This is a genomic window from Actinacidiphila oryziradicis (genome assembly GCF_005047355.1).
Taxonomy (GTDB): Bacteria; Actinomycetota; Actinomycetes; order Streptomycetales; family Streptomycetaceae; genus Actinacidiphila; species Actinacidiphila oryziradicis.
The window spans coordinates 1-44481 of record NZ_SUMC01000066.1 but is presented as its reverse complement, the minus strand read 5'-3'; the positions used below and the strand labels follow the sequence as shown (position 1 = coordinate 44481).

At 69.5% G+C, this 44481-nt stretch carries 40 protein-coding genes, 1 tRNA gene and 4 pseudogenes; 28 read left to right on the top strand and 17 right to left on the bottom strand.

The features are described 5' to 3' along the window. Window positions 1-278: 278 nt before the first annotated feature. Window positions 279-764, bottom strand: coding sequence for a MarR family winged helix-turn-helix transcriptional regulator (locus FCI23_RS39505; protein ID WP_136728973.1), 486 nt, complete (start codon window positions 762-764; stop codon window positions 279-281). A 110-nt stretch (window positions 765-874) separates the two neighbouring features. Between FCI23_RS39505 and FCI23_RS39500 the strand changes: the two genes are divergently transcribed. Continuing rightward, window positions 875-1285 (top strand): organic hydroperoxide resistance protein, encoded by a 411-nt coding sequence (locus tag FCI23_RS39500; protein ID WP_136728972.1) that lies wholly within the window; start codon window positions 875-877, stop codon window positions 1283-1285. Window positions 1286-1376: 91 nt separating this feature from the next. Here the strand turns inward: FCI23_RS39500 and FCI23_RS39495 are convergent, their stop codons facing one another. Beyond that, complete coding sequence (locus FCI23_RS39495) at window positions 1377-1712, bottom strand: cupin domain-containing protein (RefSeq protein ID WP_136728971.1); 336 nt, start codon at window positions 1710-1712, stop codon at window positions 1377-1379. Between the two features lie 127 nt (window positions 1713-1839). Between FCI23_RS39495 and FCI23_RS39490 the strand changes: the two genes are divergently transcribed. Both FCI23_RS39490 and FCI23_RS39485 read left to right on the top strand, forming a co-directional pair. Beyond that, window positions 1840-2484, top strand: coding sequence for a TetR/AcrR family transcriptional regulator (locus FCI23_RS39490; RefSeq protein WP_246144511.1), 645 nt, complete (start codon window positions 1840-1842; stop codon window positions 2482-2484). A gap of 101 nt (window positions 2485-2585) precedes the next feature. Continuing rightward, entirely contained in the window at window positions 2586-4106 is a 1521-nt protein-coding gene (locus FCI23_RS39485) for an MFS transporter (RefSeq protein WP_136728969.1), read from the top strand. A gap of 93 nt (window positions 4107-4199) precedes the next feature. Here the strand turns inward: FCI23_RS39485 and FCI23_RS39480 are convergent, their stop codons facing one another. Both FCI23_RS39480 and FCI23_RS39475 read right to left on the bottom strand, forming a co-directional pair. Further along, the gene (locus FCI23_RS39480; protein WP_136728968.1) at window positions 4200-4952 is read right to left on the bottom strand and encodes a hypothetical protein; all 753 of its coding nucleotides are present in this window, start codon (window positions 4950-4952) and stop codon (window positions 4200-4202) included. A gap of 18 nt (window positions 4953-4970) precedes the next feature. Next, entirely contained in the window at window positions 4971-5753 is a 783-nt protein-coding gene (locus FCI23_RS39475) for a dioxygenase family protein (RefSeq protein ID WP_136728967.1), read from the bottom strand. A gap of 108 nt (window positions 5754-5861) precedes the next feature. Between FCI23_RS39475 and FCI23_RS39470 the strand changes: the two genes are divergently transcribed. Then, the gene (locus FCI23_RS39470) at window positions 5862-6359 is read left to right on the top strand and encodes a MarR family winged helix-turn-helix transcriptional regulator (protein WP_136728966.1); all 498 of its coding nucleotides are present in this window, start codon (window positions 5862-5864) and stop codon (window positions 6357-6359) included. Between the two features lie 15 nt (window positions 6360-6374). On the opposite strand, the gene FCI23_RS60800 is transcribed toward FCI23_RS39470, so the two are convergent. Both FCI23_RS60800 and FCI23_RS39460 read right to left on the bottom strand, forming a co-directional pair. Next, the gene (locus FCI23_RS60800; protein WP_246144510.1) at window positions 6375-7055 is read right to left on the bottom strand and encodes a peptidoglycan-binding domain-containing protein; all 681 of its coding nucleotides are present in this window, start codon (window positions 7053-7055) and stop codon (window positions 6375-6377) included. Between the two features lie 91 nt (window positions 7056-7146). After that, window positions 7147-7695, bottom strand: a complete 549-nt coding sequence (locus tag FCI23_RS39460) for a GNAT family N-acetyltransferase (RefSeq protein ID WP_136728965.1) — start codon at window positions 7693-7695, stop codon at window positions 7147-7149. Window positions 7696-7860: 165 nt separating this feature from the next. On the opposite strand from FCI23_RS39460, the gene FCI23_RS39455 reads away from it, so the two are divergent. From FCI23_RS39455 to FCI23_RS57105, 5 genes are all read left to right on the top strand, one after another. After that, complete coding sequence (locus tag FCI23_RS39455) at window positions 7861-8859, top strand: sigma-70 family RNA polymerase sigma factor (protein ID WP_136728964.1); 999 nt, start codon at window positions 7861-7863, stop codon at window positions 8857-8859. Window positions 8860-9334: 475 nt separating this feature from the next. Continuing rightward, complete coding sequence (locus FCI23_RS39450) at window positions 9335-10102, top strand: DeoR/GlpR family DNA-binding transcription regulator (protein WP_136728977.1); 768 nt, start codon at window positions 9335-9337, stop codon at window positions 10100-10102. Next, window positions 10099-11043 (top strand): 1-phosphofructokinase, encoded by a 945-nt coding sequence (gene pfkB, locus FCI23_RS39445; protein WP_136728963.1) that lies wholly within the window; start codon window positions 10099-10101, stop codon window positions 11041-11043. Before FCI23_RS39450 ends, pfkB begins: the two co-directional genes overlap by 4 nt. 55 nt (window positions 11044-11098) lie before the next feature. Next, window positions 11099-13111, top strand: a complete 2013-nt coding sequence (locus FCI23_RS39440; RefSeq protein ID WP_136728962.1) for a PTS fructose transporter subunit IIABC — start codon at window positions 11099-11101, stop codon at window positions 13109-13111. A gap of 296 nt (window positions 13112-13407) precedes the next feature. Next, window positions 13408-13578 carry a hypothetical protein gene (locus tag FCI23_RS57105; RefSeq protein ID WP_169317141.1) on the top strand — a complete coding sequence of 57 codons (171 nt, stop codon included), beginning with the start codon at window positions 13408-13410 and terminating at the stop codon, window positions 13576-13578. 15 nt (window positions 13579-13593) lie between these two features. On the opposite strand, the gene mscL is transcribed toward FCI23_RS57105, so the two are convergent. The 5 genes from mscL to FCI23_RS39415 all read right to left on the bottom strand — a co-directional run bounded on the left by mscL (window position 13594) and on the right by FCI23_RS39415 (window position 18054). After that, window positions 13594-14232, bottom strand: a complete 639-nt coding sequence (gene mscL / locus FCI23_RS39435) for a large conductance mechanosensitive channel protein MscL (protein ID WP_136728961.1) — start codon at window positions 14230-14232, stop codon at window positions 13594-13596. Next, window positions 14219-14833 carry a hypothetical protein gene (locus FCI23_RS39430; protein WP_322973958.1) on the bottom strand — a complete coding sequence of 205 codons (615 nt, stop codon included), beginning with the start codon at window positions 14831-14833 and terminating at the stop codon, window positions 14219-14221. Before FCI23_RS39430 ends, mscL begins: the two co-directional genes overlap by 14 nt. Before the next feature lie 53 nt (window positions 14834-14886). Continuing rightward, entirely contained in the window at window positions 14887-15903 is a 1017-nt protein-coding gene (locus FCI23_RS39425) for a zinc-binding alcohol dehydrogenase family protein (RefSeq protein ID WP_407646099.1), read from the bottom strand. Between the two features lie 79 nt (window positions 15904-15982). Next, on the bottom strand, window positions 15983-16339 hold the full coding sequence (locus FCI23_RS39420) for an FmdB family zinc ribbon protein (RefSeq protein ID WP_136728960.1): 357 nt from the start codon (window positions 16337-16339) through the stop codon (window positions 15983-15985). A 221-nt stretch (window positions 16340-16560) separates the two neighbouring features. After that, window positions 16561-18054 carry a potassium/proton antiporter gene (locus FCI23_RS39415; protein WP_246144509.1) on the bottom strand — a complete coding sequence of 498 codons (1494 nt, stop codon included), beginning with the start codon at window positions 18052-18054 and terminating at the stop codon, window positions 16561-16563. Window positions 18055-18311: 257 nt separating this feature from the next. Between FCI23_RS39415 and FCI23_RS39410 the strand changes: the two genes are divergently transcribed. Further along, on the top strand, window positions 18312-21128 hold the full coding sequence (locus tag FCI23_RS39410) for a penicillin acylase family protein (protein WP_169317140.1): 2817 nt from the start codon (window positions 18312-18314) through the stop codon (window positions 21126-21128). Window positions 21129-21335: 207 nt separating this feature from the next. Here FCI23_RS39410 and FCI23_RS39405 read toward each other — a convergent pair whose 3' ends face one another. Continuing rightward, entirely contained in the window at window positions 21336-21950 is a 615-nt protein-coding gene (locus FCI23_RS39405) for a 5-formyltetrahydrofolate cyclo-ligase (RefSeq protein WP_136728957.1), read from the bottom strand. A gap of 81 nt (window positions 21951-22031) precedes the next feature. Between FCI23_RS39405 and galU the strand changes: the two genes are divergently transcribed. From galU to FCI23_RS39365, 8 genes and pseudogenes are all read left to right on the top strand, one after another. Continuing rightward, window positions 22032-22940 (top strand): UTP--glucose-1-phosphate uridylyltransferase GalU, encoded by a 909-nt coding sequence (gene galU, locus FCI23_RS39400; RefSeq protein ID WP_136728956.1) that lies wholly within the window; start codon window positions 22032-22034, stop codon window positions 22938-22940. Beyond that, window positions 22937-24196 (top strand): molybdotransferase-like divisome protein Glp, encoded by a 1260-nt coding sequence (gene glp, locus FCI23_RS39395; RefSeq protein WP_265737805.1) that lies wholly within the window; start codon window positions 22937-22939, stop codon window positions 24194-24196. The genes galU and glp overlap by 4 nt, the downstream gene beginning before the upstream one ends. 71 nt (window positions 24197-24267) lie before the next feature. Beyond that, complete coding sequence (gene moaC, locus FCI23_RS39390; RefSeq protein ID WP_136728955.1) at window positions 24268-24747, top strand: cyclic pyranopterin monophosphate synthase MoaC; 480 nt, start codon at window positions 24268-24270, stop codon at window positions 24745-24747. Continuing rightward, the gene (locus FCI23_RS39385; RefSeq protein ID WP_136728954.1) at window positions 24744-25232 is read left to right on the top strand and encodes a MogA/MoaB family molybdenum cofactor biosynthesis protein; all 489 of its coding nucleotides are present in this window, start codon (window positions 24744-24746) and stop codon (window positions 25230-25232) included. The genes moaC and FCI23_RS39385 overlap by 4 nt, the downstream gene beginning before the upstream one ends. Beyond that, the gene (locus FCI23_RS39380; RefSeq protein ID WP_211265658.1) at window positions 25229-25849 is read left to right on the top strand and encodes a GNAT family N-acetyltransferase; all 621 of its coding nucleotides are present in this window, start codon (window positions 25229-25231) and stop codon (window positions 25847-25849) included. Before FCI23_RS39385 ends, FCI23_RS39380 begins: the two co-directional genes overlap by 4 nt. A 117-nt stretch (window positions 25850-25966) precedes the next feature. Further along, window positions 25967-26803 carry a divisome protein SepX/GlpR gene (sepX, locus tag FCI23_RS39375; protein ID WP_136728952.1) on the top strand — a complete coding sequence of 279 codons (837 nt, stop codon included), beginning with the start codon at window positions 25967-25969 and terminating at the stop codon, window positions 26801-26803. Between the two features lie 78 nt (window positions 26804-26881). Continuing rightward, window positions 26882-26955 (top strand) — tRNA-Ala (locus FCI23_RS39370). Between the two features lie 275 nt (window positions 26956-27230). Further along, window positions 27231-27323, top strand: a pseudogene (locus FCI23_RS39365) (nickel-binding protein); the annotation flags it as partial. 46 nt (window positions 27324-27369) lie between these two features. Here FCI23_RS39365 and FCI23_RS39360 read toward each other — a convergent pair. Beyond that, entirely contained in the window at window positions 27370-28542 is a 1173-nt protein-coding gene (locus tag FCI23_RS39360) for a hypothetical protein (RefSeq protein ID WP_136728950.1), read from the bottom strand. Window positions 28543-30107: 1565 nt separating this feature from the next. Here FCI23_RS39360 and FCI23_RS39350 point away from each other — a divergent pair. Further along, window positions 30108-31055 carry a GlxA family transcriptional regulator gene (locus FCI23_RS39350; protein ID WP_136728949.1) on the top strand — a complete coding sequence of 316 codons (948 nt, stop codon included), beginning with the start codon at window positions 30108-30110 and terminating at the stop codon, window positions 31053-31055. A gap of 223 nt (window positions 31056-31278) precedes the next feature. Continuing rightward, on the top strand, window positions 31279-32277 hold the full coding sequence (gene gap / locus FCI23_RS39345) for a type I glyceraldehyde-3-phosphate dehydrogenase (RefSeq protein ID WP_136728948.1): 999 nt from the start codon (window positions 31279-31281) through the stop codon (window positions 32275-32277). Between the two features lie 401 nt (window positions 32278-32678). Here the strand turns inward: gap and FCI23_RS39340 are convergent, their stop codons facing one another. Then, window positions 32679-34049 carry a chitinase gene (locus FCI23_RS39340; protein ID WP_136728947.1) on the bottom strand — a complete coding sequence of 457 codons (1371 nt, stop codon included), beginning with the start codon at window positions 34047-34049 and terminating at the stop codon, window positions 32679-32681. Then, window positions 34049-35317: a glycoside hydrolase family 16 protein gene (locus FCI23_RS39335; protein ID WP_136728946.1), complete on the bottom strand. Its 1269-nt coding sequence runs from the start codon at window positions 35315-35317 to the stop codon at window positions 34049-34051. Before FCI23_RS39335 ends, FCI23_RS39340 begins: the two co-directional genes overlap by 1 nt. Window positions 35318-35521: 204 nt before the next feature. Here FCI23_RS39335 and FCI23_RS39330 point away from each other — a divergent pair, with 204 nt between their 5' ends. From FCI23_RS39330 to FCI23_RS39310, 6 genes and pseudogenes are all read left to right on the top strand, one after another. Then, entirely contained in the window at window positions 35522-35776 is a 255-nt protein-coding gene (locus FCI23_RS39330; RefSeq protein WP_136728945.1) for a DUF397 domain-containing protein, read from the top strand. 114 nt (window positions 35777-35890) lie between these two features. Next, the gene (locus tag FCI23_RS39325) at window positions 35891-36844 is read left to right on the top strand and encodes a hypothetical protein (RefSeq protein WP_136728944.1); all 954 of its coding nucleotides are present in this window, start codon (window positions 35891-35893) and stop codon (window positions 36842-36844) included. 85 nt (window positions 36845-36929) lie between these two features. Further along, complete coding sequence (locus tag FCI23_RS60790; RefSeq protein ID WP_246144507.1) at window positions 36930-37199, top strand: hypothetical protein; 270 nt, start codon at window positions 36930-36932, stop codon at window positions 37197-37199. Further along, window positions 37192-37752: pseudogene (locus tag FCI23_RS39320) on the top strand (HSP90 family protein); the annotation flags it as partial. The gene FCI23_RS60790 and the pseudogene FCI23_RS39320, both read left to right, overlap by 8 nt. Next, a complete protein-coding gene (locus FCI23_RS39315) occupies window positions 37753-40704 on the top strand; it encodes a hypothetical protein (RefSeq protein ID WP_136728943.1) in 2952 nt (983 codons plus the stop codon). A gap of 12 nt (window positions 40705-40716) precedes the next feature. Beyond that, a pseudogene (locus FCI23_RS39310) lies at window positions 40717-41139 on the top strand (GNAT family N-acetyltransferase); the annotation flags it as partial. Window positions 41140-41250: 111 nt separating this feature from the next. Here the strand turns inward: FCI23_RS39310 and FCI23_RS39305 are convergent. Beyond that, entirely contained in the window at window positions 41251-41697 is a 447-nt protein-coding gene (locus tag FCI23_RS39305) for a nitroreductase family deazaflavin-dependent oxidoreductase (protein ID WP_136728941.1), read from the bottom strand. A 399-nt stretch (window positions 41698-42096) separates the two neighbouring features. On the opposite strand from FCI23_RS39305, the gene FCI23_RS39300 reads away from it, so the two are divergent. Next, window positions 42097-42732 carry a DUF6082 family protein gene (locus tag FCI23_RS39300; RefSeq protein ID WP_136728940.1) on the top strand — a complete coding sequence of 212 codons (636 nt, stop codon included), beginning with the start codon at window positions 42097-42099 and terminating at the stop codon, window positions 42730-42732. A gap of 322 nt (window positions 42733-43054) precedes the next feature. Here the strand turns inward: FCI23_RS39300 and FCI23_RS39295 are convergent, their stop codons facing one another. After that, window positions 43055-43498 carry an SLATT domain-containing protein gene (locus tag FCI23_RS39295; protein ID WP_169317139.1) on the bottom strand — a complete coding sequence of 148 codons (444 nt, stop codon included), beginning with the start codon at window positions 43496-43498 and terminating at the stop codon, window positions 43055-43057. Window positions 43499-43846: 348 nt separating this feature from the next. On the opposite strand from FCI23_RS39295, the pseudogene FCI23_RS39290 reads away from it, so the two are divergent. Beyond that, window positions 43847-44481: pseudogene (locus tag FCI23_RS39290) on the top strand (IS607 family element RNA-guided endonuclease TnpB); the annotation flags it as partial.

The window sequence follows — 44481 nt, the reverse complement described above, 5'->3', positions numbered from 1 at the left end:
CACTTTCGGTTGCGACCAGGTGCCGGATGATCAAGCCGAATGATCACGGCCGTCTACCAGCGCGATCACGCCTGACCGCCCCCAAACCAGCGCCTCCCACCTGCGAATTCAGGATGAAAAGCTCTCATTGGCGACGGTGACCGTAGATAGGCCGAGGGTGACCGGATCCTTCCACGCGTGTGACAACAGTGACAAGGGGTGATCACTGGGTTGGGACGTGGCGGCAGAAGGTGTGGTAATGCCCTGCCGGGAACGTCTTTCGGCTGCTCCCGCGCCGGCTACCGGCTTCCGGCCGGTTGGTCACCGGTGGCGGCGTCCAGGGCTGCGGTGAGGCGGTGCAGCCGGTCCTGGAGGTCGCGCATCTCGTCGAGGTCCAGGCCGGTCGCGGCGGAGATCCTGCGCGGGACGAGCGCGGCACGGTCGCGCAGGGCGGTCCCGGCCGCGGTGAGGTGGATGGTGACCGAGCGCTCGTCGGTGGCGCTGCGCTCACGCCGTACGAGACCGGTGGACTCCAGGCGCTTCAGCAGCGGGGAGAGCGTCCCGGAATCCAGCCGGAGGTGCTCGCCGATGGCCTTCACCGCCAGGTCGCCGTGCTCCCAGAGGACCAGCATCACCAGGTACTGGGAGTAGGTGAGGCCGACGTCGCGCAGGAGGTCGCGGTAGAGGCTGCCGAAGGCCCGGGAAGCGGCGTGCAGGGAGAAGCAGATCTGGTGGTCGAGGCGGAGCAGCTCCTCGTCGGGGATGTCCGGCAGGCTCGTGGTCATACGGCCAGAGTATCTCGCGTGCCGTTTAGTTGTGCACAATTTAGTTGTGTGCTCTACTTGCGGTTGTGGGGCGGTCCGGCCGCCCGGTACTTCGAGAGGGATGGTTTCTCATGAGCGCGCTGTACACCGCCGTAGCCACCGCCAATGGCCGCGACGGACGGGCTGTCAGCTCCGACGGCCAGCTGGACCTCGCCCTGGCCATGCCGCCGGCCCTCGGCGGCAGTGGTCAGGGCACCAACCCCGAGCAGCTCTTCGCCGCCGGCTACGCGGCCTGTTTCGCGAGCGCTCTCGGCCTCGTCGGCCGCCAGGCCAAGGTCGACACCGGTGACATCTCCGTCACCGCCGAGGTCGGCATAGGCCCGGACGACACCAGCTTCGCCCTGTCCGTGACGCTGCGCGTCGAGCTCCCCGAGGCCCTCGCGGGTGAGACCGGCGAGCTTCTCGTCAAGCAGGCCCACGAGGTCTGCCCCTACTCCAAGGCCACCCGTGGCAACATCCCCGTCGAGCTCGTCATCGAGTAACCGGGGACGGGAACGCATATCCATCCGGCCCGGCAGGGCGGCCATTGGCCCCTGCCGGGCCGGACGTACGCACAGGGCCAGCCGCGCCGCCCTATCTGTGCCCGATGCCGGTCACGGCGGTGAACAGCACCGCCGAGTCCTCCAGCGCGAGCAGCCCGTTGCGCTCGCGCGGAAGGGTGCGAACCTCGCCGCCGCGCAGTTCGCGGCCACCCTCACCGGTGGTGAGCCGGACGTGGCCGCGCAGGACCTGCAGACTGGCCGCGGGCGGTGCGTTGTGTTCGTGCAGTTGTGTCCCGGCCGCAAGGGCGATGACGCTCTGGCGCAAAGGGCCGTCGTGCAGGATCAGATGAGCGCTGCGGCCGTGATGGTCTGCGCGGGCCTTGGCGAGGTGCTCGTTGGCGAGTGCCGTGAGGTCGGGGTCGTTCATATCTCCCACTCTAATGTGATGCAGGTCACATAGCCTCATGAAATATCCGGGGACCAGCTCCCCGTTTGTATCTACGTCACCAGGAAACGGGGAACTAGTCCCCGGAAGCAGAGGGGGGAGTGCCGACGTGGGTCTCAAGACCGGACAATGCCGCATCCCCAGGTTGCGGGCGGACGCGAGCCGCAACCGGGAGCGGATTGTCGCCGCCGCGCGCGAGGTGTTCGTCGAGTACGGGGCCGATGCGCCGCTCGACGAGATCGCGCGACGGGCGGGCGTCGGCAATGCCACGGTCTACCGGCACTTCGTCGACCGCCGGGAGCTCAGCCGGGAGGTGGCTCTGTCGGTCATGAGGCGCCTCGCGGACCGGGCCGAGACGGCGGTCGTCGAGGAAGCGGACCCGTTCGAGGCGCTGCGCCGCTATGTGCACGCGGCGGCCGACGAGCGGGTGGGCGCGCTGTGCCTGCTGCTCTCCGGGAGCGTCAACGACCACGACCCCGATGTCCTGGAAGCGCGTGACCGTTTGGAGCGGGCAGCCGAGGATGTCATGGTCAGAGCGCGCAGCTCCGGCCAACTCCGCGCCGATGTCGCCGCGGGTGACCTTTTTCTGGCGCTCAGCCAGCTCACCCGCCCGCTGCCGGGCAGGTGCTGCGTGGACTTCGATCGATTCGTCCACCGGCATCTGGAGGTGTTCCTGGACGGACTCCAGGCTCCGGCGCGCTCCATCCTGCCCGGTTCGGCGGCGACCATCGAGGAGCTTCGGAAACCAGCCTGATCTTCCAGCGACGTGTAAAAACAGCGAACAAGTCCCGAATAAGTCCTGTTCACGCCTTTCTTCGTCATTCGTCCATCTCCGCACCGAATGTGGGTTAACCCATGCCTGAAACGGCTCAGCTCGACCCCCGGCGCTGGAAGGCGCTCGCCTTCATAGCCATCGCCCAGCTGATGGTCGTACTCGACGCGACCATCGTGAATATCGCTCTCCCGTCCGCCCAGAAGAGCCTCGACATCTCCGACGCCAACCGCCAGTGGGTGATCACCGCCTACGCCCTGGCCTTCGGCGGACTCCTGCTCTTCGGCGGCCGCATCGCGGACATGTGGGGTCGCCGCCGTACTTTCATCACCGGCCTGATCGGCTTCGCGGGCGCCTCCGCCCTCGGCGGTGCCGCCGTCAACGAGCAGATGCTGCTCGGTGCCCGTGCGCTGCAGGGTGCCTTCGGCGCGCTGCTCGCACCGGCCGCGCTCTCGCTGCTCGCGGTGATGTTCACCGAGGCCAAGGAGCGTGCCAAGGCGTTCGGTATCTTCGGTGCCATCGCCGGCGGCGGCGGTGCTGTCGGCCTGATCCTCGGCGGTCTGCTCACCGAGTACCTCGACTGGCGCTGGACCTTCTTCGTCAACATCCCGTTCGCGATCGTCGCGGTCACCGGTGCCGTCCTCGTCATCCGCGAGCCGGCCGGCGGCCACAACAGCTCCAGCCTCGACATCCCCGGCGTCATCCTGGCCACCACCGGCCTGGTCTCGCTGGTCTACGGCTTCACCCGCGCCCAGACCGACGGCTGGCGGGCCGGCGCGACCATCGGCCTGTTCGTCGCCGCCGTTGTGCTGCTCGCCGCGTTCGTGCTGGTCGAGTCCAAGGTCAAGGCACCGCTGCTGCCGCTCCGCGTTGTGATCGACCGTAACCGCGGCGGTGTGTACATGTCGCTGGGCCTGGCCGTCATCGCGATGTTCGGCCTGTTCCTGTTCCTCACGTACTACCTCCAGATCGTCAGGGGCTACTCGCCGGTCAAGACCGGCTTCTCCTTCCTGCCGATGATCGCGGGCATGATCACCGGATCCACCCAGATCGGCGCCCGGCTGATGACCAGGGTCCCGCCGCGCATGCTGATGGCGCCGGGCTTCGTGACTGCCGCGATCGGCATGCTGATCCTTACCCAGTTGCAGGTCGGCAGCTCGTTCACGACCCTGGTCCTGCCCGCAGAGGTCCTGCTCGGCCTGGGCATGGGTACGGCCTTCATGCCGGCGATGAGCCTGGCGACGCACGGCGTCCAGCCGCGCGACGCGGGTGTCGCCTCCGCGATGGTCAACACCTCGCAGCAGGTCGGTGGCGCCATTGGCACCGCTCTGCTCAACACCATCGCTGCCAGCGCCACCGCCACCTGGGTCACCTCGCACGCCGCCCAGGCCGGCAAGCTGGGCAAGACCAACTTCATCAACCAGGCCGCGGTGCACGGATACGCCACCGCGATCTGGTGGGCGGTCGGCATCCTGGTCGTCTCCGCGACGATCGCCGCCGTCCTGATCAACACCGGACAGGGCGACAGCGGCCCGGCCGTCGCCTCGGGTGACGGTCAGGACGAGGGCGTCGAGGACCTGGCGATCCCGGTCATCGCGCACTGACGCACTGACGCGCTCCACCAGGGCCCCGCCTCCCGGAACCTTCCGGGAGGCGGGGCCTTTCGCGCTCGGCTGCTCGGCTGCTCGGCTGCTCGGCTACTCGCCGGACGGGAACTCGTAGCTGCTCGGCACCGTCACCTTGTCGCTCGCCTTGCCGTAGACGACCGCGATCTCCCGGTGGGCGGCGAGCTTGATCGCACCCGGGTTGCCGCTCTGCTCCGTGCCGTTGACGTACACGTGCAGCTCGTTGCCGTTTCCGGCCTTCAGCCCGCCGATGCTGTCCTTCGTGAGCGCCACATTCCACTCGGTCATGACCTGGCCGAGGGTGAAGTCCGCCTGCTTCGGCGACTCGATGTGGATGACGCCCGACGTGTCGTGCGTGTGCAGCGGGCTGATCTGCTGGCCCGCCTCGTCGATGCCGATCAGGGCCGGTACGGTCACGGCCTTGCCGTTGACGATCACGTCCAGGTGGGCGTGGATGTGCTCCACCTGACCCTCTGCGCCCAGCATCGGCAGTCCGGCGGTCTCGACCCGGGTCGCGACATCGGCGGGGGCGGCCCACGGCGGGCTGGTGGCGGCGCCCTTGACCTGGGTCAGCGCAGCGGTGGGAATGTTCTTCACGCTGTCCGTCTTCGTGGCCGCCGCGGAGGCGCTGCTGCTCTTGCCCCCGCTGTGCGCCGCTATAGCGCCGCCCACGACACCGCCGGTCAGCACCAGCACGCCCGCGGCGATGCCGATCCGGCGTATGAGCCTGCGGCGGGCCTGCTCGCGCTCAGCCTGCCGGCGGATCGCCGCGAGCCGGGCGTGGCGGTCCTCGGTGGCGGCCTTGCTTTTCTTGTCGCTGCTCATGGTGGTGCGGAGGTCCGTTCAGCCGAGTTGGACGGAGCGTTTCGCCATTCCCATCCAGAATCCGTCGATGACGCTGCGTTGGTTGCCGAGGTCGTTCTCGGACGCGCCCAGGGTGACGAACAACGGTGCGAAGTGTTCCGTTCGCGGGTGGGCCAGCCGCCCGGCCGGGGACTTGTGCGTGAAGTCCAGCAGCGCGTCGATGTCCTGCGCGTCCAGAGCGCGGTGCCCCCAGTCGTCGAACTCCGTCGACCAGCTGGGAACGCCCTGTCCAGCATGCCTGAGAGCGGACAAATTGTGAGTAAAGAACCCGCTTCCGATGATCAGCACGCCTTCGTCGCGCAGCGGAGCCAGCTTCCGGCCGATCTCGAACAGGCCCGTCGGGTCCAGTGTCGGCATGGAGATCTGGAGTACGGGGATGTCGGCATCCGGGAACATCTCGACGAGCGGCACATATGCGCCGTGATCCAGCCCGCGGTCGGGCGTGTCCTGCACCGGGGTGCCCGCGCCGCGCAGCAGCTTCCGTACCGACTCGGCGAGGGCCGGCGCGCCCGGGGCGGCGTACTTCACCTCGTAATAGTGCTGAGGAAAGCCCCAGAAGTCGTACACCAGCGGGACGCTCGTGGTCGCGCCCAGGGCGAGCGGGGCCTCCTCCCAGTGCGCGGAGACCATCAGGATCGCCTTCGGGCGCGGCAGGCCGGACGACCAGGCAGCCAGCTCGCCGGGCCAGACCGGGTCGTCGGCCAGCGGCGGGGCGCCGTGCGACAGATAGAGGGCGGGCATCCGCTCCAGTGCGGTGGTCATCTGGGGCTCCTTGGACGGTGCCGGATATGCTTGAAGTTTCAAGTCAGTACAGGGTGACGATACGTCGAAGAGCTTGAAAATTCAAGCGAATTTGGTAAAGTAGCGACCATGACAACACCCGGACCTCGCTGGCTCAACGAGGAGGAACAGCGCACCTGGCGCGCCTACATGGCATCGACGCAACTCGTCTCGGATGCCCTGGACCGACAGCTCCAGCGCGACGCCGCCATGCCACACGCTTATTACACCCTGCTGGTCTGGCTCTCCGAAACCCCTGGTCGCAGCATGCGTATGACCGATCTCGCGGAGCGTTCGAAGATTACCCGCAGCCGTCTCTCACACGCCATCTCCCGGTTGGAGCAAAGCGGCTGGGTGCGCCGCGAACACTGCCCGTCCGACCGGCGCGGACAGCTCGCCGTCCTCACGGACAAGGGTTTCTCGGCGCTGGAGGCCGCCGCCCCCGGCCACGCCGAGCAGGTCCGCACCGCCATCTTCGACCGGCTCACGCCCGAGCAGGTGACGCAGCTCGGGGAGATCTGCCGGATCATCACGCAGGGACTCCAGCCCGAGTCCGGGGGACCGGCGGACCTGCCGTGGCTCCGCTAGCGCCCGCGGGCCGGGCTACGACGTACGTGACTCCAGGTCGCGCCGGGTGGCATCGCCGTACTCGCCGTCCTCGTCGCCGCGTATCCCGTACCAGAGCTGGAAGCGGGCCACCGCCTCGGTGAGCACGGCGTCGTACTGGCCGTCGACCTTCCCGTCCGGGTAGACGTTCGGGATCCGCAGCAGGCGGGACTGGAGGTCGGACACCTCGGGCCCGCTGTCGCCCTGCCGCAGTACGACGACGGCGGCGGCGCTCGGCTGGGCGGCCTGCGACGCCACTGGCTGCGTCGGTGTCGCCGAAGCCGTCGCGGCGGCCTGCGGGGTGGTCGGGGAGGCCGGGATGACGATGCGGGCCGTCAGCACCATCGCCAGCACGAACCCGGAGGCTATGCTCGCGGCGACCACCGCGTGCAGCCGCTTGCCCTGCCATGTGCCGCGCTGCTTTGCGTGGCGCTCGGGAGCGGCTTCTCCGGCTGCCGGACCGGCCTTGTCCAGACCGAGGTCCAGCTCCGTGGTGTCGTCCTCGGAGCCGGAGGGCGGGGGGAGTGCCGAAGCGGGCTCGAGGCGGGGCGCGGGGTCGGCCGGGCGGAACAGATCGTCGTCGTCCAGTCGCCGGCTCGTCCTGAGCGGCCCGATGACCCGGGTCGGCTCGATCACCGTACGGCCGGACGGCCTTCCGGGGTGATTATGGTCCGCCACATCAGCCTCCTCTGCCTCCCCCGGACGTTAGGAGCCGGCGGAACGCGCCGGGGCATTTTCCGCGATGCGCCCCGGCGCCGGCGCTGATGCGCTACGTACGGCGGGTGCCGGCCCCCGTCCCGGGGCTGAGGTCCTTCTCGTACCAAGCCACGTCCCAGTACCGGCCGAACTTCCGGCCGACCTCGCGGTACACACCGACCGGCTGGAAGCCGAAGCGCGCGTGCAGGCGGACCGAGGCCTCGTTCGGCTGTGCGATCCCGGCGTACGCGCGGTGCACATCCTCCTCACGCAGCGCCTCGAAGAGGGCCTTGTAGAGAAGCGTGCCGGTACCGCGGCCACCCGCGTCCGGCGCGCAGTAGACGCTGGTCTCGACGGAAGTCGCGTATGCCGCCTTGGGCCGGAAGGGGCCGCTGGTCGCGTAGCCCAGGATCCGGCCACCCGGGCCGCCGCAGGCAACCAAAAGGCGGTGCGGGCCGTCTTCCGGATGGGAGAGAAGCCACGGACGGCGCTGCTGCGGCGTCAATGGCTCCAGATCGAAGGTGATCGGCGTCTCCCGTACATAATGGTTGTAGATCTCGGTGAGGTCCGCCAGATCATCCTCCCCAGCGGGCCTGACCTGCACTTCTGTGGCCTCTGGCACATACTCGCCTTTCTCCGCGACCCGACAGGGTACTGCAAGATCACAAAAATCGGTGGTCGGGGTGGGAATTGTGTCCGGATTCCAGTCGTTATCTCTTTTCGAGTGGGCACCCGAAGGATGAAGAGTCCACCCCATACCCGATCGGAACCTCGTAAGGGAGCACGCATGGCAACCCGCGCCGTCGCCCGTCGTAACGCTAACGGGACCAGCAGCGCTCGCGCAGGCCGCGCGGAGGTGGCGGACCGCGACCTCGTCGGTATGTACCTTGACGAGATCGCCCGGACGCCGCTGCTCGACGCCGCGCAGGAGGTTGAGCTCTCCAGGGCCGTAGAGGCCGGAGTCTACGCAGAGCAGATCCTCGCCGGCGAGGAGTTCGCCGACGGCCGCACCCCCGGTGCGGGGGCCAGCCGTGAGGAGCTGGAGGCGATAGCCGCCGAAGGTGCGCGGGCCAAGGACGTCTTCATACGGTCCAACCTCCGGCTCGTCGTGGCCGTGGCGCGGCGCTATCCGCGCAGCGGGCTGCCGCTGCTGGACCTGATCCAGGAGGGGAACGCCGGCCTGGTGCGGGCGGTCGAGAAGTTCGACTACGCCAAGGGCTTCAAGTTCTCGACATACGCCACGTGGTGGATCCGCCAGGCGATCACCCGGTCCATCGCCGACCAGTCGCGCACGATCCGGCTGCCCGTCCACCTCGTCGAGGAGCTCGGACGCGTCCGTCGCGTCCAGCGCGAGTTCAACCGCGAACACGGGCGCGATCCCGAGCCCGCGGAGATCGCGACCGAGCTCGGGTCCACCCCCGAGCGTGTCTCCGATGTCCTTGACTGGGCCCGCGACCCCGTGAGCCTCAACATGGCCGTCGACGACGAGGGCGAGACCCAATTCGGGGATCTCGTCGAGGACACCTCTGCGGCTTCCCCCGAGGACTCCGTGCTTGTCATGCTGCGCCGTGAGGAGCTCGACGGCCTCATCGGCCGGCTCGACGAACGCACCGCGTCCATCATCCGGGCCCGCTACGGCATCGAGGACGGCCGCGAGCGTACGCTTACCGAAGTCGGCAAGCAGCACGGTCTCACCCGTGAGCGGATCCGCCAGATCGAGAAGCATGCCCTCGCCGATTTGAAGCGCATGGCGCGCGACCGCGGCCTGGAGTACGAAGCCGCTTGATCCGCGGCGGCAACGCCGCCCCCCGACCCGAGCCCTGGCGCTACCCCCCCCGCGCCGGGGCTCGGCCTTGCCCTCGCCGGGCCGGCCGGGGCGGCGCTGGCTTTTGGTGCCCCACACCGGGGTTGACGGCGTCTGCCGGTTCTTGGGTCGGGGTCGCCTCCGGGGTGACTCTCCCCCAACCTTCGGCCGGGAGGTGCCCCCACCAGCTACCTCCCCCAGCCTTCGGCCGGGAGGAACCGGCACGCCCGGCAGAGGGGGCGGAACCGTGCCGGCCCAGCAACGCAAACCCAGCCCGTCCGGCGTTTGAGGACAAAGCGGCAACCACTGCAGACGGTGCGGAACCCTGCCGGAGGTACCCGGCGTCGCCTCGGCCTGCCCGGCGAGGGCGACGTCTGAATGTGTTTACTTTCCCGCAGTGCGGGCGTAGCGTGGCGCCGAAGCCACAGGTACGGACATGAAACGGACGCAAACAGAAATGTACGCACCCGAGCGCCAGCAGGAGATCCTGCGGCTCGCCCGCGACCGCGGTCGCGTTGAAGTCCCGGCGCTGGCCGAGGAGTTCGACGTGACGCCGGAGACGGTCCGCCGGGACCTGAAGGCGCTGGACCGGGCCGGGCTGATCCGGCGTGTGCACGGTGGTGCGATCCCCGCGGGGAGGCTGGACTTCGAGCCGGATCTGAACGAGCGCGAAGCGACCGCGGCGGACGAGAAGGACCGGATCGCCCGCGCCGCGCTGGCCGAGCTGCCGGCGGACGGAACCGGAAGCATCCTGCTGGACGCGGGCTCGACGACCGCGCGCCTCGCGACAGCGCTGCCGCTGGACTCACGGTTCACAGTCGTAACGCACGCACTGCCGACCGCTGCCCGCCTGGCCGAGTTCCCGGAGCTCACGCTCCATCTGGTGGGCGGCCGCCTGAGGCACCGTACGCGGGCGGCGGTCGACGCGTGGGCGCTGCGCGCGTACAGCGAGATCAACGCGGACGTGGCGTTCATCGCAGCCAACGGCTTCTCCCTGGAAGAGGGACTGACCACTCCGGACCTGGCCGAGGCGGCCGTGAAGCGGGCCATCATCGGCGCGGCACGGCGTGTCGTGCTGCTCGCGGACTCCACAAAGTCGGGCAAGGCGCATTTCGCCCGCTTCGGGGCGCTCTCCGATGTGGACCTGCTCATCACGGATGACGGCCTCAGCCCCGAGGATGCTCGCGCGATCGAGCGCGAGGGCGTGGAAGTAGTGCGCGCGTGATCGTTACCGTTACTCCCAATCCCAGTCTGGACCGCACCTATGAGGTGCCGTCACTCGCTCGTGGCGAGGTGCTGCGCGCCACCGTCGACCGGGTCGACCCGGGCGGGAAGGGCGTCAATGTCTCCCGGGCGGTCGAGGCCGCAGGCCACCGTACGGTCGCGTTGCTGCCGCTGGGCGGCCCGGAGGGTGTGCTGCTGGCGCGGCTGCTGGTGCAGCAGGGCATCGAGGTGGCGGGTGTGGAGATCTCCGGCCGGACCCGGGTCAATATCTCGGTGGCGGAGCCCGACGGCACCCTCACCAAGATCAATGCGGCGGGCCCGCAGATCAGCGTGGCCGAGTCGGAGGCGCTGCTCGAGTCGGTACGCACCCACTCGGCCGGTGCCTGCTGGATCGCGTGCTGCGGCAGCCTGCCGCGCGGCCTCGCGCCCTCCTGGTACGCCGAGCTGGTGTCGCGGGCCCATCGCGCCGGGGCCAAGGTCGCCCTGGACACCTCCGGCCCGTCGCTGCTCGCGGCCCTGCGCCAGTGCCCCGAAGTCGTCAAGCCGAACGCGGAGGAGCTGGCCGAGGCCGTGGGCCGTCCGCTGGCCACCATCGGCGACGCGGTGAAGGCCGCCGACGAGCTGCGCACCATGGGCGCGCGGGCCGTGCTCGCCAGCCTCGGCGCGGATGGCCAGCTGCTGGTCGACGACACCGGTACGTACTACGGGCACGCCGAGGTCGACACCGTACGCAGCAATGTCGGCGCGGGCGACGCCTCGCTCGCCGGATTCCTCGTCGCAGGCGGGGCCGGTGAGGCCGCGCTGGCCTCGGCCGTCGCGCATGGAGCCGCCGCCGTGCAGCTTCCCGGCAGCGTCATGCCGGCGCCGACCGATCTCAAGCCCTCGGCGGTCCTCACGACTGCCGATGTCCCGCTGGACCGCCTCCTCAAGGAGCCGGCGTGACCTTTGTCCCCACCGCCCTTCCCCTGGGCGGCATCGCGAGTAATGGAGCCGCGAGATGAGCGACATGATCACCGCGGATCTGGTCGACCTCGACCTGACCGCCGACACCAAGCAAGCCGCCGCCCGGTCACTCGCCGTACGGCTTGTCACCGCGGGCCGGGTGACCGACCTCGACGGCTTCCTTGCCGACGTGGCGGCGCGCGAGGCCCAGATGCCGACCGGCCTCGACGGCGGTATCGGCATCCCGCACTGCCGCAGTGAGCACGTCACCGAGCCGTCCCTCGCCTTCGGCCGCAGTGCGGCGAAGGTCGACTTCGGCGCCCCCGACGGTCCGGCCGACCTGATCTTCCTGATCGCGGCTCCGGCCGGTGCCGATTCGGAGCATCTCACCATCCTGTCGGCGCTGGCCCGCCGGCTGATGGACGCCGACTTCACCGGCGCGCTGCGCTCGGCGGACGACCCGGCGCAGGTGGCGGCCCTGATCCGCGGTGACGAGGATGCTCCCGCGGCGAGCGCGGCGCCCGGCGCGGGCGACGAGGCCCCCGCGAGCAGCGTGGCTGCCCCGGAAGCGGCGCCGCCGTTCCGTATCGTCGCCGTCACTTCCTGCCCGACCGGCATCGCGCACACCTATATGGCCGCCGAGTCGCTGCAGAAGGCCGGCGAGGACAAGGGCATCGAGATCACCGTCGAGACCCAGGGTTCGGCCGGGTTCACCCGCCTTGACCCGTCGGTCATCGCCGCCGCCGACGCCGTGATCTTCGCGCACGATGTCGAGGTGCGGGAGAAGGAACGATTCTCCGGTAAGCCGACCGTTGATGTGGGCGTCAAGGCCGGCATCAACCGCCCCGGCGAGCTCATCGACGAGGTGCGCGGCAAGGCCGCCCGCGGCGAGGTCACCGCGCCCGCCACCGGCGGTGGCGTCCCGATGGACATCGGCGCCGGGCCCCATGAGCACTTCGGTATCAAGCTCCGCAAGTGGCTGATGACCGGCGTCAGCTACATGGTCCCGTTTGTCGCTGCGGGCGGTCTGCTGATCGCACTCGGCTTCGCGATCGGCGGCTACCAGGTCAAGTCGGCTCCGTCCGTCATCGATCATTTCGCCTGGCTCCAGGCGGACAGCTGGGCCGCGCTGATGTTCCAGATCGGCGCCGCCGCCTTCGGCTTCCTCGTCCCGGTTCTCGCCGGTTACATCGCCTTCGGTATGGCCGACCGCCCCGGACTCGTCCCCGGCTTCGTCGGCGGCGCGATCGCCGTCACGATCAACGCGGGCTTCCTCGGGGGTCTGGCGGCGGGCCTGGTCGCGGGCGCGGTGGTGCTGGCGATCCAGCGGGTCAACATCCCGAAGGTGCTGCGCGGCATCATGCCGGTGGTGGTGATCCCACTGCTGTCGTCGATCGTCGTCGGCTTCCTGATGTTCGTGGTGATCGGCAAGCCGATCGCCTCTGCCCAGAAGGGCATGACCGACTGGCTGAACGGCCTCTCCGGCACCAACGCCGTCTTCCTCGGCATCATCCTCGGCCTGATGATGTGCTTCGACCTCGGCGGGCCGGTCAACAAGGTGGCCTACGCTTTCGCCACTGCCGGCATCGCGGTCACCAACCCCAGCGAGAACAGCATGAAGATCATGGCCGCCGTGATGGCCGCAGGTATGGTCCCTCCGCTGGCCATGGCCCTCGCGACCACCGTCCGGGGCAAGCTCTTCACCCCGACCGAGCGCGAGAACGGCAAGGCCGCCTGGGTGCTGGGCGCCTCCTTCATCAGTGAAGGCGCCATCCCGTTCGCCGCCGCCGATCCGCTGCGCGTCATCCCCTCCTCCATGGTGGGCGGTGCCGTCACCGGTGCCCTCAGCATGGGCTTCGGCTCCACCCTCCGGGCCCCGCACGGCGGCATCTTCGTCATCGGCCTGATCGGCAAGCCGTTCCTCTACCTGATCGCCATCGCCGCTGGAACCCTTGTCACCGCCGGCCTTGTCGTCCTGCTCAAGGGCCTCCGCAAGACCGCGCAGGCCGAGCAGGAGGCCGCCATACCCGCCCCCGTCGACGACGCCAAGATCCCGGTGGTTGCCTGACACCCCGCCCCCTCCCACCGGCCCGGCCACGCGCGAACTTCCCCTCGGCGCGTGGCCGGGCCTTTGCCTGCATGGGGCGTCGGCTACGTCCACCGTGGTCTCCGGCTCGGCTCGGCTGCCCGGGGCACGCGTCTGTTCATGTTCGGATCAGTCCTCGCCCTGCTGACGACGCCGAGAAGCGGTTTGCCGCACGCGCTTCCCTGATGTGACGCAGCTCACCGAGGCTGCGGGTGCGTCAGTCCGTGGTCAGCGTGAGGGCAGACCCGCAGAGCGCGTGGGGCCGTACGCTGGAGCCTATGACCACCGCACCGGAACCCGCCGCAGCCGCCGCACTGATCTTCGACGATCCGCTGGACCGGCAGAGCGGTGACGACACTGACGCGGGCTGGGGTGAGCGCCCCACAGGCGGCAGCGGCCAGGACGACCTCGCGCGATTCCTCGACGAGAAGCCGCCGCACCACCTGTGAGGCGTTGCCGCGCTACTACTGGCGGCTTTTGTTGTACGCGTTGTAGTCCGCCGGAGCGGGTACTGAGCCGCGGCCGGTCGCGGCCTCACGGGCGAGCAGGTCGCGGATCTCGGTCAGCACTTCCAGCTCGGTGACCAGCTCTGCGGGCTCCGGCTGGCCCGCCTTGCGGCGCTCGTTGAGCTTGTTCATCGGGAGGATGAGCAGGAAGTACACCACGGCGGCGGTCATCACGAAGGTGAATGTCGAGCCCAGCACGGAGCCCCAGGCGATGGCGACACCGGCCTTGACCTCACCGGTCGAGGCGACGACCGTGCAGGGGGACTTGATGCACCAGGCGTACCCGTCGAGGTTCTTGGTGCCGAAGGCACCCACGACCGGGTTGATGACCCCCTTGACGAAGCTGTCGACGATCTTGCTGAACGCGGCACCGATGACCACCGCGACCGCGAGTTCCACGACATTGCCGCGCAACAGGAAGGCTTTGAAGCCCTTCAAGGATCTGGTCCTCTCGTATGGGTGAGCCCACTCAATGGCATTCGCCAACAGGCCGCGGATCTCCGTACGGCGGTCGCAGGCGTTGAGCGGCAGGATGACCAGAAAATAGACGACAGTTGCCGTCAGCACAAAGTGACGCCGGGCCTCAGCGGTAGGCATGCGATGGCCCGCTTCCGGGTGCCGGCATCGTGACCGCCAGCGGTGTGGTGGATGTCGCCGCCCCGGCGAGTGTGCGCGCCGTCTCCCGCGGCACCGACAGCACCACCAGCGCCCCCTCGTCACCGCTGTCCGCCGCCCCCGGAGTGTCGGACATGTCCGGTACGGATACGACCGGCGCGCCCGCCGCGACCACGCGGGCCCCGGCCAGAACATCCACCAGGTCGCCCGGACGAAGCAGCCGCACCGCCGCCGCGTCGGCGATCCGTACCGGCGCCGAGACTGTCCCGCCGGGCTCAGGCCGGGTGTGTGCCCGTTCCGTGCGTACCGCACGCGCCTCCCCGCGCGGGCCTGCCGCCGCGAGCGCCGCCGCCGTCATCGCCAGCCCCGCCACCACCGCCCGCCGGCGGCGGCGGAGCGCACGCCGCATCCGGTGCCGGCCACCTCCGGCGCGGATCGGCACGAACACCGGCACTCCGGATGGCGGGGGAGTACCCGCCGCGCCGTTTTCCCACATCACGACCACCGCCCGCCCGTTGAGGATCCGGTTGACGCTCTCTACGATCCCGTACAGCGCTGACGGCTGCCCTGGACCTGTGGACAACTCGGCGGTTGTGGATAACTCCGTCACCCGTTGGGGTGGGGGTCGGGGTGGCGTCAGGGGACGAGCACCGCCGCGCCGTTGACCCGGCCCCCGGCCAGGTCCGCGAGCGCCTGGTCGGCGCGGTCCAGCGGATACGGGGTGGTGGTGACCCTGATTCCGATCCTGGCCGCCAGATCCAGGAACTCCCGGCCGTCCTCGCGCGTGTTGGAGGTCACGCTGCGCAGATTCCGCTCCTGGAAGAGATGCCGCCGGTAATTCAGCACCGGGATGTCCGAGAGATGGATCCCGGCCACCGCCAGCGTCCCCGCCCGGTCCAGCGCCTCCAGCGCCACCGGCACCAGCTCGCCTGTCGGCGCGAACAGCACCGCCGAATCCAGCGGCTCCGGCGGCCGGTCGTACGCCCCGCCCGCTGACGCGGCCCCCAGATCCAGGGCCAGCTCACGGGCCCGCGCCGACCGGGTCAGCACATGAACGGTCGCGCCCTCGGCGAGGGCGACCTGCGCCGTCAGGTGGGCCGAGGCCCCGAAGCCATAGATACCCAGCCGTCCGCCCGGCGGCAGCGCGCTGCGGCGCAACGCCCGGTAGCCGATGATCCCGGCGCAGAGCAGGGGAGCCAGCCGGACGGCGTCCTGCTCCTGAGGCAGCCGGTACGCGTAGGCGGCCGGTACTACGGTGAAGTCGGCGAAGCCGCCGTCGGCGTCCCAGCCGGTGTAGACGGAATCCGGGCAGAGGTTCTCCCGGCCCTGTCGGCAGTAGGCGCAGATGCCACAGGTGCCCCGCAGCCAAGCGCCCCCGGCGCGGTCGCCGATTTCAAAACCCGTGGCGGCTTCTCCCGCGGCCACGACGCGGCCGACGATCTCATGGCCCGGGATGGTCTCCGCCCGGTGCGGAGCGAGGTCCCCCTCGGCGAGGTGGAGGTCTGTGCGGCACACGCCGCAGGCCTCGACCGCGAGCAGCAGGCCCGGCCCGGGGACCGGCACCTGGCGCCGGACACGCCGCAGCGGCCCCGTACCGATCGGTCCGGGGCGGCCTACAGCCCATCCGCGCAGTGTCTCCGGCGTCTGTGCCACACATCCAGTCTGCGGCGGTTTCTGCCTTCGTGCCCGGTGGTGCGGATCCTCAGCTGCCGTCGGTGCGCGGAGCCGCCCCTCAGGCGGCGGAGCTGCTGTTCGACGAGGAGCCGGAGGAACCCGAGGAGCCCGAGCCGGAAGACCCGGACGAGCCCGAGGAACCGCCGGAGGAACTCGTGGAGGTCGACGGCTTGGACGACTCGGTGCCGCTCTTCGCCGAAGGCGAAGTCGCGGGCGCCGGGGCGCTGGCGGACGACGAGCTGCGGCTGTCGGTCCGGTAGAAACCCGAGCCCTTGAAGACGACGCCGACCGCGGAGAACACCTTGCGGAGACGTCCCTCACAGTTCGGGCACACACTGAGGGCGTCGTCGGTGAACTTCTGCACTGCCTCGAGGCTCTCGCCGCATGCGGTGCACTGGTACTGATAGGTCGGCACGTACTCCTCCTGGCACTCTCACTTGATGAGTGCTAACCACGCACAATATTGCAGTATTCCAGCCCGTCAGTCCACTGCCACTGGCACTCGGTGACCGACGCCACGTGCCGCCACCCTCCCAGGTGCCGCCGAGGGGGACCGGCGGTGGCGCCGGGCGAAGGCCTCGGTGCGGGCACTGGCGGGACCCCAACAGCCCCCTGATGCCGCCCGGCGGAGCCCCCTCAGGGCGCCTTCCGCGGCCCTCCGGGGCCGCCCCCGGGCCGTCCGCCCGCGCCCAGCCACTGGGCGAGCTTTCCGCCGTGTCCGATCGCCCGCAGCCGTGCCTCGGTGGCGTCGCGTACCGGGTCGGTCGCCACGACCAGCAGTTCGTCGCCCCGCTGGAGCACGGTCGTCGGCGCCGGTACGAAGCTCTTGCCGTCCCGTACGACCAGGGTCACCGCTGCCCCGGCAGGCAGCCGCAGTTCGCCCACCTCGACGCCGTGCATCAGGGACTCCTCGGGGACGGAGACCGACAGCAGGTGGCCGCGCAGCCGCTCCAAGGGAGCCGATTCGATGCCGAGGTCGGTCGGGGCCTCGGGGTCGCCGAGCCGGAGGCGCCGCGCCAGCCACGGCAGGGTCGGCCCCTGGATGAGGGTGTAGACGATGGCCAGCACAAAGACGATGTTGAAGATTCGCCGGCTCTCCGAGACCCCGGTCACCATGGGGATCGTCGCGAGCACAATCGGTACCGCGCCGCGCAGCCCGGCCCATGACAGCAGCACCTGATCGCGCCATGACATATGGAACGGCGCCAGGCTGAGCAGCACCGACAGCGGCCGGGCCACCGCGGTGAGCACCAGCCCGACGATCACCGCCGGCCATATGTCGCCGGCCAGATCGTGGGGTGTCACCAGCAGGCCCAGCAGTACGAAGAGCCCTATCTGCGCGAGCCACGCCAGCCCGTCCGCGAAGCCTCGGGTGGCCGGCCGGTGTGGCAGCTTCGCGTTGCCCAGGATGACGGACGCCACATATACGGCGAGGAAGCCGGACCCGTGTGCGAGCGCGCCTGCCGCGTAGGCGAGCACCATGATCGCCATCACCGCGATCGGGTAGAGACCGGACGCGGGCAGAGCCACGTGCTTCATCGCGAGCGCCCCGAGGAATCCGATGGCCAGCCCGATGGCCGCGCCGATCGCCAGTTCCAGCGCGATCTCGCCGAGCAGTGCGTACCAGCGCTCGGCATGCCCGGACGCCGACAAAGCCACCACCAGGATGACGACAGGGGCGTCATTGAAGCCGGATTCGGCTTCCAGGAGACCGGTCAGCCGGGGTGGCAGCGGCACCTTCCGGAGTACCGAGAAGACGGCGGCGGCATCCGTGGACGACACCACCGCGCCGATGATCAGCGACTGCCGCCAGTCCAGGTTCACCAGGTAGTGCGCGGCGGCGGCCGTGATGCCCACACTGACCGCGACACCGGCTGTCGCCAGCACCGCCGCGGCCGGAACGACCGGCCGTATCTCATGCCACTTGGTGCCGAGCCCGCCCTCGGCGAGTATCACGACCAGTGCGGCGTATCCCAGCACTTGGGTGAGTTCGGCGTTGTCGAAGCGGACGCCCAGGCCGTCCTGGCCTATCACGACACCTATGCCGAGATATATGAGCAGGCTGGGCAGGCCGCTGCGCGACGCCAGCCGCACCGCGACGACGGCGATGAGCAGCACCAGGGCGCCCATTAGCAGGAGTTCATTGAGACGGTCGACAGTCAGGACACGGTCCTTCCTCGCTCGGCCGGACAGGAAGACAGCCAGGAAACGGACACCTTCACGGGAACAGGGGCAGGAACAGGGACGGGAGTTCATTGCCTTACCTAATATTTTACCTGATCTTGGGAAACCACGTGCTCCCGGTGACTCCGCGTGGGGCGCGGGGATGCGCTGCACCTAAGGTGTGACCCAGTAAACGGTCCGCCCTGCCCCTCCGAAGGACAGCGATGCCCGCCAAGAAAAAGTCCCGCCGCACGCGACTCGTCGTGATCGCGTTCGTGCTCCTGCTGGTGGCGGGCATCGGATACGGCTCGTACTGGAGCGTCGGCACCGTACGCGCCTCGTTCCCGCAGACCACGGGCTCGGTGAAGGTGGCGGGCCTGTCAGGGGACGTCCAGGTCAAGCGGGACAGCAACGGCATCCCGCAGATCTACGCCAACACCCCCGAAGACCTCTTCCGCGCCCAGGGGTTCGTACAGGCACAGGACCGTTTCTACGAGATGGACGTGCGCCGTCACCTCACCTCCGGCCGGCTCTCGGAGATGTTCGGCAGCGGCCAGGTGGAGACCGACGCCTTCCTCCGCACCCTCGGCTGGCGCCAGGTCGCGCAGAAGGAGTACGACACCGAGCTCTCCCCGAGCACCAAGAAGTACCTTCAGGCGTACTCCGACGGCGTCAACGCCTACTTGAAGAACCACACCGGCGCCGCCCTCTCCGTCGAGTACGCCGCTCTGAAGATCGCCAAGGGCAGCTACACCCCCGAGAAGTGGACCCCCGTCGACTCGGTCGCCTGGCTCAAGGCCATGGCCTGGGACCTGCGTGGCAACATGCAGGACGAGATCGACCGTTCGCTGATGACCAGCCGGCTGACCACCTCCCAGATCGCCGAGCTCTACCCGTCCTATCCGTACAAGAACAACACGATCGTCGACGGCGGCACGGTCAACCCCGTGACCGGCGCTTACGAGCCGGACGCCGCAAGCGGCGGTACGACGACGGGTACGACAGGTACCACCGGCACCACAGGTACGGCCAGCACCACGGGCACCACGGGCACAACCGGCACCACGGGTACGGCCAGCACCTCCGCGAACAGCGCCTCGGCGAACGTCCAGTCCAAGCTCGCCTCGCTCTCCAACACCCTCGACGCCATCCCGGCCCTGCTCGGCCCGTCCGGCAACGGCATCGGCTCCAACTCCTGGGTCGTCTCCGGCAAGCTGACCACCACCGGCAAGCCGCTGCTCGCCAACGACCCGCACCTCGCCCCGCAGATGCCCTCCCTCTGGTACCAGATGGGCCTGCACTGCAACACGGTGTCGGCCGCCTGTCCCTTCGATGTCGCCGGCTACACCTTCTCCGGCATGCCCGGCGTCGTCATCGGCCACAACCAGGACATCTCCTGGGGCATGACCAACCTCGGCGCCGACGTCACCGACCTCTACCTGCAGAAGGTCACCAGCAACACCTACCTCTACGACGGCAAGCAAGTGCCCTTCATCACCCGCAAGGAGACCATCAAGGTCGCCGGCGGCTCCCCCCGTACGATCACCGTCCGCTCCACCAAGGACGACGGCCCGGTGATCTCCGACCGCGACTCCGAGCTCCGCAAGGTCGGCGGCGACGCGCCCGTCGCCAGCGCCGCCCCCGACCGGGGCAGCGGCTACGCGGTATCCCTGAAGTGGACCGCTCTGACCCCCTCCAAGACCATGGACGCGGTCTTCGAGCTCGACAAGGCCACGGACTGGAACTCCTTCCGCGCCGCTGCCAGGGACTTCGCCGTTCCCTCCCAGAACCTGATCTACGCCGACACCAAGAACAACATCGGCTACCAGGCCCCCGGCCAGATCCCGATCCGCGCCACCGGCGATGACGGCACCTACCCGGCCCCCGGCTGGGACTCCAGGTACCGCTGGAAGGGCTACATCCCGCAGTCCGCGATGCCGTACGAGTACAACCCCAAGCGCGGCTACATCGTCACCGCCAACCAGGCCGTCATAGACAAGAGCTACCCGTACCTCCTCACCGAGGACTGGGGCTACGGCACCCGCAGCCAGCGGATCACCGAGCTCATCAAGTCCAAGACCAAGGACAACGGCCTCATCTCGATGGACGACATGCGGGAGATGCAGAGCGACAGCAGCAGTGAGATCGCCAAGCTGCTCGTGCCCTACCTCCTCAAGATCAACATCAAGAACGACAAGGGCAACTACGTCGGCAACGCCCAGAAGCTCCTGAAGGGCTGGGACTACAGCCAGGACTCCGACTCCGCCGCCGCCGCGTACTTCAACGCCGTCTGGCGCAATGTCCTCAAGCTGGCCTTCGGCAACAAACTGCCCAAGGAGCTCCGCCCCATTGGCCAGTGCCTCACCGTCCCCGCCGTCGACCAATCCGGTCCCGTCGACGACCTCAACGGCCACTCCAAGCTCGTCCGTGAATGCGGCCAGCGCGCCGCCGACCAGGCCCAGCCGGACGGCGGCGACCGCTGGTTCGAGGTGGTCCGCAAGATCCTCCCCGACCAGAACAACAAGTGGTGGAACACCTCCGTCTCCGTCTTCTACGACGGCACCGGCAGCGGCAAGAAGAGCACCAACCGCGACGAGCTCCTCGCCCAGGCCATGACCGACGCCCGCTACGAGCTCACCGCGAAGCTCGGCAAGGACATCAACACCTGGTCCTGGGGCCGCCTCCACACGCTGGAGCTCAAGAACCAGACCCTCGGCACCAGCGGCCCCAGCATCGTCAAATGGCTCCTCAACCGCGGCCCCTGGCAGCTGGGCGGCGGCGAAGCCGCCGTCGACGCCACCGGTTGGAACGCCGCCGGCGGCTACGACGTCGTCTGGGTCCCCTCCATGCGCATGGTCGTCAACCTCGCCGACTTCGACAAATCCCGCTGGATCAACCTCACGGGCGCGTCGGGCCACGCATATAGCGCGCATTACTCCGACCAGACGACCAAATGGGCCAAGGGCGAACTCCTGCCCTGGTCCTTCTCCGAAAAGAGCGTCGCCGCCGCCACACAGGACACGCTGACGCTCAAGCCATAGCCGCCTGCGGCGGCGCCCCCCGTTACCCCCCGCAGCCGGCCGGTTGCGGCCCGGCTGCCCGCAGCGCACCGATGGCCGCCGGCGGCGGACAGCTGCCCTCAGAAGGGCGGTGCCCGCCGCGGTCCGCCGGAAGTGGAGGGCGGGCGCGGAAAGGCCGCCGCAGGCGCAGTGGGGCGCCCACCCGCCAGCGGCCCGGATCAGCGCGGGTCACCGCGCGAAGCGCCGCACCCCCTCCGGGGTGACGACGACATCGACGGCCCGGTCGTGCCCCTCCGCCGGCACCGCGGCCAGCACCTCGTGGGCGTAAAGCAGCACTATCAGCGCCGGTCGCGCCCCCGCCGCCTCCAGACGGGCCAGTACGCGGTCGTACGATCCCCCTCCGCGCCCCAGGCGGAGCCCGGAGGTGTCCACGGCCAGTCCCGGCAGCAGGACCGCGTCAGCGCGAAGCACGGCATCGGCGCCGAGCCGATCGCCCACCGGCTCGTGGAGCCCGCGCGCGGCTCGCCGCAAACCTCCCGGGCCGCAGTAGAGCGCCCAGTCCAGATCGTTATCGGCCAGAAGTACCGGCAACAGCACCCGTACTCCTCGCTCCCGGAGAGCGTCGAGCAGGCCGCGGGTGCCGGGTTCGCCACCGACGGACACATATGCGGCGACCGTCCGCGCCGCCGCGAGTTCCGGCAGCCCGACCGCGTTCTCCGTGAGCCGCCGGGCAGCCGCCTCACGGTCATCAGAAGTAAACCCGCGTCTCATCTGCAGGAGATCTGCGCGCAATGCGGCCTTGCTAGTTTCGGCACGAGGGTTTTCGTGGCTGTCGTCACTCATTTGGCGCACAATCGCCGCCTACCTCCACTAATCGGCAAGAACTTCATCTTCGCCTCATACGCAGCCGTTATGGTGCACTGCATGACTCTCGCGCGTACCCGGATCAGCAAGGCTGTCATCCCCGCTGCCGGCCTCGGCACCCGGTTTCTGCCCGCCACGAAGGCGACGCCCAAGGAAATGCTCCCGGTCGTCGACAAGCCCGCTATCCAGTACGTCGTCGAAGAGGCGGTCGCCGCCGGTCTCTCCGACGTCCTGATGATCACCGGCCGCAACAAGCGCGCGCTGGAGGACCACTTCGACCGCAACTACGAGCTCGAAGAGGCCCTCACCCACAAGGGCGACGAGTCACGGCTGGCGAAGGTCAAGGAGTCGAACGACCTCGCCACCATGCATTATGTGCGCCAGGGCGACCCGCGCGGCCTGGGCCACGCCGTGCTCTGTGCCGAGCCGCACATCGGCGACCAGCCCTTCGCGGTGCTTCTCGGCGACGACCTCATCGACCCGCGCGACCCGCTGCTCTCCCGCATGATCGAGGTCCAGGAGCGGTTCGGCGGCAGTGTGGTCGCCCTGATGGAGGTGGACCCGGCCCAGATCCACCTCTACGGTTCCGCCGCGATACTCCCCACCGATGCCGAGGACACCGTCCGGGTCACCGACCTCGTCGAGAAGCCGGCGGCGGCCGAGGCGCCGTCCTCGTACGCGGTGATCGGCCGCTATGTCCTCGACCCGGCGATCTTCGAGGTCCTGAAGAAGACCCAGCCCGGGCGCGGCGGCGAGATCCAGCTGACCGACGGGCTGCGCGAGCTGGCACGGGACGAGGGGGCAGGCGGCCCGGTGCACGGCGTCGTCTTCACGGGCCGCCGCTATGACACCGGAGACCGGGGCGACTACCTGCGTGCGATTGTCCGACTGGCATGCGAACGTGAAGACCTGGGCCCGGACTTCCGGACCTGGCTGCGTACGTATGTCAAAGAGGAGCTCCAGGATTGAGCAGTAGCACGACGGACCGTGTCTGGTCCGTCTCCGAGCACATGGACAACATCCTGGGGCAGATCCGGCCGCTGGACCCGATCGAACTGCAACTCCTCGACGCCCAGGGCTGTGTCCTCGTCGAGGACGTCACCGTGCCCCTGGCGCTGCCGTCCTTCGACAACAGCTCGATGGACGGCTACGCGATCCGCGCGATCGACACGGAGGGCGCGACGGCCGAGCACCCGGCGGTCCTCACCGTCATCGGCGATGTCGCCGCCGGCGCCGAGGAACTGCCGGCCGTCGGCCCCGGCGAAGCCGCCGCCATCATGACCGGCGCCCCGATGCCCCCCGGCGCCGACGCCGTCGTCCCCGTCGAATGGACCGACGGCGGCACCGGCGACAGCGCCCCCGCCACCGCCATGACCCGGCACACCAGCGGCGAGGTCCGGGTCCGCCGCCCCGCCGAACCCGGCGCTCACATCCGCGCCCGGGGCAGCGATGTCGCCGCGGGGGAGCTGGCGCTCGCCTCCGGCACCGTCCTGGGGCCGCCGCAGATCGCGCTGCTCGCCGCCATCGGCCGGGCCTCGGTCCGGGTGCGGCCCCGGCCCCGTGTCGTCGTCATGTCCACCGGCAGCGAACTCGTCCAGCCCGGCGAGGAGCTGGCACCCGGCCGTATCCACGACTCCAACAGCTTCATGCTCACCGCCGCCGCCCGCGACGCCGGAGCCCTCGCCTACCGCGTCGGGGCCGTCGCCGACGACGCCGAGACATTCCGCACCACCATAGAGGACCAGCTGATCCGCGCCGATATGCTCGTCACCACCGGCGGCGTCAGCGTCGGAGCGTACGACGTCGTGAAGGAAGCGCTCTCCGAGATCGACTTCCGCAAGCTCGCCATGCAGCCCGGCAAGCCCCAGGGCTTCGGCTTCCTCAACGGCACCCCGCTGCTGACCCTCCCCGGCAACCCGGTCAGCGCGTATGTCTCCTTCGAGCTCTTCGTCCGCCCCGCCATCCGCACCCTCATGGGGGTCGAGTCCGTCCACCGGTCCTCCCTGCGCGCGGTCTGCGCGGAGGGCGTCGCCTCCTCGCCGAAGGCCAAGAGGCAGTTCCTGCGCGGCCGGTACGACCAAGCGCGAGGTACCGTCAGCCCCGTGGGCGGCGCCGGTTCCCACCTCGTCAAGGCCCTCGCCCACGCCAATGCCCTCATCGTCGTCCCCGAGGACACGACAGAGGTCGCCCCGGGCGCGGAGGTGGACGTCATACTGCTCGACTGAACGGGTACCGTGGCTCCCCACGTAGAGCAAGGCAGCGCAGCAGCGGGAGCAGCAGTGGGAGCGCCACACCGATGACCGAACAGGACCACCTGACGCACCTCGACGCCGCGGGTGCCGCCCGGATGGTCGACGTCTCCGCCAAGGACGTCACCACCCGCACCGCCCGCGCCACCGGCCGGGTCCTCGTCGCGCCCCGCGTCATCGAGCTGCTGCGCGGTGAGGGGGTCCCCAAGGGCGACGCCCTGGCCACCGCCCGTATCGCCGGCATCATGGGCGCCAAGCGCACCCCTGACCTCATCCCGCTCTGCCATCCCCTCGCCATCTCCGGCGTCAAGCTCGACCTCACCATCACCGACGACTCCGTCGACATCACCGCGACCGTGAAGACCACCGACCGCACCGGCGTGGAGATGGAGGCGCTCACCGCGGTCAGCGTCGCCGCCCTCACCGTCATCGACATGGTCAAGGCGGTCGACAAGGCGGCGGTCATCACCGACGTACGGGTCGAGGAGAAGACCGGCGGCAAGTCCGGCGACTGGAGCCGGGCATGAAGGCCCTCGCCATCACCGCGTCCAACAGGGCGTCCGCAGGGGTGTACGAGGACAGGGGCGGCCCGGTGATCGTGGAAGCCTTGACAGCGCTCGGTTTCACCGCCGACGGTCCGCTGGTCGTCCCCGACGGCGACCCGGTCGAGCAGGCCCTCCGTGACGCGGTGGCCGCGTCGTACGCCCTCGTCATCACCACCGGCGGCACCGGAATCTCGCCCACCGACCGCACCCCCGAGATGACCCGCCGGGTCCTGGACTACGAGATCCCCGGCATCCCCGAGGCGATCCGGGCCGCCGGGCGGGAAAAGGTCCCGACCGCGGCCCTCTCACGTGGCACCGCGGGCGTCGCGGGGCGCACCCTTGTGGTGAACCTTCCGGGCTCGACCGGCGGCGTCAAGGACGGTCTCGCCGTGCTCGCCCCGATCCTTGCCCACGCCGTCGACCAGATCGCGGGCGGCGACCACCCCATGTCAGGGAGACCAAGCTGAACGGGTCATGGCCGGCCGAGCTGAGGGACGGCGACATCGTCCTCCGCCCCATAAGGATGCGCGACCAGCGCGCCTGGCGTGAGGTCAACCGGCGCAACCGCGAATGGCTGCGCCCCTGGGAGGCCACGGTGCCCCCCGCCCCGCCGGGCCATCTCATCCAGCGGCCCACCTTCCGTCAGATGGTCCGGCACCTGCGCGGCGAGGCCAACGCCGGCCGCATGCTGCCGTTCGTCATCGAGTACCAGGGGCAGCTCGCCGGGCAGCTCACCGTCGCCGGGCTCACCTGGGGCTCCATGTGCTCGGCGCACATCGGCTACTGGGTCGACGAGGCCGTCGCCGGGCGCGGCGTGATGCCGACGGCGGTCGCGCTCGCCGTGGACCACTGTTTCCGCTATGTGGGGCTGCACCGTATCGAGGTGTGCATCCGGCCGGAGAACGCGCCGAGCCGCCGCGTCGTCGAAAAGCTCGGCTTCCGGGAAGAAGGACTGCGCCCACGCTATCTCCACATCGACGGCGCCTGGCGCGACCATCTCGTTTTCGCCCTGACGGCGGAGGAGATCCCGGAGGGTCTGCTCAGCCGCTGGCACCAGGCAAGACCGGGCACCCCGCAGAAATAAAACAAATATTCGAAAATGAACCCAATAACAAAAAAATCTCTGAGTATCAGCCAGATCGTGCGACACACCGGGCGGAATTACGTATGCCCCGCCGCTATGGCCCTTACCGTGTGATGCGTGAGCAGCAGCGGCCTCATCTACGCAGTCATCGTCGGGGCCTGGGCTGCCTACTTGGTGCCGATGTGGCTCCGCAGGCAGGACGAGCTCAACGAAGCCCGTCCGACGGAACGCTTCAGCACCGCCATCCGGCTCCTGTCCGGACGCGCGGCGCTTGAACGCAAGTACGCCAAGGAGCTCGACGAGACCGAGCCGGCGCCCGAGGCCGACCGCCCGGAACCGCCCGCCGAAGCGGTGGACGTCCGGGCCCTCGCCGTGCCCGCCACCGAGGTCAAGCCGCCCCGCTCCGCGTCGGCCCAGGCGGCGTCCCCGGCACCGGCCCCGAACCCCCGCGCCAAGGTCCTCGCCCGCCGCCGCCGCACCACCACCCTGCTCTTCCTCGCCTTCACAGCCGGCGCCATCGTCGCCGCCGTCGGCGGCCTCTCCCTGCTCTGGGCCCCCGTCGTCCCCGCCGTCCTGCTCAGCCTCTACATCGGCCACCTCCGCACCCAGGAACGCCGCCGCTACGAGGTCAAGCTCGACCAGCGCCGCGCCGCCGAAGCCGCCAAACGCCTCCGCGAGCGCATCCCCCCGGCCCCCCCCGCCCAGCCCCCGGCCCCCGAACCCGCTCCGGCCCCCCGCACCGCCGACCGCCGCGCCCTCGTCGAGCAGACCGACCACGCCGAATGGGTCGACCAGCAGCGCCAGCAGCCCTCCGAAGACACCTGGGAAGCCCCCCTTCCCCACCCCACCTACGCCACCGCCCCCGTAGCCCCCCGCCGCGCCCGCCGCCGCGACCGCACCCCCCTCTTCGACCAGTACGGCGACCCCGACCGCCCCCGCGCCGCCAACGAGTGACCTGCGTGCGTGAGCGGCGCGTGATCAGCACGTGAGCGGACCACCCTCGCCGGGATGCTAGAGTTTTCCTCGTTGCAAGGGCCTGTGGCGCAGTCCGGTAGCGCACCTCGTTCGCATCGAGGGGGTCAGGGGTTCGAATCCCCTCAGGTCCACACAACGACCGTTCGCGGGTTCGCCTGCGAACTGTTCACGAGATCCCGATCAGACGGTCACCGTCGGATCGGGATCTCGTCGTTTGGGCCTCCAGTTGTGTGAAAGTCGGCCTGCCGGGCCGCTGGGAAGCGCGGCGGCCCGCGTCGGAACGGACCGGGGGTGGAGATGCGGACATGTTGCGGGGACCGCAGGCATGGACGTGCGGGCCCAGAGGGTGGAGGGCGACATCCTCAACATCCATTACGTGGCGGGCAAGGACTGACCTTTGGCCTTCGCCGAAGCGCCGTCCGCCGACGCCGTCAGGCGCGTCCACGAACGGGCCGGACACCCCGCTGACGAGGTGCACCCCGTCCCGCTTTCGGTGTAGGCGCGCGGCTCAGTCTCGTTGACCGGCGCCACGGCAGCCGGGCCGCTCAGGCGTCCGTACCTCGGCGGTTGGCGTCCGAGCGCTCGGACGGCCGGTAGCCGTAGGCAGCCTCGCGCACGGCGGAGTCGCTCTCCAGAGCAGCGCCCAGTGCACCGCCGATGGTGGCCAGCGAACTGACGGTCCAGGCGACCCGGAGGTAGTCGCCCAGGTCGACCGGGTGGTGGAGTTGGTTCCGCAGGACACTGGAGGGGATCAGGGCCGTCCCGCACACGCCGACGATGATCAGCAGCGCCGCGTAGAGCGTCAGCACTCCCAGAATGACGGTGAAGGAGGTCGCCAGATTCATCAGCACCACCCGGTCGCGCGCTTCGGGCGACGGGCTGCGTTCCCACAACCCGTGGGCGACGATGAGCGTCCCGCTGATGGCGGCCATGGAACCGAACGCCAGCGTGAGCACCCGGCCCAGGCCCATGCCGTCGGCGATCTGCCACAAACCCGGGGAGGCGAGCGCGAAGGCGCCCGCGCCGAGCGCACCGACCAGCGCGTGCGACAGTCCGGAGACCAGTCGCCAGGGACGGTTCGCGCGGACCATGCCCACCAGCAGACGCAGGTTCCCCTGACCCGCCGCGGTGACGAACCGCACCGTCTCCTTGTCCGGGGTGTACGGGCGGCCCAAGGGCGAGGAGAGTTCCTCCAACTCCTGCATACGAGCCCGCAGACGAGCCCGCACACGAGCCCGCATACGGGTCGGGCGGGCGGACTGGCGGCCGTCTTCAGATCTCCTGGTGAACAGTCGGTCCATCATGCGCAGCGCCACCTCCGCCGCCCGGTCACGGAGGTCGACGGCCCCCAGCGCCGGTACCGAGATGACGCCTACGCCGAGCGTGACGCTCACATGGGCGGTCACCGGTCGCCGCCCCACGTGCAGCGGGAGATCGGTCAGGCACAGCGCGACCTGCCAGCCCTCGTCGAGCATCCGCTCGCGGGTCAGCCGGACCAGGTCGACGCCCATGCCCGCCCCGGCTCCGGCGAGCATCTCGGTGCGCGTCACCACGTGCCACTCGATGTCCGGAAAGCGCCGACGCAGGCGGGTCCGGAGTGTGCCCGCGATTTTCCCGGAGAGTTCCTGCGCCAGGCCGGGCGCCGCCAGGAGACCGACCACAAACCTCTGCCGCTCCTGGCCGGACCCGTCCGCTGCCGTCGATCGCGCGTCGCCCACCGGCCCACTCCTACCACGCGGCAACCGGCAATCCGGACATGCCGCGCACGCGGGTCCGTCCGGCGCCGGTCCCAGGCCGCCCAGGCCGAGACCTCGCGCCCGCTGCGGTCGGCCGCCCGCTCACGCGTTGGCGGGCTCGACGGCGTCATGCCGCTGGCCAGGGATGGGGAGGACGGGCTCGGGCACGGGGGTGGGGACGGGCATGCATACGGGCACTGTGCCGCCCAGGCGGCTCGGCCCCGCGTACCAGGAATGAGCAAGATGCCCTCCTCGGCGCCGCCGCAGTAGTGCCAGCCCGCGGCGTTCGCTGGGCGGATGGTGCCAGGCGGGGACGGTTCTCGTGAGACGGCTGGGAGGGGGCATGGGCGAACCAGCGTTCAGCCGTACCAAGGCACGGGGCACAAGGCACGGGGCACAAGGCAGAGGACGGTGCGATGCGCCGCTCATCGGCCGGACGACCGCGACCCCACGACCGCCACTACGCGGTCGGGGGCCACGGTTCGCCGCCCCCGCGCTCGCCGGGGTGCTCGCGCTGAGCCTTGCCCCGCCCCTGCCGCTCCTGCTCGCCGCCGTACTGATGGCCGCGGCCACAGCAGGGCTGTGGGCACTGCCAGCCGGGTGGGTAGCGGAGGCGGATGACCGGGAGGGCGCTTCCATGGCGCGAACGCTCGTCCGTGCCTGGCCCATCTACGTCACTGGCGCCGCCGCAATGTCCCTGCTGGCGCTGGCCGAACTCATCCTGCCCGCGCTGCTGGAGCAGCGGGCGATCGGCGCCGGCTGGGCGGGCCCCCTCCTCGCCGGATTCTCGATCGCCTCCGCCGCCGGGGCTGCCCTATATGGCCTGCGCGGCACCTGGCCCGGCTCGCTGCGCGCGCAGAGCCTGGTCCTCCTGCTGGCCGTCGCCGGGTGCGTGACCCTCGTCGCCACAGCGGGCTCGCTGCCCTGGATCGCGGGCGCTCTCCTCGTCGCCGGGCTGCTGCAATCCGGCGTGCAGTTGACCCGCGCCTTGTCGCTCCGCGAGGCCCTGCCGCCCAGCGCGCACGCGGCGGCGTACTCGGTGATGTACGCGGCGACCGGCGTCGGCTACGCGACCAGCGCCACGTTGGTTGGCGCTGTGCAGAGCCGCGGCCTCGCCGTCCGTCGCCGTCCTCGCAGGCGTGGGGCTCACCCTGCTACTGATCGCAACCAGCGCCTTGGGCGAACTGAGGGCCCGACGCCAGGCAAAGCAGCCGGGAGCCAGGGCCACAGGGGATGCCCGCAGATGAACCGTTCACCTGGACGGTCGGGATTTTTGTCGTTTCTGGTGTCTGTTCGAGGTCGTTCGGGGTGGTGGATGGCCGCGGGCCGCAGCAGGAGGTGTGCTCGTCCGCCCTCGCACGGTCTTGGGGCCGTCATGGGGTTGTGGGTAGTGGGGTTGTTCGGCGGGTTGGTTGTCCGGCAGGCGGGGGTGGATGTCCGCTCTGAGGCATCCGCCGGCCAGTGGCAGGATGCTTGCGGTAGATGTCATCGAGGTCACGGGTGCGACCGGATGCCCGTTCGATCACGGGAGAATCGAAGGAGGCCCGATGAGTCGGAAGAACCACCACATCGCCGTGCTCGTGCTCGAGGGTGCGAAGCCGCTCGACGTCGGCATCCCCGCGCAGGTGTTCTCCAACCGGCCGAGCATGCCCTACGAGGTGCGGGTGTGCGGCGCCGCGCCCGGACTGGTGACCGGCGGCGACGGCCTCTCGTATCACGTGGCCGAGGGCCTCGAGGCCTTCGAGCACGCCGACACCATCTTCATCCCCGGCTATCGGGATCCGGCGACCACAGAACCGCCGGCAGCGGTCGTCGGCGCGCTCATGGCCGCCCACGAGCGTGGGACCCGGCTCGCGGCCATCTCGACAGGGGCGTTCGCGCTGGCGGCGACGGGCCTGCTCGACGGCAAGCGGGCGACGACCCACTGGCACTATACGAAGGCTCTCGCCGAGAGGCATCCGCTCATGCTGGTCGACGAGAACGTGCTGTTCGTGGACGAGGGCGACGTGCTCACGTCGGCGGGCGCGGCATCCGGCATCGACCTGTGCCTGCACCTGGTGCGGCGCGACCACGGCGTCGGGCTCTCCAACCACGTGGCGAGACGGCTGGTGGCGGCGCCCTATCGCAGCGGGGGGCAGGCGCAGTACGTTCCCCGGAGTGTGCCCGAGCCGCTCGGCGACCTGTTCGCGAGCACGCGTGAGTGGGCCCTGGCGCACCTCGCCGAAGCGTTGACCCTCGAGGCGCTCGCCCGCAACGCGGGGGTGTCGGCGCGCACCTTCTCGCGGCGGTTCGTGGAGGACACCGGCTACACGCCGATGCAGTGGGTGCTCCGGGCGCGGGTGGACCTGGCACGCGAGCTGCTTGAACGCACCGATCTGGGCGTGGAGCAGATCGCCGACCGAGTCGGGCTCGGCACCGGCGCGAACCTGCGTCTGCACTTCCACCGCATTCTCGGCACCTCCCCGACTGAGTACCGTCACACCTTTTCGGCCTGAGCTCCCCGAGGCCTGTGCGTTTACGGGAGGGGTCGCCGGTCCGGCTGGTGCGGCGGGTACTGGCGCGCTGGTCCTGTGAACGCCTGTAAACGGGGAGAGGTGGCGGGATCCTTGCGGGCGCTGGCGAAAGATGTGGCGGGACCCTTGCGCATGTTGTCGTTCACGCCACTGTCGGCCCGGCATTCGGATGCCGACCATGGAGGGCGGAACGAAAGGAACCCCCATGACCCGCATCGCCGTCAACGGATTCGGCCGTATCGGACGCAACACCCTCCGCGCCCTGCTCGAGCGCGACAGCGACCTCGAAGTGGTCGCCATCAACGACCTCACCGCCCCCGAAACCCTCGCGCACCTGCTCAAGTACGACAGTTCGCTCGGCCGCCTCGGCCGCTCCGTCGAGGTCGACGGAACCGAGCTCTTGGTCGACGGCCGCCGCATCAAGGTGCTCGCCGAACGCGAGCCCGCCAACTTGCCGTGGGCCGAGCTCGGCGTCGACATCGTGCTCGAGTCCACCGGCCGCTTCACCGCGGCGGATGCCGCCCGCGCACACATCCACGCCGGCGCCAAACGCGTGCTGGTGAGCGCCCCCTCCGACGGCGCCGACGTCACGCTCGCCTACGGTGTGAACACCGATGCCTACGACCCCGCTGAGCACGTGATCATCTCGAACGCCTCGTGCACCACGAACGCGCTGGCTCCGCTGGCATCCGTGCTGGACGACCTGGCCGGCATCGAGCACGGCTTCATGACCACGGTGCACGCCTACACCCAGGAGCAGAACCTGCAGGACGGCCCCCACCGCGACCTGCGCCGCGCCCGCTCCGCCGGCGTGAACATCGTGCCCACCACCACCGGGGCCGCCAAGGCCATCGGCCGGGTGCTGCCGAACCTCAACGGCAAGCTGTCGGGCGACTCGATCCGGGTGCCGGTCCCGGTGGGTTCGATCGTGGAGCTGAACACCACGGTCTCACGCGAGGTCACCCGCGACGAGGTGGTCGCGGCCTACCGTGCCGCCGCCGACGGCAAGCTCAAGGGCATCCTCGAGTACGCCGACGAGCCGCTGGTCTCCAGCGACATCACCGGCCAGCCGGCGTCGGCGATCTTCGACGCCGCACTCACCCGCGTCGACGGCAAGCACGTCAAGGTGGTGGCCTGGTACGACAACGAGTGGGGCTTCTCGAACCGCGTCATCGACACGCTCGAGCTGCTCGCGCGCGACTGAGCGCGTGCGACCGACCGCGCGCGACCGACCGCGCACGACTGACCGTCAGGGGCCTGAACCCGACCGGCCCCTGGCCGCCCTCAGGCCTGCGTGGGCAGCGTCGGCCAAGGCGTCAGCCGGGGGCCGGGGAAGAGCGGCTGCACCGCACACTGTCTGGCTATTTCCGGCGTGAGCAGGTGCACTTGCTGCACACGCGCTGCTTGACAGGTACGGGGGAGGAGTCCTGCCGGCCGATGCTGACCAATACGCGGCCCGTGTCCCGGATCGCCGCCGCCCGTTGGCGGGCCCGTCTGTCGTCCTCCCCCGCTCGTCCGGATATGCCTCCGCTCCCCGGCCGCAGCATGGTGCATCGTGGGATGCACGCCTGCATGGCCGGAGAGCGGAGAACTATCGCCGGGGGGTCACCCGGTGTACGCCGCGAAGGTGCGGGTGAAGTCCCAGGCAGCCTGGGAGACGCCGGAGCAGGTGTCGTCGTTCGGGTATGCGCCCGGGCACGGCCGGTCGCGGTTGGCGGACCAGAAGGTCAGCCGTGCCAGGTGGTGCGTTTGCGCGTAGCTGAGGATGGTGCGGAAGTCGGCCACGGTGACGGTCTCGCTGGCGTCGGTGATCCCGTTCATCGAGGAGATACCGCTGTGCCGGTACGCCTGGTCGTCGGTGTAGCCGTAGGCGGTCTTGAGGGCGTTCTTCAGACCGTCGGTGGCCTGCATGGTGAGGTTGCCCATGTTCTGGCCGGCGCCGCCGAAGTCGAACGGCATGATCGTCCAGCTGTCGACGGTCAGCCCGGAGGCGGCCGCCTTGTTGATCAGGCCGGTGTCGGGGCCGGTCTGCCCGGAGCCGATGGTGACGTACTCGACGATGCCGGGGTTGTTGGTCTTGATGATCTTGAGCGCGTCGACAGTGCGCTGCTGGACGGTGGCGTTGCTGTACGCGTCGGCCTCGATGTCGATGTCGATGGCCTTGAGCCCGTAGGCGTTGATGACCTGCTGGTAAGCGCCGGCGAGCGCGGAGGCGCTGGTGCAGGAGGACTCCAGCTTGTTGCCGCTGTAGCCGCCGAAGGACGGGACGACGTCGCCGCCGGCCGTCCGGATCTTGTTGATGGTGGTCTGGTCGACGCCACCGGTGAGCGCCCGTGAGCCGTCCCACTGCGGGTTGCAGGTGCCGTTGCTGAGCACGAAGGCGAGGGTGAACCACTTGACGCCGGTCGCCGACATGATCGTCGTCGGGTCCGGCGGGTTGCCCCAGCCGTTGTAGATGTACGGCGCCACGGCCTGCACTCCGCTGGCGGGCGGTGGGGTGGTGGTGCTGGCCGGCGTGGTCCATTTCTGGTTGGCGCCGCCGGTGCAGGTCCAGATCTGGAGCCTGGTGCCGTTGGCGGAGCTGTTGCCGGTCGCGTCAAGGCACTTGTTCGTCGCCGGGTTGACGATGTCGTGCGCCGCGCTGACGGTCCATTTCTGGGCGTTCGTGCCGTTGCAGTCGTAAAGCTGGATCTGGGTGCCGTCGGCCGTACCGGCGGCGGTGATGTCCATGCACTTGCCCAGCGCGCGCAGGGTGCCGTCGGAACCCACGGTCCATTGCTGCGCGCTGGAGCCGTTGCAGTCGTAGAGCTGCACCGCTGTGCCGTTGGCGCTGTTCGCCCCGGCTATGTCGATGCATTTCCCGCCGATCCCGGTGATCGGTCCTGTCGGGTCGGCGCCGGAGGCCGGGGCGATGACGAAGGTGCTCAGGGCGCCGGCGGCGAGGGCGGCGGCGAGGAATGTCGCGAGTCTTCTCATCAGCCGGTCACGGTCCATTTCTGGTTGGCGCCGCCGGTGCAGGTCCAGATCTGGAGCCTGGTGCCGTTGGCGGAGCTGTTGCCGGTCGCGTCAAGGCACTTGTTCGTCGCCGGGTTGACGATGTCGTTCGCCGCGCTGACGGTCCATTTCTGGGCGTTCGTGCCGTTGCAGTCGTAAAGCTGGATCTGGGTGCCGTCGGCCGTACCGGCGGCGGTGATGTCCATGCACTTGCCCAGCGCGCGCAGGGTGCCGTCGGAACCCACGGTCCATTGCTGCGCGCTGGAGCCGTTGCAGTCGTAGAGCTGCACCGCTGTGCCGTTGGCGCTGTTCGCCCCGGCTATGTCGATGCATTTCCCGCCGATCCCGGTGATCGGGTGGCCGACGGCGGCGGTGTTGCTGGTGGTGACGTGCACGTAGTCGACGACGAGTTGCTGCGGGAACGACGTGGTGCTGTCGGGGTCGCCGGGCCAGTAGCCGCCAACGGCGAGGTTGAGGATGATGTAGAAGGGGTGGTCGAACACCCAGGTGTTGCCGCCCAGGTCGGCGGGGGTGCGGGTCTGGTAGACGATGCCGTCGACGGACCAGGAGATGGAGTTCGGCGACCAGTCCACCGCGAAGGTGTGGAAGGCGTCGGAGAAGCTCTGCCCGTTCGGGAGGGTGTATCCGGCGCCGATGCCGGCCGAGCCGGAGTAGCCGGGGCCGTGGATGGTGCCGTGGATGGTGCCGGGCTCGTAGCCGACGTTCTCCATGATGTCGAGCTCACCGCTGTTGGGCCAGCCGACGGTGCCGATGTTGTTGCCGAGCATCCAGAACGCGGGCCACATGCCCTGGCCCCGCGGCAGTTTCATGCGCGTCTCGAAGTGGCCGTACGCCTGGGTGAAGGTCTGCGCGGTCGACAGCCGGGAGGAGGTGTACGTACAGGTGCCGTACCAACACTGGTAGTTGGCCGGGTTCTCCTTCTTGGCGGTGATGACCAGGTCGCCCTGCCCGTCGAGCGCGGCGTTGTTGGTGCCGCTGGTGTAGTACTCGCGCTCGTGGTTGTTGACGTTGTCACCGGTCTCGGGGCGCCAGTTGGAGCTGTTGACGGCACTGCCGGCCGTACCGTTGAAGTCGTCGGTGAAGGTCGCGGTGGCGGCTGCCGGGGCGATGCCGAGCGCGCTCGCGCTGTGCGGGGACGCGGGCTGCTGGAGCGCGCCGCAGAGCGTCAGGACGGCGGCTGCGAGCAACGCAAGTGGGCGTATGCGTCGTATGGCGGGTGATACCGACATGCCGGACTCCTTGGTCGGGGCGTCAGGGATCGGAGAGTGGGGTCATGCCCCTGACAGGTGGGGGGACGCTCGGGAGCGCTTCTCTCACGTCTTAGCTCACGACGTGATTTAAGTGGTGGGGGTGAGGGGCGTCAATACTTCTAGCAAAGGTCTATACCTTAACGTTGCCCCACATCGTCGAGCCCTACACGGGCCGGGCCCCGGATGCTCCTCGGACAGGCGGTTCTGGGCGACCTGGCCGGGCGCGGGACGGCGTTTCGCCGGGTGACCTGGACCAAATCCAGCTACAGCGGCGGCAACGACGGCGAGTGCGTCGAGTTCAGCCGCGCCCTCGCCCCCACCGGTACAGTCCCCATACGCGACAGCAAGAACCACGACGGCCCTGCGCTCGTCGTCCCCGCAGCCTCCTGGCGCGCCTTCGTGAGCGCCGCCGGGCGCGGGGAGTTCACCGCCCTCTGAACACCTCGCGACCGCCCTGTCGGCCCGGCATGATAATCACTTCCTAGGGGACGGTGATCTGCGGCCGTGCCATGTTGCCGTGGGGCACGACGTAAGAGGCACGAGGGGGCCGTCATGAGGTTGTTCGGGCGTTTTTCCAGATCCGCTCCGAGGACGGATCCGGACTACTGGGACCCGGATCTGGCGCGGCTGCGCGCCGCCGCCGGGGGGCGGGACTGGTCCGCGATGCGGGAGCGGTTGTCCGCCGTACCCGAGGGGCAGGAGCGGACCTGGTTGCTGGCGCACGCCGCCAAAACGGCCGGGATCGAGGAGTGGATCCCGGCGGTGATCGCGGCGGAGCCGGACTCGGCGCTCGCGCTGCTGGTCTCGGGCGCACGCCGGGTCAGCTGGGCGTGGGAGGCGCGGACCAGGGCGCGGGCGACGAATGTCTCCCGGGAGCAGTTCCAGACCTTCCACGAGCGGTTGCGCGTCGCCGAGGAGCAGTTGTACGAGGTGGCGGAGCGCGAACCGGACTGGGTCGCGCCGTGGTACTTCCTGCAGATGTCCGGGCGCGGACTGGAGGTCGGGCAGGATATCTCCCGGCTCCGTTTCGAGGCGGCGGTCAAGCGCTGCCCCGAGCATCTGGGCGCCCATCAGCAGCAGTTGCAGCAGGTGTGCGCCAAGTGGAGCGGCTCGCACGAGGAGATGCACGCCTTCGCCCGCACGTCCATGCTGAACGCTTCCCAGGGCAGCGCGCTCGGCGAACTCGTCGCCATCGCGCACCTGGAGCAGTGGGGCGAACTCGAGCCGGGTGAGGACGCGAAGTACATCCGCCGGGCCGACGTCGTCGCGGAACTGCACGAGGCCGCGGACCGGTCCATCCGCCACCCCACCCATGGCCGCCCGCGCGGCTGGCTCAACACGTACAACTCCTTCGCCATGGCCTTCTCGCTGGCGGGTGAGAAGAAGGCTGCGGCGGAGCTCTTCAACGCCATCGACGGGCGCGTCACGGAGTTCCCGTGGCAGTACATCAACGGCGCGGATCCGGTGAAGCCGTTCCGCACGTGGCGTGACGCGGTCGGCGGCTGAATCAGCCGCACGCCCCGGTCCCTGTCCAGCCCAGACATTCGCCAGCGTTCACCGACGTTCGCCGCTCACCGAGGAAGCCCATCAGGTGCCCCAGTCCGAGACAGCCCACACTTTCCAGGTCGATCTGCGAGGCCTGGTGGACCTGTTGTCCCACCACCTCTATTCCAGCCCCCGCGTCTATCTGCGCGAGCTGCTGCAGAACGCCACGGATGCGATCACCGCGCGGCAGGTCCGGTTCCCCGGCACTCCCGCCACCATCACGGTCCGTACCGGGGACACGCTCACCGTGACCGACACCGGCATCGGTCTGTCCGAGGCCGATGTGCACACCTTCCTGGCCACCATCCACCTATGACCGGGACCTGGTGCACCGGCTGCCCGAGATCCGGCCCGGCACCGCCGTCACCGACCTGGACCCCGCCACGGTCACCGCGCATCTGGATTCGGTCGACCCGTCCGCGGAACTGGCCGCGGCCGCGTTCCTCACGATCGCGCGCGAGGTGATCGGCGAGTACGACTGCGATGTCGTCCTGCGCACTTTCCACCCCGTCACCGCCCCCGCGCTGCTGCTGGACAACCGGGAGGCCCGCCACGAGCGGACCCGGGCGGATCTGGCCGAGGGAAGCGACGGGCTGTGGGCCGAGATCCTCGGCTCGCTGCGGGCCGAAGCGCCCCGGGCACAGCTGGTCCTCAACCACCTCAACCCACTCGTGCGCCGCGCCGCGACGATCACCGAACGCGGACTGGCCGTCACCGCCGTCGAGGCGCTGTACGGGCAAGCCCTTCTGATGACGCGCCGTCCGCTTCGGGCCGCCGAGAGCGCGCTGCTCAACCGGGCCTTCATCGGCCTGCTCACCCACGCCATGCATGACCAGGGCGCCGCGCCCGAGCCCCGGAAGGAGCCGTAAATGCTGGAGACCCCGGAAGCCGTCTTCGAGGCGCTGCGCGAGAACAACGAGCGGCCCTACGGCCTGCACCGCACCGTGACAGCCGAAGAACTGGTCGATGCCGCAGAGCAGTTCGAGGAGCCCGACGTCCTGGTGACGGCGCTGCTGGAGCTGATGTCCGCGTACGAGTACACCGGCGAGCACCGCAAATCACCAGTCGTCTTCGCCCGCGTTCTGAAGCTGAGGGACAGCAAGCCCGGCGCCTTCAGCGAAAGGGAGGCCCGCCAGGTCCTCTGGCGTTTCAAGTGGGTGACGACGTCGCTGCTCCAAGTCCCCGACATCTCCCTGACCGCGATCCGGGGGTGGACGGACCAGATGCGGGACCGCTACCGCGACGCGGGACACGGGATGCAGCCGGTGGCCGCCATGCGCCACCGGGTCGCCGCACACACCGGATCCGACCACCTGGCGGCCTACGACCTGTGGGTGACCCGGCCCCGCGAAGAACTGAGCGACTGCGAGGCCTGCGAGACACGGCACCGGGCACTGCACCACCTCCGTTCCGGCGACGAACAGCGTGCGCTGGACATCTGGCGGCCGGTCCTCAGCGGCGGGCAGGGGTGTTCGGAGGAGCCCTACGTCAGCCAGGCGCATGCGCTGCTGCCGCTGCTGCGCCTCGGCCGCACCGACGAGGCCCGCTCGCACCACCTGGTCGGCTACCGTTTCGCCCGGGGCAAGGCCGGAATGGCCGAAGAGGTGGGCCTGCACCTCGAGTTCTGCGCGCTGTCGCGGAACGAGGGCCGGGGGCTGGAGATTCTCGCGGAGAACCGGACATTGTTCGACGCCACCGGTGCTCCGTTCTCCCTCCTGGGTTTCCTCACCGGTGTCCAGGTACTGCTGAGCCGCCTGGTCGAGGACGGATACGCCACCACAGCCGTCGCCGGGCCGCTCGGGCGGAACTGGACGGCCGAGACCCTGCTGGCCCACGTCAGCGGCGAGGCGGACGCCCTGGCCGCGGCCTTTGACGCGCGAAACGGCACCACCGCGGTCGGTGACCGGCGCCGCCTCCGCACGGCCCACCCCCCACTGCTCGCCGAGCCCCTGCCCCTGGGCCTGCGGACCTCGACCGCCGCCGTCCCCGCCGCGTCCGCGCCCGCGCCGGCCGCCTCGCGGGACATACCCGAGGACTTCGCGACGCTGGTGACCCAGGCCCGGCAGCTGGCGGCCGACGGCCATCCCGGCGACACCGTTCTATGGGAGCGGATCGCCGAACGCGTGGCCGCCGACGACCACGTCCACGATCCCGAACTGGGCCCGGAGGCCCGGCTGCGGGCCGAACTGGCCGAGCAGCGCGCCTTTGCCGCATACGAGGAGGAGCGCTGGGCGGACGGCAACGCCGCCATGGCCGAAGCGGCCGAGCTGTTCGAACGGGATGCCGGCCTGCCCTGGCACGCCGTCGCGGCCCGGGCCCGCATGGCCACGGTCGCCTGGCGGTCCGGACAGGGAACCGACCGCCCGGCCACCGACAGCTCCCCGTCGTGGTCCGATCTCGACGCCGCTCTGCGCGACGCGGAAGAACTGCTGGCCGCCGGAACCGCTGACGCGGGCGCAGCCGAAGCGGGCGCAGCCGGTGCCCCGGAGAAGTACCTCACGGTGCTGCAGTGCCGGGCCTTCGCAGCGCATTCCGAGGCCGCGGCAGAACTGCCGGACCTCTCCACGGCGACCCGTGAGAGGTTCGAGTCCCTGACAGGGGCTGTGCTGTCCGAGGCAGCCCGGCTGGAGACTCCCCACCAGGCGGTCGGCGTGCGCATGTATACCGCCGATATCGCGGTTCGTACCGGCAGCCCCGACGAGGCCGTCGCGGAGTTGCGGACCGCTCTGGACATCCTCGAGGCGAACGGCAGACCGTGGCGGGCGCCGCGGCTGGAAGCGCAGCTGGGGCAGATCCTCCTCCAGCAGGACAAGCCCGAGGAGGCTGTGGCGTCCTTGCAGCAGGCGCTCGCCGGAGCGACCCGGTTCGAGGACACCTCGTTCCCCGTGGCGCGCACCTACATGCTGCTGGGCCACGCCTCCTCCCACGCCGGTGACCTGCCCGGCGCGGTCCGGTACCTGTCCGAGGCGGCCTCACGGTTCGACAGGGAGGCCGATGACAACGCAGCCGCGGAGACCCGGCTCCAGCTCGCCGACGTCCTCGGGCGTTCCGGGCGGGAAGCCGACGCCGTCGCGATCCTGGAGTCCCTGGTCCTGGACGACGCCTCGGCCGCTGTCGACGAGCGGCTCCTCGCCCAGATCCGGCTCAGCCTGGCACGAGGCCTGCGGGACCTGGAGGAGCACCGGGCCTCCGCCGAGCAGTTCCTGCGTCTGGCCGACACCGTCGCGGCCTGGGAGGAACAGGGCACGCATACTCTGGTCGCTTGCGAAGCCGCTGTCGCGCTGGCGCGGGCGGACCGCTGGGACGCCGCCCGCGCCGCGTACGAGCGCGCTGTGGTCTCGCACCGCAAGTCCCCCAACCCGAGCCGGGTCGCCGACATGATGCGCGAGTTCGCGGCCCTCACCATGGCCTCCGAAGGAGCCGACGGCCTCGATGCGGCCCTCGGGCATCTCACCGAAGCCGACGAACTCCGCGCCTGCGTCGATGAGGAGGCCGACGACTTCGTCCACTGGTACCAGGCCGGAGCCACCCACTACCGGCGTGCCCGCACTCTCGCCGGAGCCGAGCGCTTCGCCGACGCACTCGCCGAGATGGAGCGCGCCGTCTCCGCCTACGAGGAAGGCGGCCCGCGGGGCGAGACCCCCCGTGCCGAGGCAGTCCGCGTCGCCGCGCTGATCGAGGCCAACGGACTGCGCTCGCCACAGGCGGCGACGGCCAGGCTCGACGCGGCGGTCAGCCGGTGTGAGGCCGCCGGCCTCCAGCAGGCGGCGAAAGTCCTCGCGAATCTGCGCGACGAATTCGCCTCCCGCCGTCCGGGATGAACGACCGCCGTCGGCGGGGCAGGGGGCCCGGACGGGACGTTCCGGAGCGAACGGCTCCAGGCGGCATTCAATGACGCGGACTGGGCGCCGTACCTGCTGATGAGCGGCGAGCGGCCGGTCGGATTTGCTCTCGTCCGCGGCCTGGCCGGACAGACGCGTGTACTGAACAGCTTCTTCGTGGTGCGCGGGGCGCGCAGGACCGGGATCGGGCTGAGCGCCGTCCAGGAGGTGGTTGCCAAGTACCCGGGTCCTTGGGAAGTCGCCTTTCAGGACGACAACGCGGCCGCGGTGCGCTTCTGGCGTTGCCTCGCCACCGAGATTGCCGGTGAGGCATGGACCGAGGAACGCAGACCAGTACCAGGCCGGCCCAGCCTGCCGCCCGACGTATGGACCTCGTTCCACGTGCATGTCGCTGCGCGTCGGCCGGGCGGCTGAGGGGGCGTGTCCTCTCTGTTGTCAGTGCCGTTGTTCACCCCTCTCAGTCGGTCCGGACCGCCAGTGCCGGGTCAAAAACGAACGCCCCCGACGGCGCGTTCCGTCGTATGGTCAGTGATCCTTGGCTGTCGGTTCCAGGACGAAGACAGGGATCTCGCGGTCTGTTTTCTCCTGGTAATCGGCATAGTCGGGATACGCCTCGACCGCGCGCCCCCACCACAGGGCCTTCTCTTCTCCGGTGACCTCACGGGCCGTCATGTCCTGGCGCACCGGGCCATCCTGTAGTTCCGCCTGGGGGTCGGCCACGATGTTGTGGTACCAGACCGGGTGCTTGGGGGCGCCGCCCAGCGAGGCGACGGCAGCGTAGGTGCCCTCGTGCTCCACCCGCATGAGCGGAGTCTTGCGGATCTTGCCGCTCTTCGCGCCTCGAGTCGTCAGGATGATGACCGGCAGGCCCCGCAACGTCGTGCCCTCGGTACCCCCGGAGCTCTCGAACAGCTCGACCTGATCGCGCACCCAACGCTCCGGGCTCGGCTCGTACTCACCTTTTAGAGGCATGGCATCTGTCCCATCTTCGAAGGCTCACATCGCTGACGGCAGCTGCACCGATCAACGCTCATGACTGCATCGGTAAGGTTTCACCGCCTGGGTCCCGCTCCATCACTCGGATGCGACCAACGTGTCGTCGCTGTCCCGGTTGGTGGTTGGTACTGTATGAGGCCTTAGTTCTTCGCGTGTCTCAATGACGGCATGCGCCCTCCTTGCCACGTTTCAGGCTAAGTCGACAGGGCTATGCCCCCCATGTGCAGGCCGTGCTCCCCCTCACCCTACCCATGCTTCCGATGAGCCGTTTTGGGTGAATTTTCCAGGGGATCCTAGGACTCAGACGCGTGGAAGCGCGCCGGCAGATCGGGGGTCGCCATGACAGGATCAAGTCGCGCGCGAGAGATCTTCGTCATGGCGGTCATTACAGCAGCCTCATGCGTTGGATCAGTTGGACTCACCTTCGCCTTGACGAGCCTTCCTGAAATTCAATCCACTGCGAACGGAAACGCAGGCCAAGCCTACGGCGCCGCCGCCGCTGCCACGTCTGTCGTTGTACTCATCTACATCGCTCGCACTTTCCATCAGCAGGGCGAGGAAGCGCGTATGCATCGCGAGGTATTGGAGGCTCAGCGGGTAGAGCTTTCTCTTCAGCGAGAAGACGCCCTGAATCAACACAAGAGCACGCACCGCTCAGCCGAGGCGGCTGTCCGAGGACAGCACCTTAAACTGTTGCAGATGGCAATAGAAGATCCGCTCTTGATGACATGCTGGCCAAACTACGGCCGCGACATATCAGACGATCGCAGGAAGCAGTACATGTACTGCAATCTGATCATTTCGCATCACTGCATGTGCTATGAGTTGGGTTACTTCACCGACGAGGAAGTGGAAGAAAGTCTGCACAACATTTTCGGCAGTGAGATGATCCGCGAGTTCTGGGAAAAGACTCGCGCCCCCCGTAACAGCACGACGCCTTACGGGGGGCAGATGCGAAAGTTCTACGAGGTAGCTGAGCTTGCCTACCTACGTCAGCCACTGAAGGCGTAGCCCGACAGCGGGTGACCGTCGGGCCACGACCGGGGGTATCAGGCCACGGGCGGGTGCCACCCAGCGCTGATCAGAACCTCTCGTGGCACTACCACGAGTTCTTCCCCGTCTCCTACCCCTGAACCTACAGGAAGGGTGTTTCGGAGTTCAGGTGATGCTGTGCGGCCGATGAAAGCGACGTCCCCTGTCGACACGGAGAATACCGAAGGGCAGTTGAGCTCGTTGAGGCATCGCTGACCTTCGTCCAGCCGCCTGGTGATTCGCATCTACTTCCTTTGCTTCCTTTCGGGCATCGAAAGCACCAGAGCATACAGTAAAACGATCAGGAGCCGGGGGAGGACGTCGCGCCGGGCGCCGCCTGCGCGTCGTTCAGGCTGGTGCCCGGCGGGAGCGGCTGAGTGGCACGGCGCTGTTCAGCCCATGCCCGGTTCTCTGCTGCCGAGATTTCGACTGTGCGGTCGATGAGCGCCTGTCGAGCAGCGTCGTCCCGTGCGGCCTGTGGCGTCAAGCGGTAGCGGACGACCGCCTGGTGCAGGGCCAGCCAGGAGACGCCTGCGGTTACCCAGCGCTCGTTGGGATTGAAGGCCTGGCGAAACCCCGTCAGAAACAAAGCGACCGCGGCAAGGGATGCACTGATCGCCGCCGGTGCGCTCAAGGCGGAGACAACAACGGTCGCGGCGGTGCTCAACAGCGTCAGGAAGTCGCCCGCCTGCGTGAAGACACGAGCTCGCCTCTTCGCACGCCTCAACCAGTCGAGTTGGTCCATGGCGTAGGCGAGGGCGGGGTCGCTGGCATGTTCCCAGGGCTCTGTTTGAGCGGTGCGGCGAGGTGACATACCAGCAGTTTGCGAGATGGCGCGGTCAGCCGCACCAAGGATTGAGCGACTGATTCACGCTCTGTGCGGACGATCCGTGCCGAGACCTCGACCGCGACGATCCCCGCCGGTGCCGGCGGGATTACTTGCGTCGGAAGGTCTCCACCGGCTGGCCGGGACGCCAGAGGCGGATGACCAACTCGTCGCTCTCGACAGCGGTCACAACTGAGCGGGGCGGAGCCTGCCGAGAGCGGGAAGAAGAAGCGGCGGGGGTTCGAGGCGCGGCCCGGCTTCCACGTCGTGGGCCACAGGCTCGCCCTGGACCCAGGCGCGTCCGCCCTGCAGGCTCTGGCCTCGCATTGCGGGGCGGCGCGGGTCGCCTACAACTGGGCAGTGCGGCATGTGCTGGCGAGTTGGTCGCAGCGCGCGGCGGAGGAGACCTACGGCGTCCCCGAGGCAGAGCGCGTTCCGTGGCGGTCGTGGTCGCTGCCGTCGTTGCGGAAGGCGTTCAACGAGGCCAAACACACCGACCCCTTCCTGCGGGAGTGGTGGGCGCAGAACTCGAAGGAGGCCTACAACACCGGCCTGTCGAACGCTGCCGCCGCGTTCGACAACTACGCCAAGTCCCGGCGCGGTGAGCGCAAGGGCGCCCGGATGGGCAGGCCCCGTTTCAAGTCGAAGCGGAAGGCTCCTCCGGCGTGCAAGTTCACCACCGGCACCATCCGCCTCGATGACCGGCGGCATGTCGTCCTGCCCCGCCTCGGCCGGATCCGCCTCCATGAGGACGTCCAGCCCCTCGCGGACGCGATCGCCGAAGGCGGAATGCGGATTGTGTCGGTGACGGTGCGGTTCGAGCGGGGCCGCTGGTTCGCGGTCCTGCAGACCGAGGAACGCAACACCATCGCCCCTGCCACCCGGCCCGGCACGGCGGTCGG

Bases quoted from the DNA above. Each gene is read 5' to 3' on its own strand.
- FCI23_RS39330 (WP_136728945.1), top strand. From the start codon at position 35,522: ATGCTCCTCGGACAGGCGGTTCTGGGCGACCTGGCCGGGCGCGGGACG.
- FCI23_RS39480 (WP_136728968.1), bottom strand. From the start codon at position 4,952: ATGAGCAGCGACAAGAAAAGCAAGGCCGCCACCGAGGACCGCCACGCC.
- FCI23_RS39405 (WP_136728957.1), bottom strand. From the start codon at position 21,950: ATGAGTGACGACAGCCACGAAAACCCTCGTGCCGAAACTAGCAAGGCC.
- galU (WP_136728956.1), top strand. From the start codon at position 22,032: ATGACTCTCGCGCGTACCCGGATCAGCAAGGCTGTCATCCCCGCTGCC.
- FCI23_RS39385 (WP_136728954.1), top strand. From the start codon at position 24,744: ATGAAGGCCCTCGCCATCACCGCGTCCAACAGGGCGTCCGCAGGGGTG.
- gap (WP_136728948.1), top strand. From the start codon at position 31,279: ATGACCCGCATCGCCGTCAACGGATTCGGCCGTATCGGACGCAACACC.
- FCI23_RS39350 (WP_136728949.1), top strand. From the start codon at position 30,108: ATGAGTCGGAAGAACCACCACATCGCCGTGCTCGTGCTCGAGGGTGCG.
- FCI23_RS39470 (WP_136728966.1), top strand. From the start codon at position 5,862: ATGACAACACCCGGACCTCGCTGGCTCAACGAGGAGGAACAGCGCACC.
- FCI23_RS39415 (WP_246144509.1), bottom strand. From the start codon at position 18,054: ATGGGCGCCCTGGTGCTGCTCATCGCCGTCGTCGCGGTGCGGCTGGCG.
- FCI23_RS39505 (WP_136728973.1), bottom strand. From the start codon at position 764: ATGACCACGAGCCTGCCGGACATCCCCGACGAGGAGCTGCTCCGCCTC.
- mscL (WP_136728961.1), bottom strand. From the start codon at position 14,232: ATGCCTACCGCTGAGGCCCGGCGTCACTTTGTGCTGACGGCAACTGTC.
- FCI23_RS39295 (WP_169317139.1), bottom strand. From the start codon at position 43,498: ATGGACCAACTCGACTGGTTGAGGCGTGCGAAGAGGCGAGCTCGTGTC.
- FCI23_RS39305 (WP_136728941.1), bottom strand. From the start codon at position 41,697: ATGCCTCTAAAAGGTGAGTACGAGCCGAGCCCGGAGCGTTGGGTGCGC.
- FCI23_RS39340 (WP_136728947.1), bottom strand. From the start codon at position 34,049: ATGAGAAGACTCGCGACATTCCTCGCCGCCGCCCTCGCCGCCGGCGCC.
- FCI23_RS39410 (WP_169317140.1), top strand. From the start codon at position 18,312: ATGCCCGCCAAGAAAAAGTCCCGCCGCACGCGACTCGTCGTGATCGCG.
- FCI23_RS39450 (WP_136728977.1), top strand. From the start codon at position 9,335: ATGTACGCACCCGAGCGCCAGCAGGAGATCCTGCGGCTCGCCCGCGAC.
- FCI23_RS39325 (WP_136728944.1), top strand. From the start codon at position 35,891: ATGAGGTTGTTCGGGCGTTTTTCCAGATCCGCTCCGAGGACGGATCCG.
- FCI23_RS39300 (WP_136728940.1), top strand. From the start codon at position 42,097: ATGGCGGTCATTACAGCAGCCTCATGCGTTGGATCAGTTGGACTCACC.
- FCI23_RS39315 (WP_136728943.1), top strand. From the start codon at position 37,753: ATGCTGGAGACCCCGGAAGCCGTCTTCGAGGCGCTGCGCGAGAACAAC.
- moaC (WP_136728955.1), top strand. From the start codon at position 24,268: ATGACCGAACAGGACCACCTGACGCACCTCGACGCCGCGGGTGCCGCC.
- FCI23_RS39455 (WP_136728964.1), top strand. From the start codon at position 7,861: ATGGCAACCCGCGCCGTCGCCCGTCGTAACGCTAACGGGACCAGCAGC.
- FCI23_RS39495 (WP_136728971.1), bottom strand. From the start codon at position 1,712: ATGAACGACCCCGACCTCACGGCACTCGCCAACGAGCACCTCGCCAAG.
- FCI23_RS39440 (WP_136728962.1), top strand. From the start codon at position 11,099: ATGAGCGACATGATCACCGCGGATCTGGTCGACCTCGACCTGACCGCC.
- FCI23_RS39335 (WP_136728946.1), bottom strand. From the start codon at position 35,317: ATGTCGGTATCACCCGCCATACGACGCATACGCCCACTTGCGTTGCTC.
- FCI23_RS39475 (WP_136728967.1), bottom strand. From the start codon at position 5,753: ATGACCACCGCACTGGAGCGGATGCCCGCCCTCTATCTGTCGCACGGC.
- FCI23_RS39500 (WP_136728972.1), top strand. From the start codon at position 875: ATGAGCGCGCTGTACACCGCCGTAGCCACCGCCAATGGCCGCGACGGA.
- FCI23_RS57105 (WP_169317141.1), top strand. From the start codon at position 13,408: ATGACCACCGCACCGGAACCCGCCGCAGCCGCCGCACTGATCTTCGAC.
- FCI23_RS39485 (WP_136728969.1), top strand. From the start codon at position 2,586: ATGCCTGAAACGGCTCAGCTCGACCCCCGGCGCTGGAAGGCGCTCGCC.